Origin of the sequence: Paenibacillus sp. FSL M8-0228 (assembly GCF_038007385.1) — a bacterium.
Classification (GTDB): domain Bacteria; phylum Bacillota; class Bacilli; order Paenibacillales; family Paenibacillaceae; genus Paenibacillus; species Paenibacillus polymyxa_D.
The window spans coordinates 1,267,844-1,325,514 of record NZ_JBBOXA010000001.1; the positions used below are offsets into that span (position 1 = coordinate 1,267,844).

56 protein-coding genes, 2 pseudogenes, 1 riboswitch and 1 other annotated feature (2 of these 60 running past the window's edge) are annotated in these 57,671 nt (G+C 43.6%); of the genes and pseudogenes, 33 read left to right on the plus strand and 25 right to left on the minus strand.

The features are described from left to right. On the plus strand, window positions 1-812 hold the 3' portion of the coding sequence (locus MKY98_RS05735; RefSeq protein WP_069010364.1) for an MFS transporter. The gene continues 421 nt to the left of window position 1, outside the view; only the last 812 of its 1,233 coding nucleotides appear in the window; its start codon lies off the left edge, out of view; it ends in the stop codon at window positions 810-812. 150 nt (window positions 813-962) lie between these two features. Next, complete coding sequence (locus tag MKY98_RS05740) at window positions 963-1,142, plus strand: aspartyl-phosphate phosphatase Spo0E family protein (protein WP_023987319.1); 180 nt, start codon at window positions 963-965, stop codon at window positions 1,140-1,142. 115 nt (window positions 1,143-1,257) lie between these two features. Here MKY98_RS05740 and MKY98_RS05745 read toward each other — a convergent pair whose 3' ends face one another. Next, window positions 1,258-2,160, minus strand: a complete 903-nt coding sequence (locus MKY98_RS05745) for a DMT family transporter (RefSeq protein ID WP_039269437.1) — start codon at window positions 2,158-2,160, stop codon at window positions 1,258-1,260. Window positions 2,161-2,315: 155 nt separating this feature from the next. Here MKY98_RS05745 and MKY98_RS05750 point away from each other — a divergent pair, with 155 nt between their 5' ends. Then, the gene (locus MKY98_RS05750) at window positions 2,316-3,176 is read left to right on the plus strand and encodes a TrmB family transcriptional regulator (protein WP_069010365.1); all 861 of its coding nucleotides are present in this window, start codon (window positions 2,316-2,318) and stop codon (window positions 3,174-3,176) included. A gap of 86 nt (window positions 3,177-3,262) precedes the next feature. Here MKY98_RS05750 and MKY98_RS05755 read toward each other — a convergent pair. The 4 genes and pseudogenes from MKY98_RS05755 to MKY98_RS05770 all read right to left on the minus strand — a co-directional run. Further along, window positions 3,263-3,430, minus strand: a pseudogene (locus tag MKY98_RS05755) (hypothetical protein); the annotation flags it as partial. Window positions 3,431-3,669: 239 nt separating this feature from the next. After that, complete coding sequence (locus tag MKY98_RS05760; RefSeq protein ID WP_029516113.1) at window positions 3,670-4,752, minus strand: bifunctional 3-deoxy-7-phosphoheptulonate synthase/chorismate mutase; 1,083 nt, start codon at window positions 4,750-4,752, stop codon at window positions 3,670-3,672. A gap of 88 nt (window positions 4,753-4,840) precedes the next feature. Then, window positions 4,841-5,111: a binding site (T-box leader), on the minus strand. A gap of 101 nt (window positions 5,112-5,212) precedes the next feature. Further along, window positions 5,213-5,392 (minus strand): hypothetical protein, encoded by a 180-nt coding sequence (locus tag MKY98_RS05765; protein ID WP_029516114.1) that lies wholly within the window; start codon window positions 5,390-5,392, stop codon window positions 5,213-5,215. A gap of 90 nt (window positions 5,393-5,482) precedes the next feature. Continuing rightward, a complete protein-coding gene (locus tag MKY98_RS05770) occupies window positions 5,483-5,743 on the minus strand; it encodes a hypothetical protein (protein WP_029516115.1) in 261 nt (86 codons plus the stop codon). A 183-nt stretch (window positions 5,744-5,926) separates the two neighbouring features. Here MKY98_RS05770 and MKY98_RS05775 point away from each other — a divergent pair, with 183 nt between their 5' ends. Both MKY98_RS05775 and MKY98_RS05780 read left to right on the plus strand, forming a co-directional pair. Beyond that, a complete protein-coding gene (locus MKY98_RS05775) occupies window positions 5,927-6,214 on the plus strand; it encodes a hypothetical protein (RefSeq protein ID WP_023987328.1) in 288 nt (95 codons plus the stop codon). A gap of 132 nt (window positions 6,215-6,346) precedes the next feature. After that, window positions 6,347-8,236 (plus strand): sensor histidine kinase, encoded by a 1,890-nt coding sequence (locus tag MKY98_RS05780; RefSeq protein WP_069010366.1) that lies wholly within the window; start codon window positions 6,347-6,349, stop codon window positions 8,234-8,236. 99 nt (window positions 8,237-8,335) lie between these two features. Here the strand turns inward: MKY98_RS05780 and MKY98_RS05785 are convergent, their stop codons facing one another. The 4 genes and pseudogenes from MKY98_RS05785 to MKY98_RS05800 form a co-directional block, all read right to left on the minus strand. Then, window positions 8,336-8,572: an NHLP leader peptide family RiPP precursor gene (locus MKY98_RS05785; RefSeq protein WP_013309068.1), complete on the minus strand. Its 237-nt coding sequence runs from the start codon at window positions 8,570-8,572 to the stop codon at window positions 8,336-8,338. Window positions 8,573-8,647: 75 nt separating this feature from the next. Then, window positions 8,648-9,583, minus strand: coding sequence for a hypothetical protein (locus MKY98_RS05790; protein WP_029516118.1), 936 nt, complete (start codon window positions 9,581-9,583; stop codon window positions 8,648-8,650). A 177-nt stretch (window positions 9,584-9,760) separates the two neighbouring features. Beyond that, on the minus strand, window positions 9,761-10,834 hold the full coding sequence (locus MKY98_RS05795; RefSeq protein WP_039269442.1) for a polysaccharide deacetylase family protein: 1,074 nt from the start codon (window positions 10,832-10,834) through the stop codon (window positions 9,761-9,763). Window positions 10,835-10,916: 82 nt separating this feature from the next. Beyond that, window positions 10,917-11,159, minus strand: a pseudogene (locus tag MKY98_RS05800) (hypothetical protein); the annotation flags it as partial. Between the two features lie 393 nt (window positions 11,160-11,552). Here MKY98_RS05800 and MKY98_RS05805 point away from each other — a divergent pair. Then, on the plus strand, window positions 11,553-12,023 hold the full coding sequence (locus MKY98_RS05805) for a hypothetical protein (RefSeq protein ID WP_069010367.1): 471 nt from the start codon (window positions 11,553-11,555) through the stop codon (window positions 12,021-12,023). An 84-nt stretch (window positions 12,024-12,107) separates the two neighbouring features. On the opposite strand, the gene MKY98_RS05810 is transcribed toward MKY98_RS05805, so the two are convergent. From MKY98_RS05810 to MKY98_RS05820, 3 genes are all read right to left on the minus strand, one after another. Continuing rightward, a complete protein-coding gene (locus tag MKY98_RS05810; RefSeq protein ID WP_029516121.1) occupies window positions 12,108-12,602 on the minus strand; it encodes a hypothetical protein in 495 nt (164 codons plus the stop codon). Between the two features lie 92 nt (window positions 12,603-12,694). Further along, on the minus strand, window positions 12,695-13,201 hold the full coding sequence (locus MKY98_RS05815) for a DJ-1/PfpI family protein (RefSeq protein WP_069010368.1): 507 nt from the start codon (window positions 13,199-13,201) through the stop codon (window positions 12,695-12,697). Window positions 13,202-13,371: 170 nt separating this feature from the next. After that, entirely contained in the window at window positions 13,372-13,821 is a 450-nt protein-coding gene (locus MKY98_RS05820) for an AbrB/MazE/SpoVT family DNA-binding domain-containing protein (protein WP_341038934.1), read from the minus strand. Between the two features lie 216 nt (window positions 13,822-14,037). Between MKY98_RS05820 and MKY98_RS05825 the strand changes: the two genes are divergently transcribed. Further along, on the plus strand, window positions 14,038-15,435 hold the full coding sequence (locus MKY98_RS05825; RefSeq protein WP_069010370.1) for a helix-turn-helix domain-containing protein: 1,398 nt from the start codon (window positions 14,038-14,040) through the stop codon (window positions 15,433-15,435). 238 nt (window positions 15,436-15,673) lie between these two features. Beyond that, window positions 15,674-15,943, plus strand: coding sequence for an aspartyl-phosphate phosphatase Spo0E family protein (locus MKY98_RS05830; RefSeq protein ID WP_141695431.1), 270 nt, complete (start codon window positions 15,674-15,676; stop codon window positions 15,941-15,943). A 181-nt stretch (window positions 15,944-16,124) separates the two neighbouring features. On the opposite strand, the gene MKY98_RS05835 is transcribed toward MKY98_RS05830, so the two are convergent. After that, the gene (locus MKY98_RS05835) at window positions 16,125-17,351 is read right to left on the minus strand and encodes an acyltransferase (RefSeq protein ID WP_069010371.1); all 1,227 of its coding nucleotides are present in this window, start codon (window positions 17,349-17,351) and stop codon (window positions 16,125-16,127) included. 217 nt (window positions 17,352-17,568) lie between these two features. Here MKY98_RS05835 and MKY98_RS05840 point away from each other — a divergent pair, with 217 nt between their 5' ends. The 4 genes from MKY98_RS05840 (at window position 17,569) to hcp (ending at window position 23,301) form a co-directional block, all read left to right on the plus strand. Continuing rightward, a complete protein-coding gene (locus MKY98_RS05840) occupies window positions 17,569-18,576 on the plus strand; it encodes a substrate-binding domain-containing protein (protein WP_029516126.1) in 1,008 nt (335 codons plus the stop codon). Window positions 18,577-18,610: 34 nt separating this feature from the next. Next, on the plus strand, window positions 18,611-20,611 hold the full coding sequence (locus tag MKY98_RS05845) for a cache domain-containing sensor histidine kinase (RefSeq protein WP_069010372.1): 2,001 nt from the start codon (window positions 18,611-18,613) through the stop codon (window positions 20,609-20,611). Beyond that, window positions 20,562-21,863 carry a response regulator gene (locus tag MKY98_RS05850; protein ID WP_069010373.1) on the plus strand — a complete coding sequence of 434 codons (1,302 nt, stop codon included), beginning with the start codon at window positions 20,562-20,564 and terminating at the stop codon, window positions 21,861-21,863. Before MKY98_RS05845 ends, MKY98_RS05850 begins: the two co-directional genes overlap by 50 nt. Window positions 21,864-22,008: 145 nt before the next feature. Continuing rightward, window positions 22,009-23,301, plus strand: a complete 1,293-nt coding sequence (gene hcp, locus MKY98_RS05855; protein WP_028543172.1) for a hydroxylamine reductase — start codon at window positions 22,009-22,011, stop codon at window positions 23,299-23,301. Between the two features lie 41 nt (window positions 23,302-23,342). Here hcp and MKY98_RS05860 read toward each other — a convergent pair whose 3' ends face one another. Beyond that, window positions 23,343-23,690 (minus strand): helix-turn-helix domain-containing protein, encoded by a 348-nt coding sequence (locus tag MKY98_RS05860; protein ID WP_029516129.1) that lies wholly within the window; start codon window positions 23,688-23,690, stop codon window positions 23,343-23,345. A gap of 353 nt (window positions 23,691-24,043) precedes the next feature. On the opposite strand from MKY98_RS05860, the gene MKY98_RS05865 reads away from it, so the two are divergent. The 7 genes from MKY98_RS05865 (at window position 24,044) to MKY98_RS05895 (ending at window position 30,532) form a co-directional block, all read left to right on the plus strand. After that, window positions 24,044-24,586 (plus strand): hypothetical protein, encoded by a 543-nt coding sequence (locus MKY98_RS05865; RefSeq protein ID WP_069010374.1) that lies wholly within the window; start codon window positions 24,044-24,046, stop codon window positions 24,584-24,586. Window positions 24,587-24,663: 77 nt separating this feature from the next. Next, window positions 24,664-24,990 (plus strand): nucleoside triphosphate pyrophosphohydrolase, encoded by a 327-nt coding sequence (locus MKY98_RS05870; protein ID WP_069010375.1) that lies wholly within the window; start codon window positions 24,664-24,666, stop codon window positions 24,988-24,990. A 526-nt stretch (window positions 24,991-25,516) separates the two neighbouring features. Next, entirely contained in the window at window positions 25,517-26,332 is an 816-nt protein-coding gene (locus tag MKY98_RS05875; RefSeq protein ID WP_069010376.1) for a hypothetical protein, read from the plus strand. 148 nt (window positions 26,333-26,480) lie between these two features. Beyond that, window positions 26,481-27,167 carry a hypothetical protein gene (locus MKY98_RS05880; protein ID WP_069010377.1) on the plus strand — a complete coding sequence of 229 codons (687 nt, stop codon included), beginning with the start codon at window positions 26,481-26,483 and terminating at the stop codon, window positions 27,165-27,167. A 184-nt stretch (window positions 27,168-27,351) separates the two neighbouring features. Beyond that, window positions 27,352-28,824, plus strand: a complete 1,473-nt coding sequence (locus tag MKY98_RS05885; protein ID WP_069010378.1) for a caspase family protein — start codon at window positions 27,352-27,354, stop codon at window positions 28,822-28,824. A gap of 299 nt (window positions 28,825-29,123) precedes the next feature. Further along, window positions 29,124-29,480: a hypothetical protein gene (locus MKY98_RS05890; RefSeq protein WP_069010379.1), complete on the plus strand. Its 357-nt coding sequence runs from the start codon at window positions 29,124-29,126 to the stop codon at window positions 29,478-29,480. After that, window positions 29,477-30,532, plus strand: coding sequence for a protein kinase domain-containing protein (locus tag MKY98_RS05895; RefSeq protein ID WP_069010380.1), 1,056 nt, complete (start codon window positions 29,477-29,479; stop codon window positions 30,530-30,532). Before MKY98_RS05890 ends, MKY98_RS05895 begins: the two co-directional genes overlap by 4 nt. 273 nt (window positions 30,533-30,805) lie before the next feature. Here MKY98_RS05895 and MKY98_RS05900 read toward each other — a convergent pair whose 3' ends face one another. After that, complete coding sequence (locus MKY98_RS05900) at window positions 30,806-31,093, minus strand: hypothetical protein (protein WP_208332455.1); 288 nt, start codon at window positions 31,091-31,093, stop codon at window positions 30,806-30,808. Window positions 31,094-31,265: 172 nt separating this feature from the next. On the opposite strand from MKY98_RS05900, the gene MKY98_RS05905 reads away from it, so the two are divergent. The 4 genes from MKY98_RS05905 (at window position 31,266) to mmsB (ending at window position 35,752) form a co-directional block, all read left to right on the plus strand. Further along, window positions 31,266-31,469: a helix-turn-helix domain-containing protein gene (locus MKY98_RS05905; protein ID WP_010345194.1), complete on the plus strand. Its 204-nt coding sequence runs from the start codon at window positions 31,266-31,268 to the stop codon at window positions 31,467-31,469. 467 nt (window positions 31,470-31,936) lie between these two features. Beyond that, window positions 31,937-33,022: a multiple monosaccharide ABC transporter substrate-binding protein gene (chvE, locus tag MKY98_RS05910; RefSeq protein ID WP_069011527.1), complete on the plus strand. Its 1,086-nt coding sequence runs from the start codon at window positions 31,937-31,939 to the stop codon at window positions 33,020-33,022. Between the two features lie 32 nt (window positions 33,023-33,054). Beyond that, window positions 33,055-34,605, plus strand: a complete 1,551-nt coding sequence (mmsA, locus tag MKY98_RS05915; RefSeq protein ID WP_069011528.1) for a multiple monosaccharide ABC transporter ATP-binding protein — start codon at window positions 33,055-33,057, stop codon at window positions 34,603-34,605. Next, entirely contained in the window at window positions 34,589-35,752 is a 1,164-nt protein-coding gene (gene mmsB, locus MKY98_RS05920; protein WP_039269462.1) for a multiple monosaccharide ABC transporter permease, read from the plus strand. Before mmsA ends, mmsB begins: the two co-directional genes overlap by 17 nt. 105 nt (window positions 35,753-35,857) lie before the next feature. Here mmsB and MKY98_RS05925 read toward each other — a convergent pair whose 3' ends face one another. Continuing rightward, entirely contained in the window at window positions 35,858-36,757 is a 900-nt protein-coding gene (locus tag MKY98_RS05925) for an SDR family oxidoreductase (protein ID WP_069011529.1), read from the minus strand. A 76-nt stretch (window positions 36,758-36,833) separates the two neighbouring features. Next, the gene (locus MKY98_RS05930) at window positions 36,834-37,586 is read right to left on the minus strand and encodes an MBL fold metallo-hydrolase (protein ID WP_069011530.1); all 753 of its coding nucleotides are present in this window, start codon (window positions 37,584-37,586) and stop codon (window positions 36,834-36,836) included. A 162-nt stretch (window positions 37,587-37,748) separates the two neighbouring features. Between MKY98_RS05930 and MKY98_RS05935 the strand changes: the two genes are divergently transcribed. After that, window positions 37,749-38,174: an Lrp/AsnC family transcriptional regulator gene (locus tag MKY98_RS05935; RefSeq protein ID WP_069011531.1), complete on the plus strand. Its 426-nt coding sequence runs from the start codon at window positions 37,749-37,751 to the stop codon at window positions 38,172-38,174. 249 nt (window positions 38,175-38,423) lie between these two features. On the opposite strand, the gene MKY98_RS05940 is transcribed toward MKY98_RS05935, so the two are convergent. After that, complete coding sequence (locus tag MKY98_RS05940) at window positions 38,424-38,900, minus strand: GNAT family N-acetyltransferase (protein ID WP_081317578.1); 477 nt, start codon at window positions 38,898-38,900, stop codon at window positions 38,424-38,426. Between the two features lie 133 nt (window positions 38,901-39,033). Between MKY98_RS05940 and MKY98_RS05945 the strand changes: the two genes are divergently transcribed. After that, a complete protein-coding gene (locus MKY98_RS05945; protein WP_069011533.1) occupies window positions 39,034-39,960 on the plus strand; it encodes an EcsC family protein in 927 nt (308 codons plus the stop codon). A 50-nt stretch (window positions 39,961-40,010) separates the two neighbouring features. Here MKY98_RS05945 and MKY98_RS05950 read toward each other — a convergent pair whose 3' ends face one another. Beyond that, window positions 40,011-41,279 carry an MFS transporter gene (locus tag MKY98_RS05950; protein WP_029516140.1) on the minus strand — a complete coding sequence of 423 codons (1,269 nt, stop codon included), beginning with the start codon at window positions 41,277-41,279 and terminating at the stop codon, window positions 40,011-40,013. 356 nt (window positions 41,280-41,635) lie between these two features. Here MKY98_RS05950 and MKY98_RS05955 point away from each other — a divergent pair, with 356 nt between their 5' ends. The 6 genes from MKY98_RS05955 to MKY98_RS05980 all read left to right on the plus strand — a co-directional run bounded on the left by MKY98_RS05955 (window position 41,636) and on the right by MKY98_RS05980 (window position 51,999). Then, a complete protein-coding gene (locus tag MKY98_RS05955; RefSeq protein WP_069011534.1) occupies window positions 41,636-43,627 on the plus strand; it encodes a copper amine oxidase N-terminal domain-containing protein in 1,992 nt (663 codons plus the stop codon). Between the two features lie 209 nt (window positions 43,628-43,836). Then, window positions 43,837-45,606, plus strand: a complete 1,770-nt coding sequence (locus MKY98_RS05960) for an acid phosphatase (RefSeq protein WP_069011535.1) — start codon at window positions 43,837-43,839, stop codon at window positions 45,604-45,606. 290 nt (window positions 45,607-45,896) lie between these two features. Then, the gene (locus tag MKY98_RS05965) at window positions 45,897-47,303 is read left to right on the plus strand and encodes a sucrose-specific PTS transporter subunit IIBC (protein WP_069011536.1); all 1,407 of its coding nucleotides are present in this window, start codon (window positions 45,897-45,899) and stop codon (window positions 47,301-47,303) included. Window positions 47,304-47,321: 18 nt separating this feature from the next. Further along, complete coding sequence (bglX, locus tag MKY98_RS05970; protein ID WP_069011537.1) at window positions 47,322-49,577, plus strand: beta-glucosidase BglX; 2,256 nt, start codon at window positions 47,322-47,324, stop codon at window positions 49,575-49,577. Continuing rightward, window positions 49,570-50,949, plus strand: coding sequence for a glycoside hydrolase family 32 protein (locus MKY98_RS05975; RefSeq protein ID WP_029516145.1), 1,380 nt, complete (start codon window positions 49,570-49,572; stop codon window positions 50,947-50,949). The genes bglX and MKY98_RS05975 overlap by 8 nt, the downstream gene beginning before the upstream one ends. A gap of 216 nt (window positions 50,950-51,165) precedes the next feature. Next, window positions 51,166-51,999 (plus strand): AraC family transcriptional regulator, encoded by an 834-nt coding sequence (locus MKY98_RS05980; RefSeq protein ID WP_069011538.1) that lies wholly within the window; start codon window positions 51,166-51,168, stop codon window positions 51,997-51,999. Window positions 52,000-52,112: 113 nt separating this feature from the next. Here the strand turns inward: MKY98_RS05980 and queF are convergent, their stop codons facing one another. The 6 genes from queF to MKY98_RS06010 form a co-directional block, all read right to left on the minus strand. After that, complete coding sequence (gene queF, locus MKY98_RS05985) at window positions 52,113-52,610, minus strand: preQ(1) synthase (RefSeq protein WP_029516147.1); 498 nt, start codon at window positions 52,608-52,610, stop codon at window positions 52,113-52,115. Window positions 52,611-52,829: 219 nt separating this feature from the next. Further along, window positions 52,830-53,693, minus strand: a complete 864-nt coding sequence (gene queE / locus MKY98_RS05990; protein WP_069011539.1) for a 7-carboxy-7-deazaguanine synthase QueE — start codon at window positions 53,691-53,693, stop codon at window positions 52,830-52,832. Next, window positions 53,686-54,177, minus strand: a complete 492-nt coding sequence (gene queD / locus MKY98_RS05995) for a 6-carboxytetrahydropterin synthase QueD (protein WP_069011540.1) — start codon at window positions 54,175-54,177, stop codon at window positions 53,686-53,688. The genes queE and queD overlap by 8 nt, the downstream gene beginning before the upstream one ends. Further along, on the minus strand, window positions 54,170-54,853 hold the full coding sequence (gene queC / locus MKY98_RS06000; RefSeq protein ID WP_069011541.1) for a 7-cyano-7-deazaguanine synthase QueC: 684 nt from the start codon (window positions 54,851-54,853) through the stop codon (window positions 54,170-54,172). Before queC ends, queD begins: the two co-directional genes overlap by 8 nt. Window positions 54,854-54,986: 133 nt before the next feature. Beyond that, window positions 54,987-55,030, minus strand: a riboswitch (PreQ1 riboswitch). A gap of 79 nt (window positions 55,031-55,109) precedes the next feature. Further along, window positions 55,110-55,814 carry an AIM24 family protein gene (locus MKY98_RS06005; RefSeq protein WP_069011542.1) on the minus strand — a complete coding sequence of 235 codons (705 nt, stop codon included), beginning with the start codon at window positions 55,812-55,814 and terminating at the stop codon, window positions 55,110-55,112. Between the two features lie 25 nt (window positions 55,815-55,839). Then, complete coding sequence (locus MKY98_RS06010) at window positions 55,840-56,280, minus strand: hypothetical protein (protein ID WP_069011543.1); 441 nt, start codon at window positions 56,278-56,280, stop codon at window positions 55,840-55,842. Between the two features lie 314 nt (window positions 56,281-56,594). Between MKY98_RS06010 and MKY98_RS06015 the strand changes: the two genes are divergently transcribed. Beyond that, entirely contained in the window at window positions 56,595-56,750 is a 156-nt protein-coding gene (locus tag MKY98_RS06015; RefSeq protein ID WP_165144572.1) for a hypothetical protein, read from the plus strand. 223 nt (window positions 56,751-56,973) lie between these two features. Beyond that, window positions 56,974-57,671, plus strand: partial view of a hypothetical protein gene (locus tag MKY98_RS06020; RefSeq protein WP_029516151.1) — the 5' portion only. Its footprint extends 70 nt past the window's final position; only the first 698 of its 768 coding nucleotides appear in the window; the start codon lies at window positions 56,974-56,976; its stop codon lies off the right edge, out of view.

Sequence of the window (57,671 nt, forward strand, 5' to 3'; positions counted from 1 at the left end):
CCGCTGGGGCGACAGGCAGCATTATAGGCCCGTTGATCGGTGGTGTAGTGAGCCATTATTATGGCAATCGGAATGCCTTTTTCTTCTCTGCAGCTCTTGTACTGGTATCTGCATTAATTGCGACCTTTGGCGCTAGAGAGGACAGCTTCAAGGGAACCCGTACCCGCTCGCATGTTCGTGATGATATCAAGGAGGCTATTGCTAACCGGCCATTGTATTTTTTGCTTATTTTGGCGGGATTAAGCACCTTTTCTGTTATGATACTGGAACCATTAATTACGGTATATGTGCTTGAGATGGGAGTTGACCGCAGCCAAGCGTCTCTAAGTTCCGGAATTGTATTCTCAGCCGTAGGTATTGCGGCCGTGCTGATGGCCCCCCGGTGGGGACGGATTGGAGGACGGACCGGATTTGCACACGTGCTGCTGATTGGGCTGATCGGTTCGGGAATCGGGAATATTCTACAATTTTATGTAACCAACTTCGTTGGTTTTGGTGCGCTTCGGTTTGGATATGGATTGTTTTATGCGTCCGTTATGCCTGCTATCAACGCAATGACTGTGGAGGTCACCAAGCCGGAGTTTCGCGGACGAGCCTTTAGCTTGAATCAATCAGCCACCCAACTCGCGACCATGGCGGGGCCGTTGATTGGCGGCATGCTTGGCAGCTGGATGCCAATCCGCTGGATCTTTGTGTTAAACGGTGGCATATTGCTGCTTGCAGCGTTGTTGCTATGGGCCAAGGGAAAAAACGTTTTTCCGGTTTCAGCCAAGAAGAACGTCACGGATCAGGATATTCATTCTGCCGGATAGGAGAATGACAGCAGATTGTCTAATGGCATAAGCTTAAGGCTCCTAGAGCAGGTCTTTTTTTGCGCGATTAGATAATTATCCCAAACCTTTACTTTTAGTATACTTATTCATAACCCTCTACACTGATAATATGACAAGGAGGGATATATTATGATAAGAGACGACATTTTGCGTCAACAGCTTGAGAATGCTCGTCAAAAGCTGTATATTTTGCAAGCAAAACATGGTTTTAATCATGCCAGTGTGCTCAGACAGTCTGTAATTATGGATAACCTCATCAATCAATATAACCACCTTTTTTATATAAAAGAAAAAAAACCGACGGCATAAATGTAACCGATGGGCGAGAAACTTTTGGTAAGGTCACTCGCCCTTGTATTGTAGCGCTGATACTTATAACAACGATGCTTGTCTTAACTTTTCTAACAGTGTGCAATCTATCATTTTAGGTACGGTTTGTTTGATGGGCACTTAGTAAAACACCGATAATAACGACCAAACCGCCGATGATTTGGCGCCATGTAATCGTTTCTTGCAAAAGCAACACAGAAAATAAGACTCCAAATATCGGAACCAAATTCATCAGAGAAACGGAACTGCTCGGTGACAGCTTGATTAATCCGTAATTATAAAGCAAAAACGCGATAACGGAGCAGAATACACCCAGATATACTAACAACATAAACGATCCTGTTGTTGGAACCTGCCAACGATCCTTTTCTAATAGAGCCAGAGGTATAAAAAAGATACTCCCTGCAACGGTTTGATAAAAAGATAACGTCACGGGTGGATATTTGTCCACAACCTTACGCGTCATAAAAGTGTAAAACGCCCACGCAAAACCCGTTCCAATCAATATTAAATTTCCGATGAGTTGATTCTTACTATCCGAACTTTCGCCTACTGAAGTCAAGAAATATACCCCAATCATGGCCAGTGCTATGCCGCAAATTTTATATTTGGATAATTTCACTTTATACAAAATAAGTTCAAGCAGCGATGTAATTGCGGGATAGGATGCAACAATTAATGCTGCGTTGGAAGCGGTAGTCAGGCTAACCCCTATATTCTCCATTGAAAAATAGAGAGTGATTCCTAAAACACCACTAAACGAAATCGTAGCCAAATCTTTTGGCTTTACTTTGACATGTTCTTTTTTAATCAGCAAAACGATACCTAGCACTACGGAAGCTATAATAAATCTGGATAGACCCAAGGTAAGAGGGGGGAACGTCGTGTAGGCTGCTTTGGTGGCAATAAATGATGTGCTCCAGATCAATAGGGCCAGAATCGTAGAACCGTAGTAAATCCGGTTGCTTTCGCTGTGATGAGCTATGACTTTATTCAAGTTGAATCCTCCCTGAGGTAATCCTCTGTGAAATGATGATAGTAGCTACTATAGTAACTACTATAAAAACGTTACTAAAAAGATAGTGTGTATATCAGTTTTTGTCAAGGGGAAGTGATATAGTAAGGATGAACACGAATTGAGGAGAAGACGTCATGAAACCAAAACCAAATATATTAGAAATTCTACGGGATTTGAATTTTAGTGAATATGAAGCCAAGGCTTATGTGACCTTATTGGAAAGCTCTCCACTTTCGGGATACGCCGTTTCATTGAATTCTGGGGTACCGAGATCCAAAATTTATGAGGTTTTGTCTGGAATGGTCAACCGTGGGGATATCATGATCAGTCAAGAAAATACGCCTCTGTATGTGCCGCTTCCGCCGCATGAATTGATTGCCCAGAGAAAACGCAAAGCAGAGCAGATTTTCAATGTGGCGCAAGAGAGTTTGGAGCAGTACACAGCATCATTTCAAAACAGAGAAAATATTTGGAATATTTCGGGGTATGAAGCCATTATCAATCGCATAAATGAAGGGGTAAAGGGAGCAAAACACCGGATTTTATTGGAGATTTGGAAAGAGGATGCCGAGGTGTTCCGAGATTCCTTAGGGCAAGTCGCTCAACAAGGAATTGAAGTGATCATTGTAGCGTATGGGGAGCTTAACTTTGATTTCGCTACTGTTTACCGCCATGATATGAGTGAGGAGATTACGTCTGAAATTGGTGGTCGGTGGATTGTACTTAGCGTAGACGACCGGGAGGTCGTTGCTGGCATACTTTCACTTGGTGATGACAGCCGCGCTGCATGGACGTTGCATCCGGGTCTGGTGATGCCGATTACGGAAGTGATTATTCATGATATTTATATCATGGAAATCCTATATGAGTTCCGTGAACAATTAGAAGAGAAATTCGGCCCTAATCTAATCCATCTCCGCAATAAATTTGCTATGGGTCCGAATGGCAAAGGATATTATATTCCTTTGACTGAAAAAAGCATGAAACGTGTATAGAGATTGTCTGAGGTCCGATGTGCAAAAATAAACAGGCCCATGGAGTGTTATTCCATGAGCCTAATTTTATTGGATGTTGTGTTCTATTATTTTACGGTTACAATCACACGTTGATAATGCTTTAAAGGATGTTTTCCATTGTCCTGTACTTCTGCAATGATATGAAGCGTATTCCCTGACTTAGCATCTGCGGGAACTGTGAAACTAACTGCATTCGTATCACTACCTTGCAAGTCAATCGTGTTTACTTTCTCTCATTTTTGTTCCCCACTCTGAACGCTCCTATGATGTTTTTTAGGATTATGACCATGTAAGTATTCTTTTTATTCAAGATTTAGGCATAAAAAAAACCTAAACATATATATGTCTCAACAATAGTTGAGCATATATACATTTAGGTTTTGCCTGCATGATCAGTCACAATCCTGATCCGATTTTACATCAATGTCCGAGAAAATGAAAGCGGTTTACAAGTCCCAGCATAAAATTAGTTTTACGCTTTGAATAAACCGGATTCTTTGACTTCAGATAGGAAGTTGTGGAACTCAGGAATGTTCAGCTGTTGCTGAGCATCGGACAAAGCGACTGCCGGGTTCGGATGGACCTCCACCATGATACCGTCGGCTCCAGCAGCCAGGGCAGCTTTGGCGCAAGGGGCCAGGATGTCCTTACGGCCTGTCGAGTGAGTCACGTCCACCAATACAGGCAGATGACTTTCCTTTTTCAAAATCGGAACAGCGGAAATATCCAGCGTGTTACGCGTCCATTTTTCGTACGTACGGATACCGCGTTCAATCAGCATGACTTGCGTGTTACCACGGGAAACGATGTATTCAGCAGCATGAAGGAACTCTTCCATTGTTGCAGCCAGTCCGCGTTTGAGCAGAACCGGAGTTCTTGTTTCACCCGCAGCTTTGAGCAATTCAAAGTTGTGCATGTTACGTGCACCAATTTGAATAATGTCGATGTATTGGATCGCTTCCTCCAAATGTCTTGGATCGACGATTTCACTGATTGTAGCCAGTCCGAACTCATCACCTACACGTTTGAGAATTTGCAGTCCTTCCACGCCCAGTCCTTGGAAATCGTACGGAGACGTACGTGGTTTAAACGCGCCACCACGAAGAATCGGCACACCGGCTTCCTTGAGAGCCGCACCTACTTCACGAGTTTGCTGGTAGCTTTCCACCGAGCATGGACCTGCGACCATGATGGAGGCTTTGCCGCCTACCAGCGTATCTTTAACCTTAATAATTGTGCTATCTGGTTGATTTTTGCGGCTGACGATCAGATGTTTTTTGTGTTCTTCTTTTTGATAGTTCAAAGAAGCCTTGAAAATATTTTTGAACAGTTGGCGAATCGTAGCATCGTCAAAAGGCCCACGGTTAGCCGCGATCAGCTTGTCCAGCATTTGTTGCTCACGTACCGGATCAAAGTCAGGTACCCCTTGAGCTTCCTTCAATTTTCCAAGTTGTCCGGCCAGTTCAGCGCGTTGGGACAGCAGCTCCAGCAATTGCAAATTTGTAGCATCGAGTTGTTCACGCAGCAGCTCCAAAGAATTTTCATTTGTAGACATACAGTACTACACCCTTCCCGAATTTAATTTGTTTTTTCTGTCAGTCCATGGACTTTTTTGCAGAAAATAACACAAAAAGGCACTCGCCGCAAGGGACGAATGCCGTGGTACCACCCTAATTACAGAAGTATACATACAAATCGTCAACGTCGTTCAGTCGACAGCAGTAACTTCTGAGCTTGATGCCCGTAACGGGGGCTTCCGGAAACCTCTACTCGGACAAAGGAATGAATCCTTCTGTCGGTTCAAGGCTCGACTCGGGAGTGAATTTCAACGCGGGATTGCGGTACGCTCTCAGCAATTCGTACCTTTCTGTGGGAATCCATTAGACGTTTACTTGTCTCCGTCGATGTCTTTGTTCATGGTATTCAAAAGATTTGACCTTATTTTAAACAAAGTAGGTGCAGAAGGCAAGCCCTGATTATCAGGTTCAAGTTTTTGCCCTTGAATTGCTGCCCTTTTATTTTCCTTGATCCCTGGGTTCGGGATTCGCAGATGCAACTCCTCGTGGGTTATCTTCGGTCGAGGTATCGTCCGTATTCGTCTTGTCCGCAGTCCTACGGTCGTCTGCTTCCACAGGATTCAGGGCTTTATACCGTTTGTATTCCATATCGGCCTGAGACATCGGATCTTTATACATAGGAGATCAGTCAACTCCTTTCTGTTATACACTACATTACCCGTATAGCAGAATAGGTAACCGTTTTCTTCCATTCGTTAAAATGAGTGGTTAATCCAGCATATCGTCGCTTTCCAGTTGATCTTCTTCATCCCCATCGGTACCATTCAGCAAATCGGTACCATGCAGGAATTCGGCAGGAGCAGAAGGATCAACGGGACTGTTCGGTGTCAGTTCATCGGCATCTGGTACGTCCTCCAGAGGAGTATCCGGCCCTTCGGTCAGATTCTCCCAGTTGGTTTCTGCATTTTGCAGAGAAGGCTCAAAATCATTGTCATGTAGCTCAGTAGTTCGATCGTCACGATTTGCCATGTTGCTCAGCTCCTTTACTTTTTGTTGCTTATTTCGACCTTACCCAAACAGCGGAACGGCTAAACCTTCAGTTAGTGTGTCTGTAGGAAGTTAAAATCATGCGAATAGGGAGATGCCCATTCTCAATTAGCGTTTTTTTGGTAACTGCTGTGATATGATAAAGAAGATAGGGAGGGATATGAATTGGAATGGTACATGTTTGGTCCGATGATTAGTCGTATCCGCGTAGGACAAAAGGCATCTACCCCGGGATTTTCCCGCACCCTCATTCGACGCCCGGAAGGCTTATACTGGACAGATGGCGGACAGGCCGGAAAAATAGTAGAAATACGCGATTATTTATTTTCCGATATTTGGACGATCTATGAAGATGAAGATTGTGAACCATGGTTGGGGCTTAGAGAGCAGAAAGAGCGGCGCGAACAGGAAATGATCATTAATCAATATGAAGATTTTACAAAAAATGAGTAAAAAGAACATGATATCCTTCTTGTGAAGAAGGTATGCACATCATCGTATAGAATAATATAATTTCAGGACGTAAAAAATGTTAAAACGTATACAAACTTGTAAATCCTACTATGTAACTTTGAGGTGCTTAATATGAGGCATGTGCCCAAAGCTGTCGCCGCCCTGCTAGCGGTCATTGTGATGCTGTTGTCGCTGGGTCACTCCGCCTATGCGGCCAAAATGACCCCGGAAGGGGATTATAAAATACCCTCCTGGGATATGAGATGGGGAGAGGTAGACGAGGATGGCTCTTTAGATGAGGTAAAGAATCCCAGCAAGATCTGGATGCATATTGAAGATGATACACAACTGCTTAGGCAGCCCGGCAATATAGGCTCCGCCTGGATTCGTATTAAGTTACCTTCGCTAAGTGATGAAACGCCAGCGATACTTTTTGAAAATATTTATGGCAGGCATATTACGCTGTATAAGGATGGGACCAATTTTTACGAATCCTACCGTGGGTACAATTATGAGAATAATCGTATTCTGATTCCGCTGAAGCCGGAAGACAGCGGTAAAACATTATACATATGGACGGAAAGCAGTAAGAAAAGACTGGGCATCATCGGTAATGTGATGACCGGTGATTATCGCGATTTGTTGGGGACCTTGGTCAGAATGGATGTTTTAGATATTGTACTGGGCAGTACGTTTATCTTTATCGCCCTGGTGCTGCTGATCTGCTCGTTTTTTCTGTTCCGTCCGAGTATGGCCATGTGGCTGTCCCTAAGTGCGATTGTATTGTCTATTGGTCTGATGATCGTAACGTATTCACCATTCTTGTATACATTCTATCGCGGCTATGGCAAGCTGTACTTACAACTTTTTGATGTGGCACTATTTATTCTGCTGCCCTCATTAGCCTTCTTTTTTGAGCAAAACATCAATTCGATTATACTGATTCGTAAATTCAGAAAGTTGTTAACCGCCTACTCTTTGTTCTGCTTTACCATGATGATTGTGAATTTAGGAGCACAGGAGCGGTTGAACAACATATATTATTTTTTTAGTGTAGTCATTCTGGGTATATTACTCGTCGCCTTAATGATACTGCTGGTATTTGCTTCGGTTCGCATGGCACTTAAGGGTGATCACGAAGCGATCATCTTATCGACAGGCTTTGCATTTTTTGCAGTCATCTCTATCGGGGAACTGAGCTGGTTTTTCATTCTGGACGGACACTACAATATGTTTTTGTGGAAATGGGGCGTGTTCGGTTTTGTACTGGCGTTGATCGCGATTTTGGGCAGAAGACTGGCAGAAAAGCACAAGCAGGTGGTTCGGTATTCCAGAGAACTGGAAATGTTCAATAATGAGCTTCAACGTTCGGAGAAAATGGAGATTATTAGCGATCTGGCTGCATCTGTAGCTCATGAGGTACGTAATCCCCTTCAAGTTACACGTGGATTTCTTCAGTTGATGAGCAAGCAGGAGGATGGTAAGAACAAAGACTATCTACATATCGCTCTGGAGGAGCTGGATCGAGCTTCCGCGATTATTACTGATTTTCTGACCTTTGCCAAGCCAGAATTTGACCAAACCAAAACCTTGACCATATTGGACGAATTCAAGCATATTGAAGGAATCATCAGTCCAATGGCTAATTTGCAAGGTGGAAAAATTTCGCTGGATATTCCCCAGGAAATCAAAGTACGCGGGAATTCCTCCAAGTTCAAGCAGGCGTTCATCAATATCATCAAAAACAGTATTGAAGCGCTGCGAGACCAGGGGCTTATTCATATATGGGCTTATGTGGATAACGGAGAAGCTGTCATTCATATTCGGGATAATGGTGAAGGGATGGATGCTCAGACTTTATCCAGACTAGGTGAGCCTTATTTTTCGAATAAGACAAAAGGCACGGGTTTAGGAATGATGGTGACTTTTCGGATTATTGAAACGATGAATGGAAAAATAACTTTTACAAGTGCAAAAGGGGTGGGAACAGAAGCGACCATCCGCTTCCCCGTAGCCGGATAATATCCGGCTTTTTTGCGTTCGGAGAAAACGGAGGGAAGCTTGCTGAGCCCACCCCTATGAGGTTAAGGAATCTAGATTAAATAAGCATTAACAATCATTCTACCACATTGAGCGAGGTTTCTGGGATGCAGCGAGCACGCCGGAGGGGTCTGGAGGAATTACCAGAAAAAACTGATCAGGCGTTTCTTCTAATGTTTTGATTTGGATATGATCGGGGATCACGACTCCTAACACATCACGAATTGCAGATTTGGGATCAGTCATCAGTTTCTCTCTGAAACTGGCATCCTCCCAAGCTTTTTGAATGACTTGTGTTTGAAGAACTTCAGTAGCCATCAAAAATCACCCTCTCATTCAATTGGTTATATTTACCTAGTCAGTATACCACGAAGGGCTCAGAAAAATCTAGCATTATTTCATATTTTTGGAGAGCCAGTAGTCAAGTCCGCCTCTTCTCAAATGCGAGCGTCCGCCTTCAATTTCTGCCGCCACTTCGCCCAGCTCAGCTGCGATAGAATGTGCAAAGCTATGTAGGCCGTGGATAGAAGGCTCCAGGGTCTCTAACTGTTGGACTGCTTGATCGGCAATGTTCACATAGCTGGCAAGCGCACCGCGTACATAAATCGCTTCCTGAATCTGTTTGGGTCCCAATCCTTCACAGTAAGCCGTCTTTTGCTCGGCACTGATATGGGACAAAAGACAGTTATAGCTATGTTCGACCAAATCTTCTGACCAATCCGCCCAATCATCCGACATTTGAAGCACGAGTAGCGCCAAGTCCGTCATATTTGTAATGTTTTGAATCAGATCAGCACGGCCTGCGAGCAGCAAAGCACCCGTTCCGGCCATTTTTAATGGACTTGCTTTCAGCGCGACCTTATTTTTTTCTCCTTGAAAATAGTCCTCTGTTCCTTCGGATATCACACTAACGGCCCATTCATCAACATACGTTCGGGCATATGACCAAAAAGGAGAGGTTGCCGGAAAAAGGTCCCGATATACGCTTAGACACTCGGTATAGAATAGTTGACTTAAAGCGAGTTGCGTTTTACGGTTGTCTGCTGCTGTGTCCATCACATCGTCTTGAATTAAATAGTGAGCCATGACGAACACGTTGCCAAGTGACAGCCTGCGGCATGTTTCGGGGGGCAGTCCTGTGAGTTCTTGCAGCCAAAATGGAAGCAAATAGCATATGTAATTACGCGTGCTGTCTTCCCGCAACGGATTAAAACGCGCCAGATAGTCCAAACCCTCTTGCTGAAAGGGAGCTGGAAACGTGGACGTCCGTTCCTCCGCTTGACGAAATACTTTTTCCAATTCGTCTTTGTATGCAAAATACCATTCCATCGCCATCACCTGCATCTCTTATGAATATTTTTATAGCGACTTCTAGTTGTTACCCGCCATTATACAACAGATTGCAATTTTCAAGATTTTGTTATTTTTACATTGAGAATGTTGTAAAAAGGATATCGACAAAAATCCCGGTTGGGAAGATCCCGCCGGGATTTTGTTTTTTTTAAATTAGATGATCTCTAAATAGTCAATATAAGCATCCCATGTCCCATTATCGGCTGTTACAACAAGCTCAATCTCTTGATTTCCGGTTCCATGGCTGACATTGTTTAAAGTATAGACCGCAGGACTGCTCCCGCCGTAGTAGAAGGTACCCTTCGTTTGTCCACCAATTTTCAAGTCAACTTTGGCCATGTTGGAATTATTTGAAGCACCACGGAGTGAAAAACTATGGGTGCCGCTGGTAAAATTCTGTGTGAATTTCACTGAATCATTGTTGGAGTATAAAGCCACTCCGTTGAACGGCGAGCTGATATTTGAAGTATACTGACCGCCTTTGGTCATATTCTCTGCTTCCACTTTTGTGCCTTTGTTTGGCGGCGTTTCGCCGTTTCCGCCATCAGGCGCTACCGCCCGGCCATTGCTTGGTGAGATCATACCAGAGCAAAGGTTACGATTTTTGAGGTTCTGTGCAATTTGTGGAATAGCTTGGAGTGTAGTCTGGTACTGATCATGCATCAGGATCACATCGCCGTTTTTAAGTTTGCCCGCAGCAGCTACGATCTGTGCGGTGGAGGCGCCGTTCCAGTCTTGGGAGTCAACGTTCCACAATACTTCGGTAAGACCGTTTTGGGTCTCAATGGATTTGAGGGTTGCGTTGGTCTCGCCATACGGAGGACGGAACAACTTTGGTGCCGTGCCAGTAATGGACTGTATCGTTTGCTGCGTGCGTGTAATTTCCGATGACATCTGCGATGTGCTCAGTTGTGTCATATGCGGATGTGACCATGAATGATTACCGATCCACATGCCTGCTGCTTGCTGGTCACGTACAAGCGAAGGATTATTCTGCGCGTTTTGTCCAAGATTAAAGAGCGTCGCGCGTAAACCGTTTTGCTTCAGAGCACTAAGAAGCGCTTTGGTGTTAGAGGGATTGGGACCATCGTCGAAGGTTAACGCTACATAACCGCTCGAGCAATCAGCCGCAAGCGCCTGGTTGCTCGAGATCACCAGCGAGCCTGTGAATAAAGACAAGGTGATTGACATAATCGCCGTCCATTTTCCTGCTTTAGCTATAAACATGGGTCTACCTCCTAGCTATTTTAATATAGTATGGATGTTCCGATACTCCGAACCGATTCAACTCTTTACTAGATTTGAAATTTTAGTTGATCTCCAAATAATCAACATAAGCATTCCATGTTCCGTCATCGGCTATTACAACGAGCTCGATCTCTTGGTTTCTGGTGCCATTATTGCCGCCAATCGTAATTGTATTACTAGTTACATTGGCACTCCGACTGCTTTGGTATCTCTCTACAGTAAGTGAATCTTCATACATCTTGTCCATGTATTCCCACTTTTTGAAGTGCTCGCTGACCGATATGGTTTTGCTCGTGCGTTTGGATGTCCACAAAAATAACCTTATTTTTTTGTTTCATTGGACTTTTCTCCTGTAGCCTCACTATGATGCAGTGCATTCTGTAGTAGCTTGATGCAACATGTCTTTCCAAAAATCGAATTGTAAACGTTTGCAATTCGATTTTATCATATTTTCTTTAATATATAACTTGAAATTTTTCAAGTTATATTGTAGAAAGTATAGTTATTCATTCTTGCTCACTCTACAGGATAGGGTTCCCAAGGAGCGCGTGTAGATCGAAGGTTGGGTGTAATTGTGATAGCAATGTTCATAATTTCTTTTTTCCCGTCTTATGGTTACTTAACAGGCGAAAATATGAATAAAAATAGCGGGAAAAGAAAATATTATTTTAAAAAGGATGAAAGAAGGGTCTGCAACATGAAAAAACAATGGAAACTGACCGCTGCTATCCTGTATGGAGGAGTGATGATGTATGGCACTGCGGGTGCAGCTGGAGCTTCCGGGACGGAACCGGGTAATTCGTTGCAAGCAATCACCCCCAACGCCTCTATCCAAGGGGCAGCCCGCCAATGGAATGCTGAACCACAGGACGAACACGGGCATGTTCACAGACATAGGCACGGCAAAAGGCCTGGCGGCTTGAATCACCATCTCAACGAGAAAGTAGCCAAGCTGCTGGGCATCACTCCTGTCCAGTTAGAGAAAGAGCTGGGACAAGGGAAGTCGTTGGCCGAGGTTGCTAAAAGCAAAGGCATCAAAGAGGACCAGCTCATTGATAAGTTGAAGAATGAAATGACCGTGGACTTGAAACGGCTTGTGAACCGTAAAGGCCCGATTACATTCGATCGTAAGTCCGGCGCTTCGAATGAAGCTCAATTGAAGCGTTAGCCGGGGATACCGTGGTATATCTGCTCTTGAATAAGTCGAGGAGTAGATCGTTTGACAATAAAAAAAGGATGGGGAAACCTATCCTTAAATTTCTACTTCCTTATCTTGTGCTATGTCATATTTAGTTACTTTACTGGTGTATTTATCTACATAATAGAATCCATAAGTTGCAATGTGATCAGGGAAATCTTCGTAAACTCTTATACAATATTTAGTTCCTTCCAAACCTTCAACCATTAAGTTTAAATTATATTTAACAGCATCCTTTTTTATTTTATCAGAAAGAATATGGAGTGCTTGATTTTCTGTAATCATCTTTTGCTGTTTACCTAAATACAGTTTATTATCAATGAGGCTGATTTGTCTGCTTTCTGCAATCCCAATATCTTTAACAGAGATATACGTGTTTCCGTTGTAAATCAAGCCATCGGCAGTGTTCTTTTTTGTCCCCTCTAAAAATACATCAAACTTTTTCACAACAGCATTTACGCTTGTTCCAGATGCAGCCATTGCGGTTGCACCAGTAATCATCATACCAATGGTTAAGCCCACTAATAGCCCCTTTAATTTGTCATTCATTTTAATTACCCCTCTTATGTATGCTAATTCCCTCACTATAGTATCCTAAATATCACCATACATAAAGTGATTGTTGTGGGAGAGCAGAAGAGTCAATTATCTTTAAAGAGCTTAAAAAAATCAATGGTTTCTTTTAAATCTTCATCATCAGTATAAATGTTCATCACCTTGCCTATTTCAATTGCAAAGTCCACATACTGATTTGGTTTAGCCGTAATGATATTCTTGTGTATCTCCAGACCCGTTGGATGATTCACAGGATTTTTATAGGAGACACCTGCTATCTCCAGTAGTTCAGTGGCAGAACAAATGGTCGCTATCACTTTATGATCATTATTTAGTGTACTGATTAGAGCTAGAAGTTGCTTGTTCGTCTTTAATAGAGTGTTATCTCCACCAGGTATAATTAGGAGTTGAATATCCTCAGCAGACACTTCATCAAGGGCTACCGAAGGCGTAACTTTAAAATCCTCATAGGAAATTACAGGGTCTTTGGTTACTCCAATCGTAACAATGTCCCCTTTGGTTTTCATAAAATAGGTTGCTAGCATAATCTCAAAACTCACATAACCATCATAAATTAAAACGTGTGATTTCATTTATACACCTACTTCAACATTAGTTTTTAGCTTTGAGTCAATATACCACTTTGATAGGTTTAATTCCATAATTTACAGCAAATATAGGCTTAGAAGTTTAAATAACCAGTCGCACGAAATCAACCAGCGACTGGTTATTTAGCTTTGCTAGAATATGAGTTGAGCGATACCTATAATAGCTTTTTAAGCTGGGAAATACGGCCTTGGGATACGCCGAGCCGTTCAGCGTATTCGCCTTGCTTGGCGTTTGGATGCTCGTGCATGAGTCTTCTTAGCTTCTCAACCAAATGTTGTGAAGACAACCGATGTACACTTTTTTCTTTGCACGCAGGTTCCTTAATAACAGGTACAGGTATTTGACTCACACCTATGTTTCCCTTCAGATCGTTTATGCATTTTTTACATAAAAATGAACCCCTGAAATAGCTTAAATCCCGAACCGAATAGCATAAATGACAGCAGACTCCTATATACTTTCGCATGCTCAATAATCCTGTTTCAACATCCAAATAAAATTCTAAAGACTCACCAGCTTGAATCCCCATAGAGGTTCGCATCTCCTTAGGAATAACAATCCGGCCTAACGTATCCAAGGGACGTGTCATACCTGTATTTTTCAAGTGATCTTCTCCTTCCATTGTCCAACATCCAATGATCTCCTAAAAAAAATATAAAAATCAATAAAGTAAAAGCATTTATGTTTGTTCCAAAAGATGGTATTATCGTGAAAGAAAATCAATAATTATACCATTAGTTTCCAAACTACATTGTTTATTGAAATTGAAATTGAAATTGAAATTGAAATTCTATGAAAATGCTGAAAGGGTGGTTTATCCATGGAAATCACACCTACGATACAGGCAGAAATTCAAACTTATCTGAAACGAAAAGGCTTAACGATGACCAAGTTTGGTCACACGATTGATTTGAATGTAGGTACAGTTAGTAGCATTGTGACTGGTAACCGATCTATTTCTGTTCATCAACTGGATAGTATTACTGCGGGAATGAATTTACCACCGGATTATTTTTACGAACGTTATATTGAAGAATGCATTGAAGAATCTCCGCTAAACTGGAAAAAAATAAGCCCTTTCTTATACCGATGCATTGAACTAGGACGACTCGACTGCTTGCAGCGAGTTGTAATTTTGCTATTGGATAACCCTAATTATCCGCCATCGCTCTTTGAAGTTGCCGAAAATGTATACAAAGACGGTTACAACGAAGCAGCGGCATACCTTTACAAAAAGGTGGCTGAAAGTGAGAAGCAGCAGCATTCAGAGCGATTGGCGGTCTGCCAGTATCGTTTGTTCCAAATCAATATTGGACAAGATAGAGCTGTAAATCTTCAAGCTGCCATTGAATTTGCTCCTTTTGTGGATCGTTTAGACGAGATAGAGCAATTAGATGCATTAAAAGATTTGGCTAACGTCTACAGGTCATTAAGCATGTGGGACAAGGTGTATGAATTTGCCCATCAGATGGGTCAATTAGGACAGATCCAATATAATTTGGTTCATAACTCCAAGCGAAAAGGAACAGATTCGAAAAAAAAGCCAATTAGACCGTTTTTCACCTACATAGCCTATTCTGATCTAATGTGTGCTAGTGCTTGCGATGCAAGAGGGGATCATGAACAAGCATTAGAACACATTCATTGTTATGCGGATCTAAGTTGGGTGAAGGAACAAGATTCTGAGTCTCTCTATTGGAAGAAGCAATATCTGCAATGGGCGAAAATTAATACGTACGTCAATAGACTTATGTCCGGGGACATCAGTGTTCTGCCAGATTACGTAGAACATATGGCTGCCGAAAAGGAGATTTTTGCCGAGCTACTGAACGTCCTTGAAGTAGCTAATCGATATAATGTAGATGTAGATCATATCCTTCGACGCTTTGAGTCCCAAATTGCAGCGTATCAGGAACCATCATCTTCTGATACGTATACTCAACAAGTTTTATCGGAAGAATACGTACGCTTCTGGTACAAAATGGCCAAGTACAGCCTAAATAAAGGCAGATATCCATATGGTTTCAATTGTTTAATAAACGCTTTTGAAAAAGCTGTTACAATTAACCACGTACTACTTATTGCCAACTGTTTTGGATTATTTTATCATTTCAAATTACATGCGGCTCCTAAAACACAGGCTCGGTTTCAATCCATTTATGAGGAGGTGTGGGAGAAAAATGATCAAAAGGATGGCTTTCTGCTTAGCGGTAACTAGCTTTTTACTGGTATTCACAGTACCATATCAAACTGCAAACCTAAGCCATGGCACAATCCAAACACAAGGACACGTTGGTGGAATGTGATCCAAGTAATCATCATCTTCAAATTCATTACTATTGACCAGCTTATAGCTGGTCTATTTTTGTATTATTTTGTAATTTTTAGGTTCAAAAAAGATCATGACGTATTTGTACATCCCTCCTTAAAATAAGATTCAATAGGAGGTATGCAGGATGAACAGGGATAAAACGGAAACGTTAATTCAACAAATGGAACACGCCAGACAACACTTGCATGATCTTTACGCAGAGTATGGCTTCGGACATGCTTGTGTACTTGAACAGTCTATGCTTTTGGATGAACTGATTAATCAGTACAACCGTATGTATCAGACCAGAAAGCAGCCTCACCATGTTTTGGATCAGATCATTAACAACGACGATGTTATGTTCAGTCCATCCTCCCCTTTCTCTTTATGCAAAACTGTGACTTCTCCCACGTAATGTTTATTATTATTCTATATAATGACTTATTTTAAAATAAAATACATATTCATGTCATAAAATGTTAATCATTTTTTTGGGGACAGCATACTAAGGCAACAAAAAAAGCAGAGCTCCATAAGAGAGCCCTGCCAAAGTCCATTGGATTTATAACCCCATGCTGAAACACAGACGCACAAGTTTAGCCAAGCTCCTGCGTGCTTTTGGAAGCGCGCTTAGAGGAAAGGAACTGGAAACGAAACGCATGCCAGTTCAACCGCTGTCTGCCTTTGGAGCCAACAATCCAGTTGCCGCCGGGCAGATGGGCAAAGAGCCAGCTGATGCCCAGAGAAACACTTGCCACGACGACAAACGTAATGAGCGTAGCTGTAAAATGATGATCACCCAGTGCAAGCGGGCGGGTGTAGTAGGATATGAAGGACAGCACGAGCGCATGGGCCAGATATCCTCCGAAGGAATAGCGTCCAATCCAGTTCAGCATACGGCGAAACGGCTCGGATCGCGTATCTTTTTGCAAATGAAGCAGCAGTCCGTACAACAAAAGCAACTGCGAGACAATCAGCACGAAGGTGCTTGGTTTCAGATAAGTAGAAATATTGAGATTGATCGTAACACCCGACTGGATCAGCATCGTGTGACCCATGAGCATGAACAAACCAATAAAGACAAATACATTCCACGGCAACGTCTGTTGGGCCAATCCCCGCCAGGTGTCCGTCATATAGGCGCACACTGCGCCCAGCATAAAATAGAAAAAATACATAACAAAGTTATAAGTGCGGTAATCTAACAGAGTCTGCCAAAAGGACGGCAACCCAGTGCTCCATGCAGACATGTCATAGTAGGACCATTGTAACAACAAAGCGTAAGCCGCAGCGGCAATCAGCATAACAGCCAAAACAAGCTGTTTGCGTCTTTTCGTGCTGTAACGGCGTAGAAACGCTTGAACCTGCCCGGCTGCTTTTGAAAATAAAGGAAACAAAATATAAAACTGAAAGATCATCACTACAAACCATAGATGATATCCGCTGACGGGGATGATCATTTCCTCGAACATACCTTTGTAAAAATAAATATTTCCCCACTGCGCCGTTGACCAGTTTTGAGTACATACCCAATAAATAACCGTCCAGCAGAGGAAAGGAACATAAATATCTCGAAACCGCCTGCCAATATAGCGAGGGTAGCCAATCGGTTTGTTACCATTATAAAAAAGCAGCGCCGCAGACAGGAAAACGAACGTCGGTGTGCCAAAACGTGTCAAATGATACAGCATCGCGAGCATCACAGAATCTGGCTGTTGGATGTCGCTGCGATAAATATATTCGCCAATGCAATGCTGAAGCACGACAGCGAGGTAGGCGAGGCCCCGTAGTTCTGTCCACTCCGCGATACGCGGCTTGCTCATCCATATCACTCCTTTTCCTCAAGATACGCACATGTTTTTCCTAGCGCAATTGTAGGTATTGTAACGTAGAAACATTAGTGCAGGATTAACGCCACCTGAAAGTAAGAAGAGTGAAGTAGTTCCAATTTAATATGATTGCGTTTACAATCTAAGTGAAACCAGAATAAATTAAAGTGAATTTATAACTTAAGGATACACACAGGAAGAGGGAGGAAGGATGAAAAAAACGCTGCTGGTATATATGCTGTTGATTGCGGCCTTTGCTCTCTATGTGTTCAGGTATGAACAAACTGGCCCGTTGAATGGTACTTGGGAAGATAAGGGGCTACGAGGCAGCATCGGAGAAACCTATATGATGATTACCTTCCAGTCTGGCTTGGAGTATTGGAAAAGCGGGCTCAAGGGTTTCGAGGATGCAGGAGATGCTTTGGGAGTGACTGTGGAGTATCGGGGAGCTACCCGTTATGATGCACAGGAGCAGACGACAGTTATTGAGCAGGCGATTGCTCGTAAGCCCGCAGGGATTGCCATATCAGCGATTGATCCTCACTCTCTGATTCCGGTAATTAATAAGGCGCTGGATGCGGGCATTCCTGTGGTACTGTTTGATGCCGAAGCGCCGGGGAGTCGGGCGTATTCTTTTTTGGGCACGGATAATTATAAGGCGGGCGTGACCGCTGCGGATAAAATGGCAGAGCTGTTGGGACGAGAAGGTCAAGTCGCTGTTTTGACGCTACCCGGTCAGCAAAATCATGAGGAACGCTTGCGTGGCTTTCGCGATACCATACAGCGGCAGTATCCTGCCATGAAGGTGGTGGAAGTAGCGGATGGCCGCGCAGACGCGATGGTCTCCCGGGATGAGTCGCAAAGGCTGATGAAAGCTTATCCGAAACTGGCGGGCATTTTTGTGACCGAAGCAACGGGAGGAATAGGTGTAGGTGAAGCGGTACTGAGTCAAAAAAACAGCCACCCGCTGAAAATCATTTCTTTTGATACGAATAAAGCGACATTGGATATGATTCGTGGTGGCACAATCTCGGCAACAATTGCTCAGGGAACATGGAATATGGGCTATTGGTCGCTTCAATATCTGTTCCATCTGCATCATCATTTGACGACTCCTGCGCCTTCTTCCACCGGAGACAACACTCCGCTGCCCGTGCGGGTAGACACTGGAATCTCTGTTGTCACCCAGGCGAATGTAGATGATTATTATGCGAAATAAATTTTGGAAGCGTATCCAGCTAGGAGTGCACCACATGATGCCGCGGTTACGCTTGCGCAATATGCCCTTACGCTATCAGCTGATGCTGCTGTTCCTGTTGTTTGGCATTGTACCTTCGCTGGGATTAGGTCTGCTGGTCAATTGGACGGTGGAACGGATTATTGAGCGGCAGGTGGAAGACCATACGATGCAGTTGATTGGCAAGGTAAATGAAGCACTGGACACCAAAATGGAAAATTTGCAGAACATGACGTATCTGATTGCTTTTAACCCCGATATCGGGGAGTTCTGGAAAGGGAAGACGCTGGCTGACGGCCACGCAGGTCATGCGAGTGTAATAACACCGGAAAACCAGGGGGAGCAGACTCAGAACTCGGCGCAAAATCAGGCTCTCAGCTCCAAGCAGGCATTAAGTTCTGTACAGGAGCAGGATACGCTGTATAAAATGAAGCAATTTTTGCAGGGCTATACTACGTTATATCCTGAAATTGCAGGGATTCTGATCGTGAACGAAAAAGGCGACTATATCAGCAACGAAATGTATGCTCGAAGCACGCGTAGCCTGACGGAAGAAGATTGGTACCAACAGGCGGCGCAGCATGCAGGCATATTCACTGTGCTAGGACAGCCGAGCCACCGTAATGTGACCACTCATGTCCGGTACAAGGACAGTGAAATTGTCTCCGTCGTTCGTTCGGTTACGGATTCGGAAACCGGACGCGTGCTAGGCGCGATAATGATTGACCTCAAGCTACGGGCTGTGTCGCAGGCCGCCAGAGATGTAACCTTGGGCAAAAGTGGGTATTTAATGGTGACAGATGCTGAGGGACGCAGCGTGTACAGGCCGGATATGCCTTTGATTGAGCGCATTCCACCGCAATGGTTCGGGGCAGGTGACAGCGGGATGTTTACCCGTGAAGCTGGGGGCAGGGAATTGCTGTTCATGTTCAGGGCTTCCGAATTCACGGGCTGGAGAACAGTGGGGGTATTCCCGGCACGCGAATCTACACTGGAAGTGCGACAAATTCAGTTCTATGTCGTCTGTTTTGTTTTCATTGTATGTCTATTTGGCTTAACGGCATCCTTGCGATTGTCGAGTTCCATTGCGCAGCCAATTTTCCGGCTGATGTCCTATATGCGGACGGCAGAGACAGGGGATCTTACAGTTCGCCAATGGAGTGACCGTGGGGATGAAGTCGGAATGCTGGGGCGGAGCTTTAACCGGATGCTGGAGCAAATTCGCCGTCTCATGTCACTTAGCGAACTGAGAGAACGGCAAAAACGGGATGCCGAGCTACGCAGCCTTCAGGAGCATATTAAGCCCCATTTTCTATACAATACGCTAGATACGATTCATTGGATGGCCCGAAGAAATGGAGTAGACGACGTATCTGACATGGTAGGAGCGCTATCGAGATTGTTTCGTCTCGGGCTGAGCAAGGGGGATGACTTTATTCCGCTGCGCTCCGAGATTGAGCATATATCTAGCTATATGCAAATCCAGCAAACCCGCTATCGTGACCGACTTCGCTGGGAGTTGAATGTACCCGACAAGCTAAAGGATCTGTTCGTGTTGAAGTTGATGCTTCAGCCTGTAGTGGAAAATGCGATTTATCACGGCATCAAGGCCAGACGTGGCCCAGGCACGATTTGGATAGAAGCTAAAGCTGAAGGCGACAAGCTGCTGCTGACGGTGCGTGATGATGGCGCAGGGATGGCGGCAGAAAGGCTGCGTGAGCTGCGTGAATTGCTGGAAATACCGCTGGAGGCGATGGAAGGACAGCAGAAGCAAAGTGGGGCTAGTACAAATGGTAGAAGCTACGGCATGCTGAATGTACAAGCGCGTATCCGGCTATCTTTTGGTGAGGAATATGGAATTGTACTGGATAGTAAAGAAGGAGCAGGCACCTGCGTGACGATCATTCATCCGCTGCTGCTGGATATGGCGCAACTGAAGAAGCCGCATGAAAAAGGAGAGGGTCAGGATGACGAAATCAAAGGGCAGAGACAACTCAACGACGGTGAGTCTGATTGACCAGGCCATAACGGAAGTGATAACAGGGACAGCACAGCGTTACCAAGTATTGATCGCAGATGATGAGCCGATCATCCGAGAGGGGATACGGGATTGCATAGACTGGGCGGCACTCGGCATGGAGGTCGCAGCTGAGGCGGAGGATGGTGAAGAAGCGCTGGAGCTGGTGGGTCAGCTTCGCATAGATATCATGCTGGTCGATATGAATATGCCGTTCATGGACGGGATTGAACTGATTCGTCGGCTGCGGGAAGTACGTCCGGAGTGCCGCTGTCTAATCATTTCCGGGCATGATGAATTTGCTTATGCGCAGGAGGCAGTCCGACTTGGCGTAGAGGATTATATCTTGAAGCCGGTAGATGCTGAGCAGCTTCACGCTGCGCTGTCACGGCTCGGTCAGCGGCTCGAGGAAGAGCGTAAGCGTGCCGCCTATGTAGAACAAGCTGCCGGGCAGATTGAGCGGAATATTCCGTTGTTGCGCCAGCGGTTTTGCCTGGAATGGCTGGAAGGGCAACATACGGGCATAGATGTCATGGAGCAGTTGGCGTTTTTACGGCTTCCATCGCGGCCGCCTGCTCAGATCGGTGTCGTACGGTGGCCAGCGGCAGAGGCCCGGCAGACGATTATGCGCGAGAATGACCGACAGTTGTTTCTTTTTGCCGCTGAAAATATTATTGGCGAACTGCTGGAGGACCTGCCACATGTGTTGTTCCGCGATGCGAACGGGCTGATCGGCATATGCCTGTGGCAGGAGGCACCCGAGACGATTGGCGCTTCCATAGAGCAGGCGATTGGACGCTACCTGAATATAGCGGTTCATACGCATGTGGAATCCAACGCGGGTGGGCTGGAAGGCGCAATGGATGCGTACCGGATGTGTCGGGATCGGGTGTATGGCGAATCGCAGCTGTCTCCCATCGTACGCCGTGCTCGGCAGCTTATTCAGGAAGGCTACGCCGATCGGGAGTTGACGCTGGAAGCCCTTGCCTCGCGGCTACAGGTATCCGCCGTATATCTCAGCCGTGTGCTCAAAAAGGAGCTCAACGACAGTTTCGTGACCCTCGTCACGCGTGCCCGTATCCGTAAAGCAGTGCAGCTACTGGATTCCACGACGTTGTCTATCTATGATATAGCAGAACGTACGGGTTACGACAGTCAGCACTATTTTAGCACCGCTTTTAAAAAGACCATGGGTGTGTCCCCTGTGCAGTACCGTAAAGGCGGGGGAATTCAGGAAAATTCGCTGGAGTAGGAATGATTGGCATGTGGAATTGTCCTACACTGTTCTATGATGATAAATGCTAAAAAAATGTGTGTGTAATCACACCTACGCATTCAGGGGTTTGTTACGCTGGGGATAACGAACAAATATCTATAAATATTTGGAGGAAAACGATATGTTTTGTTATCAGTGTGAACAGACGCCGAGTGGCGGGTGTAAAGTAGTTGGGGTGTGCGGGAAAGATGAGACGATAGCGAGCTTGCAGGATACGATGATTTTTGCATTAAAAGGGATTGCTGCCTATGCGACACATGCTCGCCAGTTGGGCTATACCGATCCTGAGGTAGATCGCATCACGCATGAAGCGTTATATATGACCTTAACCAATTCTAACTTTAATGTACAAGAGCATTTGGAAATGGCGATGAAGGTCGGAAATGCGGCTGTACGGATCATGGATGTGCTGGATCGTGCGCATACGGATCGTTTTGGCATTCCGCAGCCGATTACGGTCAGCCAAAATAAAATCGAAGGCCAATGCATCGTCGTGACCGGACATAATCTGTATGCGCTGGAGGAATTGCTGCGGCAGACAGAGGGCAAGGGCATTAATATCTATACTCACTCGGAAATGCTGCCTGCTCACGGTTATCCGGCATTGAAGAAATATGCACATCTCAAAGGGAATATCGGTAAAGCCTGGTACGATCAGCGTAGACTGTTCGAAGAGTTCCCGGGCGCAATTCTGGCTACGACGAACTGTGTTATGCCGATTAAAGGCACGTATGCAGACCGCTTCTTCTCTTATGAAGTAGCCGGGCTGGAGGGAGTAGCCAAGATCATGGACGACGACTTTTCACCATTGATCGAGCGCGCGTTGGCTCTGCCAGCCGCAGATGTAGATTCAGAGCAGGTGCTTACAACGGGATATCATCATGAGACAGTTATCGGGCTGGCTCCTGAGATTATTCAGGCCGTTAAAGACGGACATATCCGCCGTTTCTTCGTCATCGCAGGCTGCGACGCACCAGGCAAAGGCGGCAACTATTATCGCGAGCTGGCTACATCCTTGCCGAACGATACGGTCATTCTGACCACATCTTGTGGTAAATTCCGCTTCAATGACGTGGATTATGGCACCGTTGGAGATACCGGCATTCCGCGTTATATTGATTTGGGGCAATGCAACAATTCGGGTTCTACTGTGAAAATTGCTCTGGCATTGGCGGATGCATTCGGCTGTACGGTGAACGAGCTGCCTGTCAGCATTGTTCTGTCCTGGTTTGAGCAAAAAGCGGTTGCCATTCTGCTGGGCTTGTTCAGCCTTGGCATCCAGGATATTCGCATTGGGCCGAAGCCGCCTGAGTTTATTTCTTCTGGTGTACTGGATGTGCTGGTGGAGATGTTTGGCTTGAAGCTAATTACGACCGCAGAGGAAGATATGAAAGCGATGTTGGCATTGTCGTAAGAGATTGGTGGGGAACTGCAAAGTGCAGTTCCTTTTTTGTTTCATCGTTCATCGATTCTTATAAAGATGTCCGTAAGAATCTTTAATGCCAGTTCAGTATCTTTGGATTCACGAGTTCTTAGGAGAGTTAAAATGGTTTTTATACTTGAATGTTCTTCGGTAAGCTCATCATTGTCCTTCACATATGTAAGCAACTGATAGACGCCCACGTTCAATGCCTTCGCTATTTTCTCCAGATTTTTCAAAGATATATTTCTCTCCGCTCGCTCAATAAATCCAATATAACTCGAATTGAATCCTGCTTTTTCGGCTAAAGCTTCTTGGGAAAGCCCTTTAGACTTTCGAATATCTCGAATACGTGTACCGACTAATTCCAAAAGTTCTGACATGAATACACCTCTCTATAGTAAGGGTTCTACAAAATCGATTTCAATCGCTCCAAAGTGCAATATATAGACGAACTAGATCATCACGACCTATATATTATTATTGGAAGTCGCTTGTTGGATTTTGCAAAATCCTCTAGTTAGAAGTGTAGAGAAAGAGTTACATCTAATTAATAAGTGTTAGTAAGTAAATTGAATTAAAAACTACTATATAGTAATATTTATTAGGAAGCTTGTCCGGTAGCTAGAAAATTATACATCTTGATGGTTACATATTTGTGCTACGTTGCTCACATTTGTTTCAGGATTTTGCAAAACCCTTATTTATGAAATTTTAATTCAGGAGTTGATTCCCCATGAAACATTACTCCTTAAGTCCCCAACTACATAATGATTCTGATTTCAAATTGCCTAAGTACAGCGACACCTACATATTCAATTGCATGATGGATTTTCAAAAGCTTGCCGAATACCAGATCAAGCTTGCACAGATGATGCGCGACCATCATCAGTTTCAAAACTGCCTCATTCTTTGTGATCGAGCGATGTTTTCTATGGCTAAGGCCATGTATGTTCATCGAAACCAAATCATTCCATCGTACATTTGTTTATCCGTAACTGACCTGTTCCCTTTAATTCACACAGAGGCTGAGCCCAATCTAGATATGGTGCTGTTTATCGGTACGGTACATTATCTGGTTTCGGGAGAAGATGATGTAACTAAAGAGCCAATGAAGCTGGGGGAAGTAGACAAGTTGCTTTATAAAACGGACTCTATTCTAGAGTCTCTGTCACAGCGGATCGTAGCTGATCCGTCTAAGCGGTATCCATCTATTTATAAAGAAAATTCGTTCAATGAATCGGTAGATCTTTTATCAATAATCCCCGGTTCTTTCTGAGCTAATGATATAATGAGGAAAAGGAAGATGTTGGATACGCCTTGGAGCTTCCCACATCAGAAAGGGTGTTATTTCATATGCCTACATACAACAAACTGGTGCGGGATCGGATTCCGCAACTCATTATGTCTCAGGGCATGGAATGTCGGACACGCATTTTGGAACCAGAGGAGTATAAGCAGGAGCTGCGGACGAAGCTTCGTGAAGAAGCCGAGGAATATTTTGAAGCGAATAAAGGTCAGGAAGCGCTGGAAGAACTGGCGGATATGCTGGAAGTCATCCGAGCACTCGTAGAAGTACATGGAGCGAGTGTACTGGAGCTGGACAAGCTGCGGGTGGACAAAGCCGAGGCCCGAGGCGGATTCCAGGAGCGGGTGTTCCTAATTGATGTGGATGAAGCTTAATGTCAAGTGGTACACATGGAATAAACCTATTTTCTTATATATTATGTATAGTTAGCAGTCGTAATATTTTTCCATTTGATGATACAATATAAACATGGTTCAAAAGGACTATTTCAAATACAATGATTCATTTAATTTATTATGTTCCTTGTTTTCACGAAGTTCGTAAATATGAAGTTATAAGATCATAAAATTCGGCTTGGAAGAACAAGAATAGATAAGAGCAGGAAAGAACGGAAGGTATATCCTATGCGGATCAAGGATTGAAAGTTACGAGCTAAGAGCGGACGAGGAATGCTTCCTAAGCGGAAGCAGAGTGGGATTGAAGTTGGGAGTAGATGCTCCGAAGTCCGCCGATTTAACAACATAAAACATAATATTCACGCTGCGAGCATTCGCTCTTGGTCCGGCATGGAAGAATTTCGAGGAAGTAGAAGGCAGCCGGACACCCGGCATTCGCCGGGTCGTGAATACAGTGAACGTTATAGGAAATAAGAAAGAATTTTGAATAAAGGATGATAAAAGTATGAATGAACGACGTTATTACTCTCAAAGACAAGGTTTTATAAAGCCACTGGTTCTAAAAGACTTAAAATTAGCTTTTCAATCAGTATATAACGACTTCAAAAAGAGATATTACTTTATTGAATTTTTGGGAACACGTTCATATAGATATGATGGGATAATTGGTAACAGTTTCGAAGCTTTCTGCATGCGTAAAATAAATCGAAATATCAAACATCCAGACCTTGCAATGACTTATGAAGAAGAAGATTTATTTAATGTTATAGAACTTTTACATGAATATATAACTTATCCATTCGTTAATAAAAACGAAGATTATTTTAGTATCTCAGAAGAAGCATCGCCAATTCCTGAGAAAAAAGAGATTGCTCAAAAAGAATTTCGTGAAGAAATAAACATATTTCTCAAGCAATATTCTAGTGGTTGGGAACTTTCTAATGATGGTTACATCAGAAATACATTAGAAGAAAGCTTCGTAAATTTGGTTGATAACACCGAGATTTATGGTGATGAATCAAATGTAGACCTTAAAATTCGCCGTGCTAAAGAATTATATTTAAAGCATGGATCAAATAAAGAGGATAAAAAGGCGGCAGTAAGGGAAATTGGGGATGCTCTAGAATTTATAAGAACTGATTTAAAAGAGAAAGTAGGAAAGAATGAGATAGATTTATTTAATATATTGAATAACTTTGGAATAAGACATAATAACGTATCTCAAAAAAACGATTATGATTATGATATTTATCTTCCTTGGATGTTTTATATCTTCCTTTCAACATATGATGCATATGTAAAATTAAGAAATAGAGAATAAAAGTAAACTGACATCCTATAACATAATATTCACGCTGTGGACATTCGTCCTTGGTCCGGCATTCGCCGGACACTCAGCATACGCTGAGTCGTGAATACAGGAACGTTATAAGAAAGTCGGAAAATTTAGAATGGTGTGATGTGAAAATATGCTAGAAGTCATGCTAGAAAACTTGCAGATATTAATTTATGTATCATTTGTGTCTTTCCTCATGATTGGAGTAGTGGCGTTGCTTGCCCTTATGTTTATTTACGCTAAAAAAGACTCTTTAGAATTAAGTTATAGAAGTAGGATAATCTTATTTCTTTATGCTGTTCTTGCAGTCATATTTATAATTGTTTTTAGTTTGAGTTTTTTAACTTTCTCCATGCATTTATTGTTTGCTTTTATTTATTTTTTTTGTTGGTTTTTTGGTTTAAACCAGGTTGTTACGAACTATCTGGCATTAACAGTTACCTTTATCGGATTCTCTTTTATACCTAAAAAAATTGCAAAACTTATTTTGAAATTATTTCCAACAAATTTCTATAATGATAAAAATGTGATAGTAAATATTCTTGTTGGATTTTTAGATGTTATAAATATTAAAACTTTAATCTATCTATTTTCGTTTGTATTAGTGTTTATAGCCGGGATAGAGTCATTAAGTGGTAAGGTGATTTTTCATGATGTCCTATTATGGATCAATATTAAACAAATTGTATTGGAGAGTGTCGTTTCGTTTATTGCTTTTGATAGATTTTATAAGGCAGTTGTTGAAGATTTCGACAAAAATAAACCTAAAATAATATCTTTATATAATGTTGTTACTGATTATTTTAAAAAAAGTCAGTAAGCATCTGCTGAAGTTCCGACCTTCTTTAACATTATATTCACGCATCAGGTATAGACCCTCAGTCCGAAAAAAAGGATTTCAGGGAAGTAGGAAGCAGCCGGACACACCTGGCATTCGTCAGGTGTCGTGAATACGAGAACGTTATGTGAAAGTCGTATCAAAAAGAAATGAAAGGACGATATGAATGAATAAAAGGCAAAGAGAAATACTTAATGAAAGACTCGGAAAGAAAGTTATGTTATCTATAGGTGTTAATAACTATGAGAACGAGTGTTTCCAAAATTTAAACAAAGCATGTAAAGATGCCTTAGGAGTTTTTGAAGTCTTTAGCAAAGTGAAAAACCTAAACTTAAATGCAGAAAAGAGTAAGGTGATTGTTTCAGATGGATTACGTAATGAAGCTACAAAAAGGAATATTATTCAAAAATTAGAGAATATCACTAAAGAAGTGGCGGTAAATGAAGATCTGGTGATTTACTTTAGTGGACATGGATATGCATGTAATGGAAAAAACTTTATTGTCCCATCAGATTCGATGAATAGCGAGGAAACTCAATTAATAGAGATACAAAGAATTATTGAGATTGTTGAAATATGTGAGTGTAAGCACAAGTTGATAATTATTGATGCATGCTTTAGCGGTTTCGTAGATTCAGTAGTTAAGGGGATAGAAAGCTATAATTTCAGAAATCTTAAAGATTATCTAAAAGAGTCACGGTCTCTAATTCTTCTTAGTTCGAGCGGAAGAAATGAGCCATCTTATGAAGAATCTCCTAGTAGTGAATATAGTCTATTTACTACTTTTTTGATAGAAGGGCTTCAAGGAAAGAGTGAGAGCTTGAAAAATGGATATCTAACTGTTCGAAGTATGTATGATTATATTTTCAATAGTGTCAGAACAATATGTCGTGAGTATCAAGGTATTCAACAAAGGCCTAATATTGCCGAGATCTCTAATGGAGAAGTTGTTTTAGGACTTTATGATGAATTGAGTTTAGAAGGTGATAATGATTTTGACAATCACACACTTATACAAATTAGAGAGGATGAAAATATATTTAATTCTCTTTTTAAGGATTTGAAAATTAGAATTTCGGATTCTCTATGGCAAGATACTAAGTGTACACTTACTGAGTTAATTATGAATGGTTTTGAACATGAAAGATCGGATGATATTAAACTTGCAATTTCATCAAGTGAAATAACTTTGTACATTAGTGGTAATGAATTCGACAGTTTAGAAAAGGCAAAGAGAGCAGAACAGAGGGGTTTGGGTTTTGTGAACAATTATTCAATAAAGTACAATAATAAGGTGATTATGACTTATAAATACGAGAACAGAAATAACGTTATTTCGCTCATTTTTGAAGAAAAACCAGCTTTTTTCATTGAAGATATTTGTGTCATAAAATTAAATGAAGTGGGTTTTAGGAAGTATACAGCTAAAGATATTATATTACCAAGTGGAGTATGTAAAAAATATTATTATTATACTCCTAAAAGAAATATGGCGATGAGTCAGGTTCGTTCTGCCGTCTCTATAATACTTGAAAATATACCAGAGGACAGTGTTTTGATCGTATACGATACAAATCTTAAAAAAGGCTCAATTAGTTTTCAAGATTATATTTTGAGTGAAAGAATACTTTATAGATAAAAGACTATCGCATAACAAAATATTCAAGTTGCGGCTCCTGACGGAGTCTTGGTCTGCTAAATGGATTTCGAAGGAGAATTTCAGCAGACAACCCCTTTGGGGGTCATGAATACAGAAACGTTAGGTGAAATAACCCAAATTCTAAGATAAAACGACCTTTTCTAACACTATGTTTTTGTGGTAGAATTTTCATATATATTGTTCCATAATCAAAGGGGATGTCACAAATTAATATATTGGGTTTTTCAATTAGTTCAAATGAAATATATGTATCTACTTTCAATAAGAATGATCGATCCTTGGCAATTGAAAAGTTTGTTTTGTCTAACGACTCTGGAGAGTCTCTTAGAGAACTTTACAATTATATTCAAATGATAATTAAGAGATTCACGGAAATTGAAAGATTAATTTTAGAGGTCGCTTCAAATGGACAAAGAAGTCCTTCAATTGAGCGAGTAAAGGCTGAAGGAATTATAGATTTGGCGATATCTGACATTGGATATGCCAAACAATTAACTAAGATAAAAACACAAAAGACCAAAAAGAAATTTAAGGAACTTCCGACAAACCCATTATGGGTGAGTTTTAACGAAGTTAGATATTCAACCAAAGCTCAGCAAGTTATCGCTTACTTGTTATTAGAGGAATTAATATGAGTAGTGACACTTCTAATCTATCTATGTATCAAGATTTCTTCTTAAAGGAAAGAAACATCAAATTGGAGAAAGAGATCTTTGAAGGTTCTAGTGTAGCATTTCAAGGTTATCATGAAACTTTTAAAAAAAAGGTATTCGTTAAATTTATTCCAATTCCTTGGGATGAAGGCCAAAACATTGAACATGAAGTTGAAACACTGATTAATCTTAGAAATAAACAAAATATTGTGAATGTATTTGATTCATTTATTGACTCACAGACAGGGTCTCAATTGGTCATTGTCACGGAATACCTTGAGGGGCACACGCTTGATAAATTTTGTGGACTATCACAAATATCATTAAAGCAAGCAATTGATATCATCATGGAATTAATAGTGGGTGTCAGTGATGTACATAATCTTGGGTTAGTACACCGTGACTTGAAACTTGAGAACATCATATATGATGGTATTAAGCCTATAATTATTGATTTAGGTTCTGTTAAGTCTATCGGTGCAAAAGTATTGATTGAAGATCCTATACCTTATCTGTATAGATCATCTGAAGTATTTTCAAAAGGAATTTATTCAATTCAATCGGATATATATCAAATAGGATTGATTCTTTTTCAATTAGTTAATGGAACACTACCAACAGACGTAGAATCTTATGCTAAGTTAAGTAAGGTAAAGTTAGATCCTGATAATACCTATCAAGAGGGAATAAAACAAATAATTAAACTTGTTACAAACGATCGGTTAATAAATGTGATGCCTCAATTGCCTATATATTGTTCAAAAATAAATAGAGTAATAAATAATGCAATAAAACTACGATATAAAACCTTAGATGCATTTTATAAAGATTTAGCTAAAACAAAGAGTGAAGTACCTGACTGGATAGTCCGATCTGACAGTGAATATTTATGTAAAGATTGGAGAAGAAAGAAATATAAGGTGGTAAAGAATGAACAGGGATATAGAATTTTCAATCAGACATTAATTAGAACAAGAGAGCTTGTTCAAGTTAATACCTCCTTAGAGCTTAATAAATTTTTTCAGAACATATAATTTCGAAAGCCCATTTTACATTATGTAAGATGGGTTTTAAGTGTATTTCAATGAAGTTGATTACTTCACCTAACATTATATTAACGCATTGGAACCTGACGTTCCCTCGGTCCGCCCGATGAAATTTGCAGGGAAGCGGGATCAGGCGGACACAACCACACCGACTAACTGCGCAAGCGCAGCCGGCTCCTGATGGAACCTTAAGTCGGTGGGACGTCGTGAATACAGGAACGTTATACGACAGAATCAAAAGAAAAAAGAGCCAATAGGCTCTCAATCTAAAGATATATGTAATTCGTTATGCAGGTGAAGAGCGTCCTTAAAACCTTGCAAATAAATTTCACGCTCTAAAATAGCTTGAACAGAAAGGTCTGCGTCATCAAAAAGGAATAGAGTCTTTTGTATATCTTCTGGTAGTAGTTCATGTAACTGTTTGAAGTAAAGATTCCGTTCGGATGAGAATTGGTTGTAGCTGGAGTTGTTTTTGATAAGCTCGCCATATAAAGATTCAATTCGATTACGAATCAGTGAATCGAGTAAGACTTCTAAAGAATTATGCATAATTAAACACCATCCAACGGATTTGATTTTGTGAATAAAAGTTCAACTTGTTAAATATAATTTTACCATATCAAATAATCAAGTCAATACATGTTGAAGATGTTTTTGATAAAGAAAATATACTTTCATATAATTAAAGAAAAATTCACTTGATGTGTGAAAGGAATACCAGATGATTAGTTATAAACCTTTTCAAAAATTATTGATCGACAGGGAGATTAAGAAGCAGGATTTATTGAAAATGACAGGTATCTCGTCTGCTACAATGGCGAAGCTCAATACGAACGAATATGTATCACTAGAAGTGATTGACAAATTATGTGCGGCTTTAGGGTGTCAGCCAGGAGATTTATTGGAGCACATAGCAGAGCAATGACAGATCAGGATCAAGGAAGAATTCTGATTGATCGAAGAAGTGATTCCGTCGCATAACATAAATATTCAAGCTGTGGCTCTGTTGGAGCATGGGTCTGTGTGAACTCTTTAGATAGCCAATTTAATGATTCAACAAATTGAGACTTTGCCAATCGTAAGAAAGGCTAAGTCTTTTTTCGTTTTCAAAATAAATGAGTGATCTCCTGATAATCTTCATTTCCCTCAAATCCAAATACCCTCCCCCCCACACACAAAGGTTAAAATTTTATAAAAAAAGTTCAAAACCAGCAAAGACCTTTCCCGGCCTGGAATGATACCATGTGTTTGCACATAAAAAAAGAGAGGTGCTCATCGCCTCACTTATGTAAGCGCTATCTCATCTCAACTCTAATTAGCACTGACCTGAGGATTTTACAAAATCCTTACCTTCAAATTGACCCGCATCACATGAGGAAAGGGGAACTTCATATGAAAAAAGGAGCTGTTGTCGTTTGGCTTCTGGTTTTGGCCCTGATGCTTTCGGCCTGCAATCTGGCGGAGAGTGGAACGGGCAGCAAGGAAAAAGGCTATGTGGGCATTTCCATGCCGACCAAATCGTCCGAGCGTTGGGTAGGGGACGGAGAAAATATGGTCCGGTTGTTTCAGGAGCAAGGCTATAAAACGGATTTACAGTACGCCGAGGACGTAGTAGAAAACCAAATCTCCCAAATCGAAAATATGATCACCAAGGGCGTCAATGTTATGGTGATCGCTTCGGTCGACGGAAACACGCTGACGGATGTGATTCAGAAGGCACATGACCGAGGCATTCAGGTCATTTCTTACGACCGTCTGATTCGCAACACACCGTATCTGACGTATTATGCGACTTTCGATAACTTTAAGGTGGGCGTACTACAGGCGGCATATATTGAGAAAAAGTTGGGACTCAAGGAAGGCAAAGGCCCTTTCAATATCGAACTGTTCGGTGGTTCACCGGACGATAATAACGCTTATTTCTTCTTTAATGGTGCGATGTCTGTACTTAAACCGTACATTGATTCCGGTAAGCTGGTCGTACGCAGCAAGCAGATGACGATGGCGCAGATCGCTACACTGCGATGGGACGGAGCTTTAGCGCAGTCGCGGATGGATAATCTGCTGAGTGCCTACTATTCAGGGGCCAATCTGGACGCGGTACTATCCCCGTATGACGGCATTAGCATCGGTATCATTTCATCCCTGAAAGGGGTCGGATATGGATCAGCGAACAAGCCGCTGCCGATCATTACAGGGCAGGATGCGGAGCTGGCTTCCATCAAGTCCATTGTGGCTGGGGAGCAGACGCAAACTGTATTTAAGGATACCCGCAAGCTGGCTGAGCAAACGGTCGTAATGGCCAACAGCATTTTACAGGGCAAACAAGCGGAAGTGAATGACGTCAAATCCTATAACAACGGTAAAAAGGTCATTCCTGCCTACTTGCTTGATCCGATCTCGGTAGATCGGACGAATGTGGAGAAGGATATTGTCGGCAGTCACTATTACACCAAAGAGCAAATTGGACTGAAATAAGAGTAGGAATCCAACCGAAAGGAGCGTATCCCATGACTGGAATCATTTTGGAAATGAAGGGAATTACCAAAACCTTTCCCGGTGTGAAGGCATTGGAAAATGTAAATCTCAAGGTCAAGGAAGGCGAAATCCATTCCTTGTGCGGTGAGAATGGTGCGGGCAAGTCGACGCTGATGAAGGTACTAAGCGGTGTATATCCGCATGGAACCTATGAAGGGGATATTGTTTTCCAGGGCAAAACGTGTGAGTTCAAGGATATCAAGCAGAGCGAGGAACTAGGCATTGTCATTATCCATCAGGAGCTGGCGCTGATCCCGTATCTCTCAATTGCGGAAAATATTTATCTGGGCAACGAACGTGCCAGCGGCGGCGTGATTGATTGGAAAGAGACTTTTGTGGGTACACGCGATCTGCTGTCCAAGGTCGGTTTGAGTGAGAATCCCAATACATTAGTTACGAACATCGGGGTCGGGAAGCAACAACTGGTCGAAATTGCGAAAGCGCTCTCTAAAAAGGTAAAGTTGCTTATTCTCGATGAACCGACAGCGGCGTTGAATGAGGATGATAGTGAAAATCTGCTTAATTTGATGCTGGAATTTAAAAGACAGGGCATTTCCTGCATTCTCATCTCCCACAAGCTGAATGAAGTCGCAAAGGTGTCGGATTCGATTACGATTTTGCGGGACGGGAAGACGATTGAGACACTGGATATGAAAAAGGATGAGGTCACGGAGGATCGGATCATTAGCGGGATGGTTGGACGTGATCTGACCAGCCGTTATCCAGAGCGTCATGCCGAGATTGGCAAAGTCGTTCTGGAAGTGAAGGATTGGACGGTGTATCACGAGCATCATGCAGACCGCAAGGTGCTGGATCAGGTGAATTTGAACATCCGTCGCGGTGAAATTGTCGGTATTGCCGGGCTGATGGGAGCGGGACGGACCGAGCTGGCGATGAGCGTGTTTGGCAAGTCATACGGACGCAACATTTCCGGTCAGCTGATTAAAGACGGCAAGCCGATCCAGAACAACACGGTTACAGACGCGATCAACAACGGCTTTGCCTATGTGACAGAGGATCGCAAGGAGTATGGCCTCATTTTGATGGATGATATCAAGCGTAATATTTCGCTGACTGGCCTGAACAAGCTGACGAAGGGCGCTGTCGTCAATGAGCAGGAGGAAGTCGTCATTGCAGAGGAAATGAAAAAAAGCATGAACATCAAAGCGCCGAGCATTTTACAGAAAACGGGTAACCTGAGTGGTGGCAATCAGCAGAAGGTGGTGCTGAGCAAATGGATTTTCGCCGGGCCGGATATTCTGATTCTGGATGAGCCGACACGCGGCATTGATGTGGGTGCCAAATATGAAATTTATACCATTATTCATCGACTTGCCGCTGAAGGCAAGGGAGTGCTGGTCATTTCGTCCGAGCTGCCAGAGGTACTAGGTTTGTGTGACCGGATTTATGTCATGAATGCTGGGCGGATCACTGGAGAGGTTAGCCGTGAGGGCGCGTCGCAGGAAACGTTGATGAGATATATGACCAAGTCAGGAGGCGTGAAGCATGGAAACCATAACTAAACTATTTAAAAATAACATCCGCCAATATGGCATGATGATTGCGCTGGTCGTCATTATGATTTTGTTCGAGGTGCTGACGGGCGGCCTGCTGTTGAAGCCGATTAATATTACCAATCTGATTCTGCAAAACAGCTATATTCTCGTGCTGGCGATCGGGATGGTGCTGGTCATCATCACTGGGCATATTGATTTGTCCGTCGGCTCCATAGCCGCTTTTGTCGGTGCGGTTGCCGCCATAATGATGGTCGATTGGCAGCTTCCAGCATGGATCGCTGTGATTGCATCTTTGCTGGTCGGAGCGTTAATCGGCGCATGGCAAGGGTTCTGGGTCGCTTATGTACGGATTCCGGCATTTATCGTTACATTGGCGGGAATGCTGCTCTTCCGTGGATTGACCATGATTGTGCTGGAAGGTCAATCGATCTCTCCATTTCCGGGGGGCTTCCAGAAAATCAGTTCAGGCTTCCTGCCGGATTTTTCATCTACCGGTTATAACCTGGTATCCATCATTGTCGGCATTGCACTCACGGTATGGTTTATCGTGAACGAACTTCGCGAACGTCGTTCTCAGCTTAAATATGGATTCGAGGTTCCGTCACAAGCTTTATTTGTACTCAAGTTGATTGTGGTAGCTGCGGTCATCAATCTGTTCACCTTCATGCTCGCGAGCTACGCGGGGATACCTAACATTCTCGTGCTGCTGTTCATACTGATCGTTGTGTACTCCTTCGTCATGAACCGCACGATTATGGGACGTCATGTGTATGCGTTGGGTGGAAATGAAAAGGCAGCGGGTCTGTCCGGTGTCAAAACGAAAAAAGTAACGTTCTGGGTATTCGTCAACATGGGGGTGCTGGCCGCCATTTCCGGTCTGATCTTTGCTGCACGTCTGAACGCGGCTACGCCGAGAGCGGGTACGAACTTCGAGCTAGATGCCATCGCAGCCTGCTTTATCGGTGGAGCTTCCGCATCCGGCGGGATCGGAACCGTTTTTGGAGCCATTATCGGTGGTTTGGTCATGGGCGTACTGAATAACGGTATGTCTCTGATCGGTCTGGGTATTGACTGGCAGCAAGGAATCAAGGGCTTGGTGCTGCTGCTGGCGGTTGCCTTCGATATTTACAACAAAAACAAAAGATCTGCTTAAGCTCAGATTCGGTATCGTAAAACAAGAAAACCTCCAGTTCCACTAGAAATGTGGATGCTGGAGGTTTTCTTGCTTGTTGGGTCTTGTGGCTATCAGCCAACGAAACTAAGTCGTGACCATTTGGCCGCCGTTTATATGCAGCGTTTGGCCTGTAATGTAGGAACCGTCATCCGAAGCCAGCAGCACATAGGCAGGAGCCAATTCATAAGGCTGCCCGGCACGCTTCATTGGTGTATTGCTGCCGAAGGTGCGAATGACTTCAGGCGACTGTGTGGCCGGATTCAGCGGAGTCCAGATCGGACCGGGAGCAATCGCATTCACGCGAATACCCTGATCGACCAGATTATTAGCCAAAGCGCGGGTGAAGCTGACGATAGCTCCTTTGGTAGCTGAATAATCAATCATATTCTTTTGACCCACATAGGCTGTCACCGATGCCGTATTGACGATGCTGGCCCCAGCCCGCATATACGGCAATGCTTCTGTAGTCATATGGAAGAAGGAAATAATATTCGTATCAAACGTATCACGAAGCTGCTGCTCACTGATATCCAGATACGATTCGCGCACAAACTGAATACCTAGGTTGTTAATCAGGATGTCAATACGACCAAAGGTTTCCATCGTTTGTTGAACAACCAGACAGCAGTTGCTTTTTAGCCTTAGATCCCCCGGAATTAACAAACAACGTCGGCCAAGCCTGTGAATGACATCACGGGTTTCCATAGCATCTCGATGCTCATCGAGATAGGCAATGACCACATCGGCCCCTTCCTTGGCAAATGCCACTGCAACCGCGCGACCAATACCACTGTCCCCACCGCTAATAATAGCCACCCGATCCTGAAGCTTTCCAGTGCCGATATACTTTGGATTATCATAAATAGGGCGTGGAACCATTAGGTATTCCAACCCCGGCTGTCTATATTGATGCTGGGGAGGAAAAGTAATCGGAACTTCTTTACATTGGGTTTCTGTACCGTAATTAGGATATTGCCAATTCATCGATAATCCCTTCTTTATACGTTTTGAAATCCAATATATTCAAAATAGGCGCAAACGGTGACTCAGGACGATCGCCTTACTCCGAAACCGTCGCTCCATCTGCCGGAATATGGACGCGCCCCTTTAAACCTTCACGGTTGATATGTTCCGTAAGCTCTGAGCGAGTTAGTAGACAATGATTGATTGCTTCCATGTGGACAGCCACGATTTGTGTATAAGGGGCATGTTGTGCTACCGTCGTTACATCCTGGGCAGTCATAATAATGGGATCACCCACCGTAAATCGAGCTCCTCCAGCGTTCACGATCGTCCAGTCAGGGCGGTATTTATCCAGTGTTTCCGCGACTTCACTGCACCAGATCGTATCCCCGGCCAAATAGACGACAGGCTCACCTGGAGCCTGAAAAACAAAGCCGGATACGGGTCCCATCTGCTCCCCAATTTCTCCGGTGCCGTGATGCCCGGTTGTACGGATAATCTCAATTTCTCCCACAGAACCAGCCAACGGAATCGGAGTAACCTGTGTAAAACCATCAGCAGTGATTTGTTCTTCATTTCCGGGCTGACAGAAGACGGGAATTTGTTTGTCCAACCAGCGTACTGCTGCCGGGTCCCAATGATCGGGATGTAAATGTGTGACGATGACAACGTCAGGCTGTCCGAGTGCCTGCCATTGTGGCGGCAAGGGAACCAGTGGATTACGGCGGGCATTTTCCGTATTGGGGACCGGCGGATTTGCGCCAGCATCGCTCAGCATCGGATCGATCAGAAATTTTACTCCAGCGTATTCCAGCCATAAGGTTGCGTTGCGGATTAGTGTGATTTTCATATATGGAAGCTCCTTTTGGTAGTGAATGTTTTTTGACCGAGTGTATTTTCGGTGGTTCTTTGTTTCTGTTACAATCATATCTGACGCAAGGAGCTACAGGCTACGGCCTGCTGAAAGGAAAACTAGCATTCTCGTTTCATCATGAAAGGAAAAATAATAACTATGGAACTATTCGTACCTGATGACACCGATTTGCGCATTCTTCATCATTTAATTGAAGACAGCTCTTTATCGCACAAGGAGATCGGCCAGCTTGTTCATTTGACAGGCCAAGCCGTAGGGGCGCGTGTTCGAAAAATGCAGGATGCGGGCATTATCGAAGGCTATACGCTGCGCTGGAACCCTGAAAAAATTGGACAGACGATTCATGCCTTTATTACGGTTTTTTTGAATTCAGGAACGACTCACAGTGCTTTCCAAGCTTTTGCACGGGAGCATCCCTATATTGTTGAAATCCACCGGGTGAGTGGGGAGGGCTGTTATTGGATGCGGGTGCGCATGTCCTCACAGACAGAGTTAAATACCATGCTGGATGAACTTACGAAGTTTGGTAATTACAAATTGAGTTTTTCCATTGGTAAGATTTAACGACAAAAGCTTTCGGCGTTGGTGCCGAAAGCTTTTCTATTTGGGCGAGGGCTATCGAGGTCAACTTATAGTGTGTGTTCAAAAAGTCGGCTTTTCAGGACCGAGAAGGTTGGATGAAGCTAGGGACTGAGTAGCGGAGCGTAGACAGATCTACGTGAGCAACGGAAGGCCCGGCTGAATTCAAGATTCGACGTCGAATCCGCTTCTTGAATAGCTTCGTTATGGAAAGACGACTTTTTGAACAACCTCTTATAGGCTCATTTTAAAAATATGCTGCAAGCCGTGTTGTCCCATTTTAGTGTCACCTTCATCTATAAAGCCGCATTTGCGATACAGACTTTGGGCAGACAGATTACGGGCATTGACGCCCAGTACAATCTCGCGAATATGTGGGAAGTGTCTGGCGATGAACTGTGGTAGTAGAAGCAACCCTTTTTTGGCGAATCCTTGTCCCTGATCTGCGTAATGAATAGAGAACGCGCGTAGCAGCAGTGCCTCAGAAGTAGTCGTATAGTCCGCTAATTCATCCCCATTGTATAAAATGAAAAATCCAACGGGTCTTCTAGTAGCCGTAATCACGACAGGATGGCGGTGCGGATCTTCCTTGGCCAGTATGAGCATTTCATCCGGCATTCCAGTAAACTGCTTCTGCTCCTCAGGTAAGTAGAAGGTATGTAAAATGGCATCATGCCCACAATGGTAAGGGACAAGCTCTACATTATTCATCATTACACTCCGATCTGTATGAATTTTTAACTTTCTTTATCATCTAGTTTGCTAAAAAAAGAAACCTGAACTCGCCTTGCTTACGTATTACCCATACATAAACTAGCATAGTCAAAAGGAGACGTCTACGCTTATGAAGCAGCTTACAGAATATCGGGAAAGCCAGGACGTATTGCGTCATGAGTTGAAGAATATTGAAAAATGGGAGAAGGAACAGAAGGACATTTTTTTCTGGGAAAAAATCGGCAGATGGCCTTTTATGTTGCTGGATCGGCTGACGCCCAAAATCATTAAAGACAAGCTGGAGCAACTGCTTAACGAGCTGGGCAGCTTCATTCAGAACGGCGGCAAATATTTGGTGAAGGAAGAAACGGTTCTGAACAGGCTGAAAAAGACGGCCTATGAACATGTCATTCAGCAAAATGGTGCAGATTCCGCTTCGGATACGCAGGACCTGCCTCGTGCCGGGGAAAACGTTGATTCAGAACATAGTGTCGAACCTATGTGGGAGTTGAAGCAGGCGGCTGAGCTCCCGCTAACCATCATGAATCGGACTGCCGACGATATGACATCGGCTCGCATTACCTTTGCCACCGCTCAGGGAGCAACAACGGGGATTGGCGGTGTGTTTACGATTGCGGCGGATATTCCTCTTTTGCTCGGCTTGTCGCTCAAAGTGCTTCAGGAAATAGCCTTGTGCTATGGCTTTAATCCCCATGATAAGCAGGAACGCATTTTTATTATTAAATGTATGCAATTTGCTTCATCCGATATTGTGGGGAAGAAGGCCGTATTAGAGGAGCTGGCTTTGTTCGATGATCCTTCACGTCAGGCACAGGTGTTTTCCCAGATGCAGGGATGGAGAGAGGTTATTAACACCTATCGTGACCAGTTTGGATGGAAAAAGCTGCTTCAAATGGTCCCGGTTGCGGGTATTTTGTTTGGCTCCATTGCGAACCGAAGCGCTATTAGTGACGTAGCTGAAGCAGGGAAAATGCTGTATCGGAAGCGTCGGATTTTGATGCGTTTGGCAGAAGTAGAGAGTGAGGAATCACGTTAGTTGGCTATAAAGGTGTGCAGCGGCCAGGATGGCCGCCACACGTTAGCCTGTTACACTTCGGCTCCATTTTCTTCCGCCCAGCGGTTCAGGGTTTTATCTGTAGGAAGCAGGAAGGTTAAGATGCCGAGCAGTGGCAAAAAGCCGCATAGGAACATGATGTGGGTGATGCCTACTTTGTCGATCCAGTTGCCGAGTACGAGTGCGCCCACACCACCAAGGCCAAAAGCCAGGCCCGTAATGAGACCAGACACGGTCCCGATTTTACCAGGCACAAGCATTTGTGCATATACGACTGTGACCGAAAAGCTAGACAGCATAATAAATCCGATAATTGCCAGCAGGATTGCCGTCCAGAATTGGTTAGCATAAGGTAGTGCCAGCGCGAGTGGTGCAGCTAATACCATGGACAGAAAAATCATATTGCGTTTACCAAAACGGTCCGCGAGCGGACCGCCAAAGAAGGTGCCCAGCGCTCCAGCTCCGAGGAACAGGAAAATGTAAAGCTGTGCATCAGCCAATGGCATTTTAAATACTTCCATCAGGTAAAACGAATAGTAGCTTCCGACCGAGGTCGAGTACCACGAACGGACGAATACCAGTAGAATGAGGACAATCATGGCAAACATAACGCGGTTACGCACTTCGGGCTTCATGCGGCGTGCCACCGCTTTTTTGCGTGCAATGCCTTCTGTACGTAGGACGTTACCGTACCAGCGTGCGATGAACGATTGCACCACAATTCCCGCTGCCGCAATACCTGTGAACCAGATCGCACCAAATTGTCCCAACGGGATAAAAATCCAGCTCGTGAGCATCGGCGCCAGCGATTGGCCCGCATTACCGCCAACTTGAAAAATGGATTGTGCCAATCCCCGACGCGGCCCGGCCGCCATATGGGATACGCGCGAGCCTTCAGGGTGAAAGGCAGCCGAGCCCAGACCCACAAAGATGACTGCGATCAGCACCGCTTTATAATCGGCAGCATAGGCGAGCAACAGCATGCCAGTCAGCGTAAAGCCCATGCCGATGGGAAGGATAGCGGGCGTAGGCCGTTTGTCCGAAAACAAGCCAATCACAGGCTGCATGATTGAAGCTGTAAAATTGATCGCGAATGAAATCCAGCCGATCTGCGTGTAGTTCAGGCTCATAGATTCCTTTAAGATCGGAAAGATCGCTGGAATGACCGATTGAATCGAGTCATTGAACAGATGGACGAAACTGATCGCAATCAGAATCGCAAAAACGGTGCCTTTCACTTGCGGCCCTGGGAGGGGGAGCGATTGGCCCGTTTCATTTTTTGTAGCGGATTTACTAGTCATGGCAACCTCCGAATATGTATGTATATTTTAAGATATAGGAAGCGATCCGTTTGCAGCAAATGGCTGAAAGTGGGATGAAGGCCACCTTTACTCATTACTGCTTGCCCATCCTGCTGGATACTCTTCATTGCTCCATTTAGTTAGAATTTCTAAAATGGCATATCGAAATTCAAACATTTACCATCCTCAAAACCGATATATATGTGAGTATTTTGTATCAATCCCAAAAAGGCTTTCAAATCAGTAATATAGAGATCGAAGCGATCTAGTTCGTTTATATATTGTATTTTTGAGCGTTGGGAATGGAATTATGCAAGTTACTGATATGGAAATAGAGATAGAAAAGGGGAATCACGATGAGAAAAGCAGGGATGATTTTGCTGGCAGTATCCGTGGTATGTGGAGCGGTGGTGGGAACTACGTTAAACACTGGAGAAACAGCAGTAGCGGCAAATGTAACGACGAACAACACTTGGAAAAATGCTAAAATTATAGACGTGATCGACCGGAATAACTACATACTGGATGATGGTTCTTTATGGAGAAAGAGTATAGATGGCCCGGCTATTGAGAAATTGAATTTGAAGGGCATTACAGGCAGCAAAGACAAGAGTCAAGGTTATTATGGCTGGACTGAGGACGGGAAGGTAGCCATCTGGGATGATAACTCCGACCCAAAAGTGACGGCCCAATCTTCAGGAGTAAAGGAGATTACCGGAGAGGGTCTGGCTATTAAAACCGATGGGACGATCTCCTGGGGAAGAGAACAGGTCGAGGGAATATCGGATGCTATAGACGGTGATAAGGTAAGTACCTACTTTACGGTTCTTACTCGATCCGGTGATGTATGGTATTCCACAGGGTACGCAGAATCTAAGCCCCGCAAGATAGGTCATGTAGATGGTGCGCTTGATATCAAAATGAGTACGGCGTATGCTGCAATACTTAAGGAAGATGGTCATGTCACGATGCTGGATATGCTGACCAATGAACCGCCACGTGAAGTGGGAAGTGATATTACTTCGATATTGTGGAAAAAAGGTACACATGTCTTGATTACTGTACATCGCGACGGGACGGTATGGAGCTATGATCGGCTGAAAAAATATCCTGCGGTGCAACTTAGCGGGTTATCTAATGTTGCAAGGTTGGTTGATTCGCCTGACGAACTTTTTGCACAATTAAAGGATGGCTCTTGGGTCGGCTATAAGGACGGAACCACGACTGCGCTAAGTTTGCCTACATTAACGGGTATGTCCTTGTTGACGACCTCCAAAGAGGCTGCCATCGGCGATACGATTCAATTAAATGTACAAGAGACGTATTCGAACGGTTATCGACTAACACGTCATCCCGAAGCTAGTGAGATTGAAGTGGAGAAACCACAGGTTGCCGAGCTACAGCAGAATGGTTCCGGTACACTCAAAGTAAGGGGCATTGGCAGCACAGCCGTATCTCTGCGGAACGAAGGTATACCCTCTTCTTTTACACTAAAGGTATCGTCTGACCAAACCTTGACCGGGGCGGCTATACTAAACGGCAGTGTGTATTTGCCTGTGCAGTCTGTGTTCAAGACGCTGGGTGGATCTGTTACCGTGGCAAACCAGGCATTTACGATCAAGCTGGGTAAAAACAATATCGTACTCCAAAAAGGGAGTTCCACCGCGATAGTGAATGGTAAACCTGTTGCACTGAAGGGCAAGGTTCAAACGGTTAACGGACAGGTTGTATTCCCGGGAACATTACTGACCGATCTGAAGTTGGGCGGATTCAAATGGAATCGTGACCGTCAGCAAGGCGAATTATCTGTGGGCGCTACCAAGCTGGTCATTGAGACGCCGGAAACGGCTAAAATTATCAAAGCCATTGATCTGGGTAGTCTGTCCAAATTAATTGGCAAAACCTATTGGGTCAATAACTTCTATAACGCTGGAGAGCGATTTGGCAAGGTAACAGTTAAAGACATCGAAGTCAGCACAGACCCGAACGGTGTTAAATCTTACGAAGTTATTTTCCAGGGGGCTAATGGCGAAACTTATGACACGTTTTCCATTATCGGAGCTTCACGCATTCCACAAATGCTGTCTGATTCCGATCAATTTCTAACTTACGATCCGTACAACAAATACCAATGGTCGCAAGCCATCTGGAACAAGATTAAAAATAACGAGGTAAGCTTGGGCATGAATACGACGCAGGTGCAGTTCGCATGGGGAAGCCCAACAGTCAGAGAAAAGGGGGCTGCTTCAAACGGAACTCAAATCGAAGCCTGGGTATACGGCAATCGTAGTCTTTATTTCAAGGCAGTAGCTTTCGTAAATGGCAAAGTCATAGAAGTATGGCTGTAGGGTAGCTGATTTTCTATAACGGTTTGAAAGAGGTATCTCCAGATTCGTATATACGAATCTTGGGATGCCTTTTTTTCATTTAACAAAACTAAGCTCTTAATTTAACAAACTTAAGATATGATTCTTTATGTCATACATCTTGTTATATAGATAATAGCTCCGTAGAGAAAGTATGAAGAGCACAAGAGAAGAGAGGATCTGATTTGAGAATGAAATCGCTAAGGAAACCATTATCAGTTGCATTACTATCTTTACCCTTACTTCTAGGTTCCCTGGGTGGAAGTTATGCGAGTGCAGCAACCCTACCAACAGCGGTAACTCCAACAGAACCGTCGTGGGGATATTTCGTAGATCATTATAAAAATAATAGTTCTGCAAATAAGACGGAAAGCTCTAATCCGACCCTCGGGTTGCTCTCCGAATTTAATAAGCTTTGGACTCCCGGCGCTACCTGGGATACAGGTACCAAGCTAAACAGCAGCGTGCTGGACGCCAATATTCAAAAAGTGATTGATATCGCTGCCCGTCGCACTTCCAGTGAGGCCAATGCGGCTTATTTGGATGATCGCAGAAACCAGAGCTACAGTGTGATCGACGGGCTGGGTTCGCTCACTGATGTATATCGTAAGAATGCAGGTGCCACGACAACAATCAACGACATTCCGGCAGATGCCCTGACTAAGAAATACGAAGATGAGGGAACGAATGCTGGGAGTACAAGCTCCAATCTCGGCAACATCGTAAATCTGGTAAATACCTTGCGCGGAGAATATTCTACGACGAACCCGGCTAAGTCTTATTTTAGCTATCCTCGCCCGTTTCGCTGGAGCGATAACTCTGTAGTTGTTCCGAGCCTTATTCCCGCTCTCAAAGCTGATGCTACTAGCGATGGCGGCTTTCCTAGCGGTCATACCAATGCTGCGTATCTCAGTTCTATTGCTATGGCCTACGCCGTGCCGGAGCGTTATCAAGAACTGCTGACGCGAGCTTCGGAGCTGGGCAATAACCGTGTTGTTGCCGGTATGCATTCCCCGCTTGATGTTATGGGAGGGCGTGTCATGGCAACAGCGATGGCTGCTGCTATCCTGTCTGATCCAGCCAATAGCAGTTTGAAGAAAGCGGCTTATCAGGATGCTCGTAAACAACTGCTGTCTCAAAAAGGTACAGCTCCAGATCGGTTCAGCAATTATGCCACAAACAAAAAAAATTATAATCAACGATTAACATACGGATTCAGTCAGGTTAATCCAACCGCGACGCCTATGATAGTGCCTAAGGGAACTGAGGTACTATTGGAGACACGCTTGCCTTACCTGGATAGCACACAACGTCGTTGGGTTTTGGCTACCACGGGAATTCCTTCCGGATATCCTGTACTTGATGATGCTGAGGGATGGGGACGATTGAACTTGTTTTCCGCTGCGGATGGCTACGGTGCTTTCGCCAATAATGTGACGGTGAATATGGACGCTTCCAAAGGTGGTTTCAATGCATTGGATCGCTGGCGCAATAATATATCTGGTGTTGGAAAGCTGACTAAAAAGGGAACAGGTACGTTGAAACTAATGGGCAACAATACGTATTCCGGCGGTACACAGATCGACCAAGGTACTTTGGAGGGAACTTCGGACACGGCTTTCGGAAGTGGCGGAATTACGAATTACGGGGGAACTCTTCTTAAAAATGCTTCTGGGAAGCTGATTATTGGCGGAAATTACAGACAATCTGCCAAGGGAACACTTGAGCTTAACCTACGCACTAAAAATGATGTGCTCAAAATAAAGGGAACAGCTATACTCAACGGAAAATTACGCCTGAACTTTTCTAACAAATATGTGCCGGCTAATGGTGCTACGATCTTAACTTATGCTAAACGAAATGGAGCATTTTCTTCCATTGAAACGGTAGGTTTACCAAGCAATTATAAAGTGAAGGTTATCTATACAGCTGACAGTGCTCAGTTGAAAGTCACTAAGTAAAACGTAAGTAACTCTCTATACAACAATTGAAGTGCACCTTTAAAATACATGGGAATAAACCAGAAGGTTATTCCATTGTGTATTCTAGGGGTGCACTTTATTGTTTCATCAGGCACCAGTTGCTAGTATGCATTTATAATCAAGGATATAAAAAGGTCAAAATTTGACCTTAATGTAGTAAAATAATCCCGCTGTTTGAAAGCGCAGTCATGATATTCTTAAGAAGCATATTTGATCAACGTTTTAATGATTCAGACTAACTAAGAGGAACAGAGGAAAGGAAGAGACTGATGAGTCTTGAAAAAGAATACGTTAAAATAGCCCAAGATGTCATTAAAGGGCTTGGCGGAGAAGACAATATTATTTCCATGGCACATTGTGCCACACGGCTGAGGCTGATTGTAAAAGATAGAGAAATTATTGATGATGAATTTATTGAGAATATTGATAAGGCCAAGGGCGTTTTCTTTACCTCTGGGCAATATCAAATTATTTTTGGAACCGGTACTGTAAATAAAGTATACGATGCCATGGTTGGCCAAAGCATATCTGCTACATCAAAGGCTGATTTGAAAGAGATGGCCTCCACTCAAGGTGATAATCGGTTCAAAAGAATGATCCGTGTTTTCGGGGATGTATTTGTTCCGATTATGCCTGCATTGGTAGCTACAGGATTATTCATGGGAGTTAGAGGCTTAGTAACTCAGCCTGCACTGCTCCAGTTATTTGGACTTACACCTGATCATATTTCTGCGAATTTCATATTGTTTACGCAAATATTGACCGATACGGCTTTTGCATTTTTACCCGTGTTGGTATGTTGGTCGGCCTTCCGGGTGTTTGGTGGATCACCACTATTGGGGATATTGATTGGATTAATGTTAGTAAGTCCTTCGTTGCCTACATCTTGGGATGTCGCTCAAAAAGTTCAGGAACCACTAGTATTTTTCGGATTCATTAAAATTGCAGGCTATCAGGGCTCGGTTTTGCCTGCCTTCATAATAGGTGTCGTGGGGGCGATGCTAGAGAAAAAAATCAGGAAATCAGTCCCGGATGCATTGGACTTAATTCTAACACCATTTTTGACATTATTAATCACACTGGTACTGGGATTGTTCGTGATCGGTCCCATTTTTCACGAGGTGGAAACTTTAATATTAATGGGTGTTACCGCCATTTTAAAATTACCATACGGCATCGGCGGATTTATTTACGGTGGCATCAATCAGATTATTGTAGTTACCGGACTGCACCATGCCTTAAACCTGATTGAAATACAGATGTTAGTAGGCAATGGTTGGAATATGGTGAACCCGATCAGTTCAGCGTCGATTTGCGCACAAGCGGGTGCTGCATTGGCTGTTGGTCTAAAATCTAAAAATGTAAAAACCAAATCCATTGCGTATCCTTCTACCTTGTCTGCGTTATTGGGTATTACAGAACCCGCTATCTTTGGGGTGAACATTCGATATGGCAAACCGTTCTTGATGGGCTTGATTGGCGGAGCGGTTGGCGGTTTCTTCGCACGTATATTTAATGTTCAAGCAACGGGCATGTCAATCACAGCCCTACCGGGAATGTTATTGTACCTGAACAATCAGATATTCATATATATCTTAGTTTGTGTAATCGGCTTTGCTGTGGCATTTGCACTAACGTGGATCTTTGGGTTTAAAGAAAAAATAGATCACAAATAAAATGATGTGGGGAGAATCATGGACAACAACACACTGCTTAAGAAATTGGACAGCCTTTCAATAGAAGAGAAAATAGGCCAGCTCATCCAACTGACCGGTGATTTTTTTGAAGGGGATATAGACACTGTTGTGACGGGTCCTTTAAAAAAATTAGGGTTAAACGCCGGCTACAATATATATAACACAGGCTCCATATTGAACATCACTAATCCAGAAAAAATTATCCAACTGCAAACGGATTATTTGGAAAAATCGATTCATAAAATTCCGCTGCTGTTCATGGCAGATATTATCTATGGGTATCGAACCATCTTCCCGATTCCGATTGCACAAGCATGTAGTTGGAATTATGAGGGTATAGAACATGCAGGTTCGATTGCTGCCCAGGAATGTTATGACGAAGGTGTGCACGTGACCTTTTCCCCCATGGTAGATATCGTTAGAGATCCCCGTTGGGGGCGGGTGATGGAATCGCCTGGAGAGGACACTTTGCTGGCGAAGAAATATGCCGAAAGCATGGTTCAGGGGATCCAGGGGAGAAACTCGGAGGATATCATACCAGCCAATAAAATTGCCGCTTGCGTCAAACATTTTGCCGCTTATGGGGCACCTGTCGCTGGACGTGAGTATAACGCCGTGGATATGTCGGAGCACACGCTGCGAGAATATTATTTGCCAGGGTATCAAGCTGCAATCGAGGCGGGGGCAAAGCTTGTTATGACGGCCTTTAATACCTTGAATGGCGTTCCTGCAACAGGAAACGAGTGGCTTAACCGCGACGTGCTAAGACGAGAGATGAATTTTAATGGTGTGTTGATCTCGGATTACGCCGCTATAGAAGAACTGATCATGCACGGTTATGCCGAAGATGAGGCTTCCGCTGCAAGGCTGGCATTGTTGGCTAGTGTTGATGTGGATATGAAGACAGCAGTATACGCCAATCAATTGGAGAAAGTAGTATCTGATAACGAGCATATGTTGGAGCTTTTGAATGAAGCGGTATACCGTATTTTAAAGCTGAAAAATGATTTGGGGCTGTTTGAGGACCCGTTCCGCGGATTACAGGAAACCGTTCAGCGGTCGAGAAACAGCATTCTGTCAGATGAACATAAAAAAGCCGCGCTGTCCTTGGCTGAAGAATCCGTAGTCTTGCTGAAAAATGAAAATCAACTGCTGCCATTGTCTAAACATACCAAAGTAGCTTTAATCGGTCCTTACGCAGATGAAAACTCCACCCTGGGCATGTGGGCCATTAAGGGGGATGAGGCGGATACCGTCAATTTGAAAATGGGATTATTAAAGCATGTTGATCCCGACAATCTCTCGGTTTGCAAAGGGGCGCACATGCTTCCTGCTAATGCAAGAGAAGCCCTTGGCAAATATGCGGACAAGCTGGCTGCTGAAACAGTCGATGAGGAGGCCCTGCTGCGCGAAGCAATCCGAAATGCTAACGAAGCGGATGTCATTGTCCTCGCCTTGGGAGAAAGTATTTATCAGAGCGGAGAAGGGGGATCGCGAACGAACCCGACGCTTCCTAAGCCGCAAATGAAACTACTCCATGAATTAAGTTTACTGGGCAAAAAGACGGTTCTGATCGTTTATAGTGGAAGACCTTTGATTCTTACCGAAGTAGCCGGAAAAGTGGACGCTATTGTTCAAGCCTGGTATCCAGGAACGATGGGCGGAGAAGCACTGGCCAATATACTGTATGGGGAAGTCAATCCATCGGGGAAATTAGCCATGACCTTTCCACGGAGCGTGGGACAAATTCCGATGTCCTACAATGAGTTGAATACAGGCAGACCGAATTTAAAGGAAAATGGCTCTTATCGGTTTGCATCCCGATATATAGATGAAGTGAATGAACCCTTGTATCCATTTGGCTATGGCAAATCCTATACCTCATTTGAATACAGCCTATTAACAATTAGCCAAAAAGAAATGAAGAAAAATGAGTCAGTTGATATCTGTATTTCTGTCACCAACACTGGAATTTATGATGGAAAGGAAACGATCCAATTATATATTCGCGATAAATTTGCAAGTGTTGCAAGACCAGTGAAAGAATTAAAAGACTTTAAAAAAATGTTTTTGCAAAGTGGCGAGACCCAAAATGTTGAATTTTCAATTCATGAAGAAATGCTTAAATTTTATGACCGTGAAATGCAATACAAAAGTGAACCCGGTGAATTTGATGTTTATATCGGGTCAAGCTCGCAGGAAATTTTGCTGAGTTTTAGTTTTGTTTTTTTACCGGAGGATGAGCATGAATAAAAGCGACGCGTATAACCTGAAATATCATATCACCCCTCCTTACGGTTTGCTCAATGATCCTAATGGACTTGCTTATTTCAATCATCAATATCATGTGTTTTATCAGTGGAATCCAAAAGGAACTGAGCATAAAAATAAATGTTGGGGCCATGTTGTTTCCAGCGATCTGGTGCACTGGCAAAGGAAAAGTGTCGCGCTGGAGCCTTCGGAATGGTATGACAAGGATGGCATTTATTCGGGCGGGGGCATTGTTCATAATGAAAAGCTGTATCTGTTTTATACAGGAAATGTAATCCGAGATGATGGAGTAAAAGAAAGCTATCAATGCGCCGCGATTTCGGAGGATGGAGAGTATTTTCAAAAAATCGGCCCTTTGTTTGAGCATCCCCAAGGTTACACTAGGCATGTTCGAGATCCGAAAGTATGGAGAGACCAACACGGGAACTGGTGGTTGATTGTTGGTGCTCAGAGAGAAGATTTGACTGGAGATACGCTTATCTACAAATCTGAAAATTTGTCCGATTGGGAATGCCAAGGATCATTTGTTGATCATGATCATCAATTTGGATATATGTGGGAATGTCCGGATGTACTTCAATTTGCCGAAAACGATGTTTTTGTTTTCTCTCCTCAGGGTTTACCGGAGAGAGGCGAATATTATAAAAATCCTAATCAATCGGGATATATGGTTGGCAAATTATCGAATACAGGCAAATTCAACGGGGACCTTTCCGATTTTAAAGAGCTTGATCGAGGATTTGATTTTTACGCTCCACAATCATTCAAAGTTAATGACAGAACCATTATGTTCGGATGGATGAGCGCCATGAATGAGGAAGCGGAGAGGGCTGTCCCGACCATTCAAGAGGGCTGGATTCATGCATTAACACTTCCTAGAGAAGTTGTGCTGATGAACGGTGTGTTGTACCAGAAACCATTGCCGGAATTACAATTGTTAAGACTGGATGGCATGCATTACAAAGGGGAAATTCAAAGTAGTAGTGAGTGGGTGCTGCCTTCTACACAAGCGGAGCTAATTGTTGATTTTTCCTTACTGACAGAAAATTTTAAAATGATCATAAGGGATGCTGTGCAAATTGACTATGATCAGGAACAAAACAGTCTGACCGTTTGGAGAACAAACTGGTTGACTGGCGAGAGAGAGTACAGAAGAGCAACATTAAATAATAAGCTTGCAGAAATGCAAATATTCATTGAAAGCTCAAGCCTGGAGATCTTTGTGAATGAGGGTGAAGAAGTGTTTTCCCTGCGTTATTTCATAGAAGGTGCAGACCAAAGCAATGTATTACTTGAGGCAGGACACAATGTAGGAGAAGTTAGAATGTATCAGTTGCAGGAATGTGTAGGGTAACATTTTTTTGCTTGCCGGGTTGCAAGCAGGTTAAGGAAGGCTGTTCATTATCCCGTTTGCGGGAAGAACTGCCTTCTTTTTTATTTTTGGTCCGTTGAATAGATTCTGCTTGTCCGGGCATTTTACTATCGGTATAGTATGAGTATTAGTATAAGAGTTTATGCCTTAATATAGAATACAGATGAATTACTCATGGCTGGCTGATGAGGTGTGGTGATGAAAAAAATATATGAACATATCGAAATAGACAGAAAAAAAATGATTAACCTTTTTATGTTCCAATCCAGAGATACAGAAAGAGTCATTCCTATGCATTTTCACAGCAATATGGAGTTGATCTACTGTACAAGTGGAAGTCTAAAGGTGTGGCATGAAGGAAAAATAACTATTTTGATGGAAAAGGATGCGCTATTCATTAACAGCAATGTTCCGCATTCCACGCAGAGCATTACGGAGAACCAGGTCATTGTGCTGCAATTTCCAGACACTTTCTTTGCCAATGAACAAGTAATCATCCAATTAAATACGCAAGAGAAACAAGTTGAAGAACCCATAATCTCTAAATTAAGAGGATTGTTTATGGATATATATGATCTACATATTTCCAAAGGCAAATACGACTACATTTTAGAGCAAAGCCGAATTATTGAACTGAAATATTTGCTTGTCAATCATTTTAGTCAGACGACAGACATTCCACCGGAAGTATTCAGTGAAAAGCAACAAAAGATAAAGACAATCATGGACTTTATTAAAGAGCGTTATACTGAAAATATTAGCTTGGCCAAAACGGCCCGTATCTGCGGTTATTCGGAGGCTTATTTGTCGCGAATGTTTCATAAATATACAGGCCAGACGTTTACCGAATACAAGCAAATTCTTTGTTTGGAGAAGGCGATCGATTTACTGGATTCAACTAATAAGTCACTTACAGAAATTTCTTACGAGGTCGGGTTTCCAAACGAGAAATCTTTCAGAAAAGCTTTTAGAGAAGTTATGGGTAAAACACCGTATGAATATAAAAAATCAAGATTTGATCTGGATGTGTAATGCCACAAGCGTGCACAGTCTCCTTTCAGTAAAACGAAGGGGTTGTCCCTGAGTCATTTGATGACTTTAGGACAACCCCTTGATATTTACGCTATGTCAGAAGAGTTATTAGCTTAACGGTTATCAACCTTTTCTGGGTACATATCATGATTCATCATGCGGTGCTCCGCTATCTGTTCATACTTTGTTCCTGGCTTGCCGTAGTTGGTGTACGGGTCGATAGAGATACCGCCGCGTGGCGTGAATTTGCCCCATACTTCAATGTATCGAGGGTCCATCAGCTTAATTAAGTCATTCATGATGATGTTGACGCAGTCTTCATGGAAATCGCCGTGGTTACGGAAGCTGAACAGGTACAGCTTAAGGGATTTGCTTTCTACCATTTTAATATCGGGAATGTAGCTGATGTAGATGGTTGCAAAATCAGGTTGTCCTGTAATCGGACACAGGCTGGTGAACTCCGGGCAATTGAACTTTACAAAATAATCCCGATAGGGATGTTTATTATCAAAGCTTTCGAGAATGGCGGGATCATAGGCAAAAGTGTATTGTGTGCCTTGATTGCCAAGCAGGGTAACATCGGTCATTTCTTCGGGTGTTCTTCCGGTCATATGGATAAGGCTCCTTAAAGTAAGTTGGTTTGGTAAAAGAGAGAGGGAGTTATGGTGGTGGGAGGTCGCTCCGCGAATGATTTGAGTCTCCGCTCCGCTGCCGACCGCCGTCACCATCCTAAAATCCCTACCCGTTTACATATTGGTTGGGGCAGAAGTGAGTAATGCTCTCCTTTGTGTATCACATACAGCGCATACGGAATATATTACATATAAGTGTTATACGCCGCGTTTGTTGCCCCATACGAGGGTGTGGAGCTGCGGGAGTACTCTTACATGGTTTAGTAGGGAATCGTCCATGACACGGTCGATAAGCCATTCATAACGATGGAGTAGAGACTCCGCTATCTGTCCGGTATTCTCCGTGTTTACATCTGGATTACCCGTCTGAAGGAACAGCGGTACGTGTGGATAGCGCTCGTGAACAGTGCGGGCATAGGCAAGATCGGTGTCATCGAAGATGACGACCTTCAAGCTGCAAGCTCCGGTATAGAGCCGCGCAGATTCATTAGCGGGTTCCTTCAAGTCTGTTGCGATTGCGACGTGGGACGTCGCTCGTAACTCGCCAGCCATCTCCCGGTTCGACAGACGGGCGACAATATCATCCAGCACGTCCCAGTTGGTCGTCATACCCGAGCTGGGCGGTTTCGGGGACAGGGTTACCTCATCGATATCGTACAGCCATTCCTGCCAACGGGAGCCTTGTGTTTCGACAGCGGTGGCAATGCCTTGACTGCGTAGCAGGGTGATTAGCTCCCCAAGCTGCGGTAGCAGGGCAGGATTGCCTCCAGAAAGGGTCACATGCGAAAAGCGTTCGCCGCCGATGGCCTTCAGCTCCTGCCAAATGTCCGTGGCACTCAGACGACGGATCTGATCCTTGGCGCTGCCGTCCCAGGTAAAGGCGGAGTCGCACCACGAGCAATGGTAATCGCAGCCTGCGGTACGAACAAACATCGTTTTACGACCAATGACCATACCTTCGCCCTGAACAGTGGGACCAAACACCTCCAGTACGGGAATAGGGGCTATTTGGGTGCCGTGGGAGGCTGTCATGGGTTGGTGAGTAGTCACGGTATTACTCATCGAGCATCCACTCCCGTCGGAACTCGGCGTAGCTGGTAGGTGTCTCGAACAACCGTACAAACTCGGTACGTCCACTTTCGACACGGTTGCAGTATGCATCCGAGGTCAAGGCTGACTCCATTTGTTCAAAGATCCAGACGACCATATTTTCCGCCGTTGTATTCATTGGAGGAAGCGTCTCATTCAAGTAACGGTGGTCCAGAAAAGGCTCAATCCGCTCTTTCCAGATCGTTTTGATGTCACCAAAATCTAGCGTTAGACCCGTTTCGCCCGGTATGCCACTTATGCCAAATACGACGATATAGGTATGTCCGTGCAGATTTTTGCATTTGCCTTCGTAGCAGTGCAAATGATGTGCTGCATCGAACGTAAATTGTTTGCTGACGAGTACACGTTTGCGGTGATAACGCAGCTGAGAGTGCTCAATGTCTGTCCCAAACTGCTGGAGCTTGTCGACAATGCGAAAGGTACCTGGCTCACGCATGACCTTCAACTCCTTGGGATGAAGCTCCGCGCACCGCGAGATATTGCTCCAGTCCGGCACGGCGAAGTTTGCAAGCAGGGCATTCGCCACAGCCGTCGCCAATGATGCCGTTATAGCACGTTAGTGTACGTGTTCTTACAAATTCAAAAGCTTTCAGCTCATCGGCCATGTGCCAAGTTTCGGCCTTGTTCAACCACATAAGCGGGGTATGAATCACAAAGGGATAGTCCATCGAAAGGTTTAGTGTGACGTTCAGCGATTTGATAAAGGAATCCCGGCAATCGGGATAGCCGCTGAAATCCGTCTCACATACGCCTGTAATGATGTGGCGCGCTCCTTTTTGCTTGGCGAGAACTCCCGCGAAGCTCAGAAACAGTAGGTTGCGACCGTCTACAAAGGTGCTAGGCAGTTCGCCTTCCTGTTGAGTAATGTCAATGTCTGTGCGTGTGAGGGCATTAGGGGCTAGTTGATTAAGCAGGCTCATATCCAGTACCGTTTGCGGAACACCCAGTTCGCGGGCGATTCCAGCGGCTACTTCGATTTCCTGCTTGTGGCGTTGACCGTAATCGAACGTCACAGTTTCTACTTCAGCAAAATGTTTTTTTGCCCAAAATAAACAGGTTGTGCTGTCTTGGCCGCCGCTGAATACGACGACTGCTTTTTCGTTTGCAAACATAAAAAAACCTCTCGATCTTCTTGGAATGGTGCAAGACACAAGTCTTGTCACTTGGAAGAAGGAGAGTTCTTGAACCGACTTCAACAAAAAACAGGCCTTGCCCCGAGAAATCATTTTTCTTGCGGAGGACAAAGCATCGTTAGTTTTTTATAGAGGGAGTTCGCGAACCTCTCCCATGCATGACGCATGGATTTTCTTCATTAGTATCTGCCACGAGGACAGACGGCTTTAGCATTGTCATTATAGCATGGCAGGGCTATTTGATAAACACTCCACCAAATGGAATGACTTCCCTTAAAAATCGCTTGATCACGCCATCGTCGTTCATATCCTGTTGGAGCCGCCGATGATGCTCCCCGGCATGGAATAGTACGGTACCCTGTCCGGTCATTTTAAAATGATAGTTCATATGCTGGCTGGCCAGATGGTTGCCGTACACGGTCAACTCCAGATGGGCGTTTTCGGGGTAGGCAATGACGCTGCTCGCATCCACATATATCGGTTCTGTCGGATGAAGCTGTTCCTGACACACCAATCCCTGCGTCAAAAGACCGATTTGACCCACACCATCAAATTTCATTTTTATAACATCACGGCTAAACAACATGTTTTTCATGCTTAGCAGCTTAGTACGCATTTGGATACCGGAGCTGTACCAGAACAGGTTGCGAAAATCGTATAACAGATCATCGCTTCCTTCAAGCTTAATCATTTTTAGACTAAAGCCAGGTGGAAGTGCAGCAATTAGGCGACAAGCTCCTGTGAAATCGGCCTGAATCAGTTTGTGTTTGCGATACATGCCCTTAATATTCATCAGTTTATCACTGCGGCCTGAGCTGGGTCCGCGGTATGCGATGATTTGCTGCGGATGCAGAACGTGCAGCTTTTCTCCTTCCGCCAGATCGAGCGTTACGACCGAACCGACGCTTTCATCATGGTGTTGTCCTGCTTGTATGTCCATTCAGACCTTTCATCCTTTCAGACAGTTAGTATCTTCCCGAACGTCGACGCATCCCGTAACGCAACAGTCGGATACCCATAAAATAACCGGCCAGCAGAATTATAGCTGTGATAATGAGCAATTTATTTCGATGTGAAGCCTGATCGCGCTGGGTTTGAAGATTTTTTAATTCTGTGACTGTGTCAGTCAGCTTGCGGTTTTGCTCCAGCAATTGGGCGTTTTGCTCTTGATAGGCTTCTAAGCTGTTACGGGCCTTTTCCAGATCCTCCTGGGTTTGTCGATAGCTTTCCTTGAGCTGATATACATCACCAGGTAACCGCGAAAATTGCTCGAAGCCCTGATATACATCATCCCAATAAGCAGCATGTACTTCGGGTACACGAGTTATCCCAAAAATAAACAAAAGTGCTATAGCAGCGCAGACAATGCGGCGATACAAAGCAAAGCGACAAGTTGGTCGTGCCAAGAGATGTTCCCCCTTTTGATAAACCAAGATGTTAGATGATATAGATCATTACCCATATGACATGGTTACGTATAATATAACGATACGGATGCAGATTTTTGAAGAAACGGACGATAAATACGGAGAAAATGATCTCAAAAAAAGTCGATATATGAGTTTAAGTGTACCAAAAAACGGGTATATCAAGGAAGCGGCAACATTCCGGCATTTTTTCTAGCATACGAGTAAAGAACGATCCGCACCTGATCAGGTCTTAAATATGAATATATAAACTGAAATATATTAAAAATTAATATAGAAGGAGATTTTGCAAGATGAATGAGAAAGAACAAAACTATAAAACTTTAAAAATCACTGTAAATGGAAAGCCGTTATCAAAGGATCTCGTCGTAGATAGTACTACTTTTGCCCCTATATCTGATATTTGCACAAAAACGAATGTTTCTTTAACAGAAACTACAATCTCATAAGTTTAAGTATAGAAGTAGACTATAAAATAGCCCGGCATACGCCGGGCTATTTTTGCGCGTTCATGTAATTCAAATGGTTTAAAATGTTATTTACCAAACTAGGTCCCCCTTCATAAAGATTCCCATGTATAATTTTCACAATCGAACATACGTTCCCTGACAATATAGTGTCAGATAACACTGTTAATTTAGAGTTACATGTTCTTTTAGGGGGAATTTACCAGTGGTGAAGTCAATGCTCAATGTAACGTACACATGGGACAAAGAGTCTATATCTGCGAATGGGTCCAAACAAGTAAATCTACTGATAGAATGGGGCTATGGAGCTAAACGTAAAAGAAAAGGAAATCTAATACCGAAAGCAGCGGGATGTGACCTTCAACTCCAGTTCATTCCAGAAAACGGGGTAAGTCTATTAAAAGCTGAAGGGGTAAGGCTCGGTTTTAAACGCTCGGAAAACGGAGATAGCATGTTTGTTCACTGTGGTGATGTACGGCGGGGAAAATATAGACAGGCTATTTTGACGTTTTCTATACCGGCTCACTCGTCCGGAAGACATACGATTGGAATGATGGAGTGGAGCTGGCGCAAGCCATCGCAGGAAAAGCGAACGATGATTCGGACAGACCAGCTCTACATCCATTTTACGCATCATCTTGGTCTGCTGAGCATTCCATCCAACCCGAAGGTGGAAAAATACATAAAGCTGAATGAGACGTCCCCTATTGTAAAAAAGGCATTGCGTATGTACGAGAAAGGGGAATATGAGCAAGGGGCGTTCATCCTTACCAGACAAGCAGATGAATTACTTATACGTGCAGCAAGAAGCGATGATATGGACTACCTGCAGGAAGCCGAGTTGCTTCTGGCTATACGTAATAAATGGAGTGGTACTTTTGTATCATTTACAGCGTATAGTTC

What these genes read in the sequence shown, in the direction of transcription:
- MKY98_RS05895 (WP_069010380.1), top strand. Translation starts at nt 29,477, where the DNA reads ATGAGTAGTGACACTTCTAATCTATCTATGTATCAAGATTTCTTCTTA.
- queE (WP_069011539.1), bottom strand. Translation starts at nt 53,693, where the DNA reads ATGAGTAATACCGTGACTACTCACCAACCCATGACAGCCTCCCACGGC.
- MKY98_RS05795 (WP_039269442.1), bottom strand. Translation starts at nt 10,834, where the DNA reads ATGTTTATAGCTAAAGCAGGAAAATGGACGGCGATTATGTCAATCACC.
- MKY98_RS05840 (WP_029516126.1), top strand. Translation starts at nt 17,569, where the DNA reads ATGAAAAAAACGCTGCTGGTATATATGCTGTTGATTGCGGCCTTTGCT.
- MKY98_RS05975 (WP_029516145.1), top strand. Translation starts at nt 49,570, where the DNA reads ATGAATAAAAGCGACGCGTATAACCTGAAATATCATATCACCCCTCCT.
- queD (WP_069011540.1), bottom strand. Translation starts at nt 54,177, where the DNA reads ATGCGTGAGCCAGGTACCTTTCGCATTGTCGACAAGCTCCAGCAGTTT.
- MKY98_RS05790 (WP_029516118.1), bottom strand. Translation starts at nt 9,583, where the DNA reads ATGGAATGGTATTTTGCATACAAAGACGAATTGGAAAAAGTATTTCGT.
- MKY98_RS05940 (WP_081317578.1), bottom strand. Translation starts at nt 38,900, where the DNA reads ATGAATAATGTAGAGCTTGTCCCTTACCATTGTGGGCATGATGCCATT.
- MKY98_RS05860 (WP_029516129.1), bottom strand. Translation starts at nt 23,690, where the DNA reads ATGTCAGAACTTTTGGAATTAGTCGGTACACGTATTCGAGATATTCGA.
- MKY98_RS05835 (WP_069010371.1), bottom strand. Translation starts at nt 17,351, where the DNA reads ATGAGCAAGCCGCGTATCGCGGAGTGGACAGAACTACGGGGCCTCGCC.
- hcp (WP_028543172.1), top strand. Translation starts at nt 22,009, where the DNA reads ATGTTTTGTTATCAGTGTGAACAGACGCCGAGTGGCGGGTGTAAAGTA.
- MKY98_RS05960 (WP_069011535.1), top strand. Translation starts at nt 43,837, where the DNA reads ATGAAATCGCTAAGGAAACCATTATCAGTTGCATTACTATCTTTACCC.
- MKY98_RS05850 (WP_069010373.1), top strand. Translation starts at nt 20,562, where the DNA reads ATGACGAAATCAAAGGGCAGAGACAACTCAACGACGGTGAGTCTGATT.
- MKY98_RS05810 (WP_029516121.1), bottom strand. Translation starts at nt 12,602, where the DNA reads ATGAATGACAAATTAAAGGGGCTATTAGTGGGCTTAACCATTGGTATG.
- MKY98_RS05760 (WP_029516113.1), bottom strand. Translation starts at nt 4,752, where the DNA reads ATGTCTACAAATGAAAATTCTTTGGAGCTGCTGCGTGAACAACTCGAT.
- MKY98_RS05740 (WP_023987319.1), top strand. Translation starts at nt 963, where the DNA reads ATGATAAGAGACGACATTTTGCGTCAACAGCTTGAGAATGCTCGTCAA.
- MKY98_RS05955 (WP_069011534.1), top strand. Translation starts at nt 41,636, where the DNA reads ATGAGAAAAGCAGGGATGATTTTGCTGGCAGTATCCGTGGTATGTGGA.
- MKY98_RS05825 (WP_069010370.1), top strand. Translation starts at nt 14,038, where the DNA reads ATGGAAATCACACCTACGATACAGGCAGAAATTCAAACTTATCTGAAA.
- MKY98_RS05885 (WP_069010378.1), top strand. Translation starts at nt 27,352, where the DNA reads ATGAATAAAAGGCAAAGAGAAATACTTAATGAAAGACTCGGAAAGAAA.
- MKY98_RS05935 (WP_069011531.1), top strand. Translation starts at nt 37,749, where the DNA reads ATGGAACTATTCGTACCTGATGACACCGATTTGCGCATTCTTCATCAT.
- MKY98_RS05780 (WP_069010366.1), top strand. Translation starts at nt 6,347, where the DNA reads ATGAGGCATGTGCCCAAAGCTGTCGCCGCCCTGCTAGCGGTCATTGTG.
- chvE (WP_069011527.1), top strand. Translation starts at nt 31,937, where the DNA reads ATGAAAAAAGGAGCTGTTGTCGTTTGGCTTCTGGTTTTGGCCCTGATG.
- bglX (WP_069011537.1), top strand. Translation starts at nt 47,322, where the DNA reads ATGGACAACAACACACTGCTTAAGAAATTGGACAGCCTTTCAATAGAA.
- MKY98_RS05930 (WP_069011530.1), bottom strand. Translation starts at nt 37,586, where the DNA reads ATGAAAATCACACTAATCCGCAACGCAACCTTATGGCTGGAATACGCT.
- MKY98_RS05865 (WP_069010374.1), top strand. Translation starts at nt 24,044, where the DNA reads ATGAAACATTACTCCTTAAGTCCCCAACTACATAATGATTCTGATTTC.
- MKY98_RS05965 (WP_069011536.1), top strand. Translation starts at nt 45,897, where the DNA reads ATGAGTCTTGAAAAAGAATACGTTAAAATAGCCCAAGATGTCATTAAA.
- MKY98_RS05830 (WP_141695431.1), top strand. Translation starts at nt 15,674, where the DNA reads ATGAACAGGGATAAAACGGAAACGTTAATTCAACAAATGGAACACGCC.
- MKY98_RS05950 (WP_029516140.1), bottom strand. Translation starts at nt 41,279, where the DNA reads ATGACTAGTAAATCCGCTACAAAAAATGAAACGGGCCAATCGCTCCCC.
- MKY98_RS05980 (WP_069011538.1), top strand. Translation starts at nt 51,166, where the DNA reads ATGAAAAAAATATATGAACATATCGAAATAGACAGAAAAAAAATGATT.
- MKY98_RS06005 (WP_069011542.1), bottom strand. Translation starts at nt 55,814, where the DNA reads ATGGACATACAAGCAGGACAACACCATGATGAAAGCGTCGGTTCGGTC.
- MKY98_RS05805 (WP_069010367.1), top strand. Translation starts at nt 11,553, where the DNA reads ATGAAAAAACAATGGAAACTGACCGCTGCTATCCTGTATGGAGGAGTG.
- MKY98_RS05845 (WP_069010372.1), top strand. Translation starts at nt 18,611, where the DNA reads ATGATGCCGCGGTTACGCTTGCGCAATATGCCCTTACGCTATCAGCTG.
- MKY98_RS05770 (WP_029516115.1), bottom strand. Translation starts at nt 5,743, where the DNA reads ATGGCAAATCGTGACGATCGAACTACTGAGCTACATGACAATGATTTT.
- MKY98_RS06015 (WP_165144572.1), top strand. Translation starts at nt 56,595, where the DNA reads ATGAATGAGAAAGAACAAAACTATAAAACTTTAAAAATCACTGTAAAT.
- queC (WP_069011541.1), bottom strand. Translation starts at nt 54,853, where the DNA reads ATGTTTGCAAACGAAAAAGCAGTCGTCGTATTCAGCGGCGGCCAAGAC.
- MKY98_RS05750 (WP_069010365.1), top strand. Translation starts at nt 2,316, where the DNA reads ATGAAACCAAAACCAAATATATTAGAAATTCTACGGGATTTGAATTTT.
- MKY98_RS05880 (WP_069010377.1), top strand. Translation starts at nt 26,481, where the DNA reads ATGCTAGAAGTCATGCTAGAAAACTTGCAGATATTAATTTATGTATCA.
- MKY98_RS05945 (WP_069011533.1), top strand. Translation starts at nt 39,034, where the DNA reads ATGAAGCAGCTTACAGAATATCGGGAAAGCCAGGACGTATTGCGTCAT.
- MKY98_RS05875 (WP_069010376.1), top strand. Translation starts at nt 25,517, where the DNA reads ATGAATGAACGACGTTATTACTCTCAAAGACAAGGTTTTATAAAGCCA.
- queF (WP_029516147.1), bottom strand. Translation starts at nt 52,610, where the DNA reads ATGACCGGAAGAACACCCGAAGAAATGACCGATGTTACCCTGCTTGGC.
- MKY98_RS05785 (WP_013309068.1), bottom strand. Translation starts at nt 8,572, where the DNA reads ATGGCTACTGAAGTTCTTCAAACACAAGTCATTCAAAAAGCTTGGGAG.
- MKY98_RS05900 (WP_208332455.1), bottom strand. Translation starts at nt 31,093, where the DNA reads ATGCATAATTCTTTAGAAGTCTTACTCGATTCACTGATTCGTAATCGA.
- MKY98_RS05815 (WP_069010368.1), bottom strand. Translation starts at nt 13,201, where the DNA reads ATGAAATCACACGTTTTAATTTATGATGGTTATGTGAGTTTTGAGATT.
- MKY98_RS05870 (WP_069010375.1), top strand. Translation starts at nt 24,664, where the DNA reads ATGCCTACATACAACAAACTGGTGCGGGATCGGATTCCGCAACTCATT.
- MKY98_RS05925 (WP_069011529.1), bottom strand. Translation starts at nt 36,757, where the DNA reads ATGAATTGGCAATATCCTAATTACGGTACAGAAACCCAATGTAAAGAA.
- MKY98_RS05905 (WP_010345194.1), top strand. Translation starts at nt 31,266, where the DNA reads ATGATTAGTTATAAACCTTTTCAAAAATTATTGATCGACAGGGAGATT.
- MKY98_RS05765 (WP_029516114.1), bottom strand. Translation starts at nt 5,392, where the DNA reads ATGTATAAAGATCCGATGTCTCAGGCCGATATGGAATACAAACGGTAT.
- mmsA (WP_069011528.1), top strand. Translation starts at nt 33,055, where the DNA reads ATGACTGGAATCATTTTGGAAATGAAGGGAATTACCAAAACCTTTCCC.
- mmsB (WP_039269462.1), top strand. Translation starts at nt 34,589, where the DNA reads ATGGAAACCATAACTAAACTATTTAAAAATAACATCCGCCAATATGGC.